This is a genomic window from Vibrio sp. 10N.286.51.C3 (genome assembly GCF_003050065.1).
Classification (GTDB): Bacteria; Pseudomonadota; Gammaproteobacteria; order Enterobacterales; family Vibrionaceae; genus Vibrio; species Vibrio crassostreae.
In genome coordinates this window covers 57,672-115,342 of the sequence record NZ_PIGC01000016.1, presented here as the reverse complement: position 1 = coordinate 115,342, position 57,671 = coordinate 57,672, and the positions used below count along the sequence as shown (strand labels likewise).

At 43.9% G+C, this 57,671-nt stretch carries 47 protein-coding genes and 4 pseudogenes (2 of these 51 cut by a window edge); 19 read left to right on the top strand and 32 right to left on the bottom strand.

Features of this window, described 5'->3' with window-relative positions; genetic code table 11:
• Positions 1 to 126: the final stretch of an endo alpha-1,4 polygalactosaminidase gene (locus CWO27_RS17200; RefSeq protein WP_102431299.1), read on the top strand. The gene continues 735 nt to the left of window position 1, outside the view; only the last 126 of its 861 coding nucleotides appear in the window; the start codon falls outside the window, past its left edge; it ends in the stop codon at positions 124 to 126.
• Between the two features lie 370 nt (positions 127 to 496).
• On the opposite strand, the pseudogene CWO27_RS17195 reads toward CWO27_RS17200, so the two are convergent.
• Positions 497 to 834 (bottom strand): annotated as a pseudogene (locus tag CWO27_RS17195) (cytosolic protein).
• A gap of 170 nt (positions 835 to 1,004) precedes the next feature.
• Between CWO27_RS17195 and folK the strand changes: the two are divergent.
• From folK to folM, 4 genes are all read left to right on the top strand, one after another.
• A complete protein-coding gene (folK, locus tag CWO27_RS17190) occupies positions 1,005 to 1,502 on the top strand; it encodes a 2-amino-4-hydroxy-6-hydroxymethyldihydropteridine diphosphokinase (RefSeq protein ID WP_048668616.1) in 498 nt (165 codons plus the stop codon).
• A 127-nt stretch (positions 1,503 to 1,629) separates the two neighbouring features.
• On the top strand, positions 1,630 to 2,001 hold the full coding sequence (gene folX, locus CWO27_RS17185; RefSeq protein WP_048664833.1) for a dihydroneopterin triphosphate 2'-epimerase: 372 nt from the start codon (positions 1,630 to 1,632) through the stop codon (positions 1,999 to 2,001).
• Between the two features lie 18 nt (positions 2,002 to 2,019).
• Positions 2,020 to 2,658: a GTP cyclohydrolase I FolE gene (folE, locus tag CWO27_RS17180; RefSeq protein ID WP_102431301.1), complete on the top strand. Its 639-nt coding sequence runs from the start codon at positions 2,020 to 2,022 to the stop codon at positions 2,656 to 2,658.
• Entirely contained in the window at positions 2,655 to 3,371 is a 717-nt protein-coding gene (gene folM / locus CWO27_RS17175) for a dihydromonapterin reductase (protein WP_102479175.1), read from the top strand. The genes folE and folM overlap by 4 nt, the downstream gene beginning before the upstream one ends.
• A gap of 71 nt (positions 3,372 to 3,442) precedes the next feature.
• Here the strand turns inward: folM and CWO27_RS17170 are convergent, their stop codons facing one another.
• From CWO27_RS17170 to CWO27_RS17160, 3 genes are all read right to left on the bottom strand, one after another.
• A complete protein-coding gene (locus tag CWO27_RS17170) occupies positions 3,443 to 3,811 on the bottom strand; it encodes a hypothetical protein (RefSeq protein WP_102479176.1) in 369 nt (122 codons plus the stop codon).
• 15 nt (positions 3,812 to 3,826) lie between these two features.
• Positions 3,827 to 4,699 carry a patatin-like phospholipase family protein gene (locus CWO27_RS17165; RefSeq protein ID WP_102479177.1) on the bottom strand — a complete coding sequence of 291 codons (873 nt, stop codon included), beginning with the start codon at positions 4,697 to 4,699 and terminating at the stop codon, positions 3,827 to 3,829.
• An 83-nt stretch (positions 4,700 to 4,782) separates the two neighbouring features.
• Positions 4,783 to 5,121, bottom strand: a complete 339-nt coding sequence (locus CWO27_RS17160) for a hypothetical protein (protein WP_004734781.1) — start codon at positions 5,119 to 5,121, stop codon at positions 4,783 to 4,785.
• 508 nt (positions 5,122 to 5,629) lie between these two features.
• Here CWO27_RS17160 and CWO27_RS17155 point away from each other — a divergent pair.
• Positions 5,630 to 7,138: a DUF3360 domain-containing protein gene (locus CWO27_RS17155; RefSeq protein WP_102479178.1), complete on the top strand. Its 1,509-nt coding sequence runs from the start codon at positions 5,630 to 5,632 to the stop codon at positions 7,136 to 7,138.
• 106 nt (positions 7,139 to 7,244) lie between these two features.
• Here CWO27_RS17155 and CWO27_RS23500 read toward each other — a convergent pair.
• A pseudogene (locus CWO27_RS23500) lies at positions 7,245 to 7,379 on the bottom strand (alpha/beta fold hydrolase); the annotation flags it as partial.
• A 73-nt stretch (positions 7,380 to 7,452) separates the two neighbouring features.
• Here CWO27_RS23500 and CWO27_RS17150 point away from each other — a divergent pair.
• Together CWO27_RS17150 and CWO27_RS23800 are read left to right on the top strand one after the other, a co-directional pair.
• Complete coding sequence (locus CWO27_RS17150) at positions 7,453 to 7,710, top strand: hypothetical protein (RefSeq protein WP_017085640.1); 258 nt, start codon at positions 7,453 to 7,455, stop codon at positions 7,708 to 7,710.
• A 59-nt stretch (positions 7,711 to 7,769) separates the two neighbouring features.
• A complete protein-coding gene (locus CWO27_RS23800) occupies positions 7,770 to 7,892 on the top strand; it encodes a hypothetical protein (protein ID WP_258183960.1) in 123 nt (40 codons plus the stop codon).
• A gap of 119 nt (positions 7,893 to 8,011) precedes the next feature.
• Here CWO27_RS23800 and CWO27_RS17145 read toward each other — a convergent pair whose 3' ends face one another.
• Positions 8,012 to 8,884 (bottom strand): alpha/beta fold hydrolase, encoded by an 873-nt coding sequence (locus tag CWO27_RS17145; RefSeq protein WP_107899277.1) that lies wholly within the window; start codon positions 8,882 to 8,884, stop codon positions 8,012 to 8,014.
• A 242-nt stretch (positions 8,885 to 9,126) separates the two neighbouring features.
• On the opposite strand from CWO27_RS17145, the pseudogene CWO27_RS23910 reads away from it, so the two are divergent.
• A pseudogene (locus CWO27_RS23910) lies at positions 9,127 to 9,535 on the top strand (integrase); the annotation flags it as partial.
• A 151-nt stretch (positions 9,536 to 9,686) separates the two neighbouring features.
• Here the strand turns inward: CWO27_RS23910 and CWO27_RS17135 are convergent.
• From CWO27_RS17135 to CWO27_RS17065, 14 genes and pseudogenes are all read right to left on the bottom strand, one after another.
• Positions 9,687 to 9,917, bottom strand: coding sequence for a hypothetical protein (locus tag CWO27_RS17135; RefSeq protein WP_004735670.1), 231 nt, complete (start codon positions 9,915 to 9,917; stop codon positions 9,687 to 9,689).
• Positions 9,918 to 10,283: a type II secretion system pilot lipoprotein GspS-beta gene (gspS2, locus tag CWO27_RS17130; RefSeq protein ID WP_102479180.1), complete on the bottom strand. Its 366-nt coding sequence runs from the start codon at positions 10,281 to 10,283 to the stop codon at positions 9,918 to 9,920.
• The gene (locus tag CWO27_RS17125) at positions 10,240 to 11,376 is read right to left on the bottom strand and encodes an alanine/ornithine racemase family PLP-dependent enzyme (protein ID WP_107899276.1); all 1,137 of its coding nucleotides are present in this window, start codon (positions 11,374 to 11,376) and stop codon (positions 10,240 to 10,242) included. The genes gspS2 and CWO27_RS17125 overlap by 44 nt, the downstream gene beginning before the upstream one ends.
• On the bottom strand, positions 11,373 to 12,578 hold the full coding sequence (locus CWO27_RS17120; protein WP_016790224.1) for a DUF1611 domain-containing protein: 1,206 nt from the start codon (positions 12,576 to 12,578) through the stop codon (positions 11,373 to 11,375). The genes CWO27_RS17125 and CWO27_RS17120 overlap by 4 nt, the downstream gene beginning before the upstream one ends.
• Positions 12,579 to 12,988: 410 nt before the next feature.
• The gene (locus tag CWO27_RS23795) at positions 12,989 to 14,533 is read right to left on the bottom strand and encodes a ParB-like protein (protein WP_240699558.1); all 1,545 of its coding nucleotides are present in this window, start codon (positions 14,531 to 14,533) and stop codon (positions 12,989 to 12,991) included.
• A gap of 105 nt (positions 14,534 to 14,638) precedes the next feature.
• Positions 14,639 to 14,917, bottom strand: a pseudogene (locus tag CWO27_RS17110) (alpha/beta fold hydrolase); the annotation flags it as partial.
• A 229-nt stretch (positions 14,918 to 15,146) separates the two neighbouring features.
• Entirely contained in the window at positions 15,147 to 18,752 is a 3,606-nt protein-coding gene (locus CWO27_RS17105) for an SIR2 family NAD-dependent protein deacylase (protein ID WP_107899275.1), read from the bottom strand.
• A 211-nt stretch (positions 18,753 to 18,963) separates the two neighbouring features.
• On the bottom strand, positions 18,964 to 21,387 hold the full coding sequence (gene pheT / locus CWO27_RS17100) for a phenylalanine--tRNA ligase subunit beta (RefSeq protein WP_107899273.1): 2,424 nt from the start codon (positions 21,385 to 21,387) through the stop codon (positions 18,964 to 18,966).
• Positions 21,388 to 21,405: 18 nt separating this feature from the next.
• The gene (gene pheS, locus CWO27_RS17095; protein ID WP_004734764.1) at positions 21,406 to 22,389 is read right to left on the bottom strand and encodes a phenylalanine--tRNA ligase subunit alpha; all 984 of its coding nucleotides are present in this window, start codon (positions 22,387 to 22,389) and stop codon (positions 21,406 to 21,408) included.
• A gap of 333 nt (positions 22,390 to 22,722) precedes the next feature.
• On the bottom strand, positions 22,723 to 23,832 hold the full coding sequence (locus CWO27_RS17090) for a GGDEF domain-containing protein (protein ID WP_107899272.1): 1,110 nt from the start codon (positions 23,830 to 23,832) through the stop codon (positions 22,723 to 22,725).
• Between the two features lie 203 nt (positions 23,833 to 24,035).
• The gene (locus CWO27_RS17080; protein WP_107899270.1) at positions 24,036 to 25,268 is read right to left on the bottom strand and encodes a hypothetical protein; all 1,233 of its coding nucleotides are present in this window, start codon (positions 25,266 to 25,268) and stop codon (positions 24,036 to 24,038) included.
• Positions 25,269 to 25,277: 9 nt separating this feature from the next.
• On the bottom strand, positions 25,278 to 26,069 hold the full coding sequence (locus tag CWO27_RS17075; RefSeq protein WP_102479425.1) for an outer membrane lipoprotein-sorting protein: 792 nt from the start codon (positions 26,067 to 26,069) through the stop codon (positions 25,278 to 25,280).
• 44 nt (positions 26,070 to 26,113) lie between these two features.
• Positions 26,114 to 28,594 (bottom strand): efflux RND transporter permease subunit, encoded by a 2,481-nt coding sequence (locus CWO27_RS17070; protein ID WP_240699557.1) that lies wholly within the window; start codon positions 28,592 to 28,594, stop codon positions 26,114 to 26,116.
• Between the two features lie 170 nt (positions 28,595 to 28,764).
• On the bottom strand, positions 28,765 to 29,550 hold the full coding sequence (locus CWO27_RS17065) for a TetR/AcrR family transcriptional regulator (RefSeq protein ID WP_102432455.1): 786 nt from the start codon (positions 29,548 to 29,550) through the stop codon (positions 28,765 to 28,767).
• A 529-nt stretch (positions 29,551 to 30,079) separates the two neighbouring features.
• On the opposite strand from CWO27_RS17065, the gene CWO27_RS17060 reads away from it, so the two are divergent.
• Together CWO27_RS17060 and CWO27_RS17055 are read left to right on the top strand one after the other, a co-directional pair.
• Positions 30,080 to 30,871, top strand: coding sequence for a hypothetical protein (locus CWO27_RS17060; RefSeq protein WP_107899268.1), 792 nt, complete (start codon positions 30,080 to 30,082; stop codon positions 30,869 to 30,871).
• Entirely contained in the window at positions 30,792 to 31,574 is a 783-nt protein-coding gene (locus tag CWO27_RS17055; protein ID WP_107899267.1) for a hypothetical protein, read from the top strand. Before CWO27_RS17060 ends, CWO27_RS17055 begins: the two co-directional genes overlap by 80 nt.
• A 153-nt stretch (positions 31,575 to 31,727) precedes the next feature.
• Here the strand turns inward: CWO27_RS17055 and CWO27_RS17050 are convergent, their stop codons facing one another.
• The 5 genes from CWO27_RS17050 to CWO27_RS17030 all read right to left on the bottom strand — a co-directional run bounded on the left by CWO27_RS17050 (position 31,728) and on the right by CWO27_RS17030 (position 40,686).
• Positions 31,728 to 32,222, bottom strand: coding sequence for an outer membrane beta-barrel protein (locus tag CWO27_RS17050; RefSeq protein WP_017107497.1), 495 nt, complete (start codon positions 32,220 to 32,222; stop codon positions 31,728 to 31,730).
• Between the two features lie 143 nt (positions 32,223 to 32,365).
• Positions 32,366 to 36,409, bottom strand: coding sequence for an ATP-dependent RNA helicase HrpA (gene hrpA / locus CWO27_RS17045; protein WP_107899266.1), 4,044 nt, complete (start codon positions 36,407 to 36,409; stop codon positions 32,366 to 32,368).
• A gap of 284 nt (positions 36,410 to 36,693) precedes the next feature.
• Positions 36,694 to 37,905 carry an L-lactate MFS transporter gene (locus CWO27_RS17040; protein WP_107899265.1) on the bottom strand — a complete coding sequence of 404 codons (1,212 nt, stop codon included), beginning with the start codon at positions 37,903 to 37,905 and terminating at the stop codon, positions 36,694 to 36,696.
• Positions 37,906 to 37,927: 22 nt separating this feature from the next.
• On the bottom strand, positions 37,928 to 38,974 hold the full coding sequence (locus tag CWO27_RS17035) for an alcohol dehydrogenase catalytic domain-containing protein (RefSeq protein ID WP_107899264.1): 1,047 nt from the start codon (positions 38,972 to 38,974) through the stop codon (positions 37,928 to 37,930).
• Positions 38,975 to 39,372: 398 nt separating this feature from the next.
• Positions 39,373 to 40,686, bottom strand: coding sequence for a MipA/OmpV family protein (locus CWO27_RS17030; RefSeq protein WP_048664816.1), 1,314 nt, complete (start codon positions 40,684 to 40,686; stop codon positions 39,373 to 39,375).
• Positions 40,687 to 40,767: 81 nt separating this feature from the next.
• Here CWO27_RS17030 and CWO27_RS17025 point away from each other — a divergent pair, with 81 nt between their 5' ends.
• The 3 genes from CWO27_RS17025 (at position 40,768) to CWO27_RS17015 (ending at position 43,876) form a co-directional block, all read left to right on the top strand.
• The gene (locus CWO27_RS17025) at positions 40,768 to 41,223 is read left to right on the top strand and encodes a hypothetical protein (RefSeq protein ID WP_102432727.1); all 456 of its coding nucleotides are present in this window, start codon (positions 40,768 to 40,770) and stop codon (positions 41,221 to 41,223) included.
• Between the two features lie 24 nt (positions 41,224 to 41,247).
• Positions 41,248 to 43,275: a hypothetical protein gene (locus CWO27_RS17020; RefSeq protein WP_107899263.1), complete on the top strand. Its 2,028-nt coding sequence runs from the start codon at positions 41,248 to 41,250 to the stop codon at positions 43,273 to 43,275.
• A gap of 151 nt (positions 43,276 to 43,426) precedes the next feature.
• Positions 43,427 to 43,876 carry a TerB family tellurite resistance protein gene (locus CWO27_RS17015; protein WP_048609171.1) on the top strand — a complete coding sequence of 150 codons (450 nt, stop codon included), beginning with the start codon at positions 43,427 to 43,429 and terminating at the stop codon, positions 43,874 to 43,876.
• A gap of 33 nt (positions 43,877 to 43,909) precedes the next feature.
• On the opposite strand, the gene CWO27_RS17010 is transcribed toward CWO27_RS17015, so the two are convergent.
• The 4 genes from CWO27_RS17010 to CWO27_RS16995 all read right to left on the bottom strand — a co-directional run bounded on the left by CWO27_RS17010 (position 43,910) and on the right by CWO27_RS16995 (position 46,520).
• Entirely contained in the window at positions 43,910 to 44,347 is a 438-nt protein-coding gene (locus CWO27_RS17010; RefSeq protein WP_107899262.1) for a hypothetical protein, read from the bottom strand.
• Positions 44,344 to 45,021: a winged helix-turn-helix domain-containing protein gene (locus CWO27_RS17005; RefSeq protein ID WP_371957602.1), complete on the bottom strand. Its 678-nt coding sequence runs from the start codon at positions 45,019 to 45,021 to the stop codon at positions 44,344 to 44,346. The genes CWO27_RS17010 and CWO27_RS17005 overlap by 4 nt, the downstream gene beginning before the upstream one ends.
• A gap of 431 nt (positions 45,022 to 45,452) precedes the next feature.
• Positions 45,453 to 46,148: a hypothetical protein gene (locus tag CWO27_RS17000; protein ID WP_102478487.1), complete on the bottom strand. Its 696-nt coding sequence runs from the start codon at positions 46,146 to 46,148 to the stop codon at positions 45,453 to 45,455.
• Positions 46,149 to 46,163: 15 nt separating this feature from the next.
• On the bottom strand, positions 46,164 to 46,520 hold the full coding sequence (locus CWO27_RS16995) for an antibiotic biosynthesis monooxygenase family protein (RefSeq protein ID WP_102478488.1): 357 nt from the start codon (positions 46,518 to 46,520) through the stop codon (positions 46,164 to 46,166).
• A 470-nt stretch (positions 46,521 to 46,990) separates the two neighbouring features.
• Between CWO27_RS16995 and CWO27_RS16990 the strand changes: the two genes are divergently transcribed.
• Together CWO27_RS16990 and CWO27_RS16985 are read left to right on the top strand one after the other, a co-directional pair.
• Positions 46,991 to 47,518, top strand: a complete 528-nt coding sequence (locus tag CWO27_RS16990) for a hypothetical protein (RefSeq protein WP_102432732.1) — start codon at positions 46,991 to 46,993, stop codon at positions 47,516 to 47,518.
• A 10-nt stretch (positions 47,519 to 47,528) separates the two neighbouring features.
• Positions 47,529 to 49,220, top strand: a complete 1,692-nt coding sequence (locus CWO27_RS16985) for an LruC domain-containing protein (protein WP_102432733.1) — start codon at positions 47,529 to 47,531, stop codon at positions 49,218 to 49,220.
• Positions 49,221 to 49,364: 144 nt separating this feature from the next.
• Here CWO27_RS16985 and CWO27_RS16980 read toward each other — a convergent pair whose 3' ends face one another.
• Positions 49,365 to 49,895 carry a 3'-5' exonuclease gene (locus tag CWO27_RS16980; protein ID WP_102432734.1) on the bottom strand — a complete coding sequence of 177 codons (531 nt, stop codon included), beginning with the start codon at positions 49,893 to 49,895 and terminating at the stop codon, positions 49,365 to 49,367.
• 87 nt (positions 49,896 to 49,982) lie between these two features.
• Complete coding sequence (locus tag CWO27_RS16975) at positions 49,983 to 51,521, bottom strand: sensor domain-containing diguanylate cyclase (RefSeq protein ID WP_107899261.1); 1,539 nt, start codon at positions 51,519 to 51,521, stop codon at positions 49,983 to 49,985.
• Positions 51,522 to 51,869: 348 nt separating this feature from the next.
• On the opposite strand from CWO27_RS16975, the gene CWO27_RS16970 reads away from it, so the two are divergent.
• The 3 genes from CWO27_RS16970 (at position 51,870) to CWO27_RS16960 (ending at position 57,484) form a co-directional block, all read left to right on the top strand.
• The gene (locus CWO27_RS16970) at positions 51,870 to 52,502 is read left to right on the top strand and encodes a DUF2760 domain-containing protein (protein ID WP_102478491.1); all 633 of its coding nucleotides are present in this window, start codon (positions 51,870 to 51,872) and stop codon (positions 52,500 to 52,502) included.
• Positions 52,502 to 54,478, top strand: a complete 1,977-nt coding sequence (locus CWO27_RS16965; RefSeq protein ID WP_107899260.1) for an Hsp70 family protein — start codon at positions 52,502 to 52,504, stop codon at positions 54,476 to 54,478. The genes CWO27_RS16970 and CWO27_RS16965 overlap by 1 nt, the downstream gene beginning before the upstream one ends.
• Before the next feature lie 153 nt (positions 54,479 to 54,631).
• Positions 54,632 to 57,484, top strand: a complete 2,853-nt coding sequence (locus CWO27_RS16960) for an Hsp70 family protein (RefSeq protein WP_107899259.1) — start codon at positions 54,632 to 54,634, stop codon at positions 57,482 to 57,484.
• A gap of 172 nt (positions 57,485 to 57,656) precedes the next feature.
• Here the strand turns inward: CWO27_RS16960 and CWO27_RS16955 are convergent, their stop codons facing one another.
• Positions 57,657 to 57,671, bottom strand: the 3' portion of a protein-coding gene (locus CWO27_RS16955; RefSeq protein WP_102478494.1) for a hypothetical protein. It continues 201 nt past the right edge of the window; only the last 15 of its 216 coding nucleotides appear in the window; its start codon lies off the right edge, out of view; its stop codon occupies positions 57,657 to 57,659.

Below are 57,671 nucleotides of genomic sequence, written 5' to 3'. Positions count from 1 at the left end.
TTAGATAAGTATGTGAACAACCCCAATGAGAGAGCAGCAATATGCCAAGAATCTAGGGACAACCTATTTAGCACCCTAATCTTACCTTTGGATTTAAACGACAGTTTTAGGTTTAGCTGTTTGTAATGCGCGCGTAATCCTAAAAATAACTGAACCGAAACTATCTAGAGCGGTTTAACTATCATATATAGCGACTAGAGAAAAAATGTGTGCATTATAGAGTTTGCTATTGTCCAAAATCTTGAGCCCAGAACCAAAAGGTATTGCCTTATTTCTTACTCGCCACAAGAACAAGGGCATCGAGAGTGCGAGGCTTAAGTTTTATTCATCGAATAATTACAGATCCCCTACTTCACCGCTTCCATTGATGCTGTTTTGTACAGTTTAGCATTGGTACATAGCCTCATTCCTCAAGGTAGTAAACAATTAATTACCTTGGCAAAGGTTGGTAGGTTGAAAAGGAAAGTAAGGTAACTCATAACTCACTGAATCACTCTCAGTCCATACGGGTAATGAAGGTTTGTTCGTCATCGACAAATGCCACATAGTCGCCGTGATAAATAAACACCGACCTCGCCCTTCAACGATACACGCAAGCTGTGGGTTCAAATCTTCTTCAAGATCTTTACTTTGATACGTACCGGTATCGGTGATCACACCGCGGAGTGTAGGTAAAAATCCATAGCTGCGCTTGGCTTGATCAATCAGGCTCAATTCACTAGCGGTCGAGAATCAAGAGGGGATTGGACCAGCATCTTCGATAAACATAGTTTTCAGTTCTTCAAAAGCTGTAATTACCAGCCAGTCGATGCCGTTAACATGATGGATAAACATTGTTTATAAATACCTAGATTCTCGATAATTCTAATGCGGAGATTCTATCACTATCAGAGGCGATTTGCGGCAGAACCCTATTTTCTTTTATCTTCCTGTTTTTAAGAGGATGCAAAGCTGATCTTCATCGCGAGTTGGACGTATAGGCTCCTTAACAAGAAGGAAATACTATGGCCAACGTCTATGTCAGCATCGGAAGCAACATTAACCGCGAACACCACATCACTGAGTCTCTCAAAGCATTGAATGAACGCTTTGCACCGCTGCACATTTCTAATTTTTACGACTGCGAGCCTGTCGGCTTCGAAGGGGATAACTTCCTAAATTTGGTCGTTGGATTCGAATGTGACCTCCCTGTCGCAGAGCTAGTTAAGGTTCTACATCAAATAGAATCAGAGAATGATCGCAAGCGTCAGACCAAAGCCTATGCTTCACGGACGATGGATATCGACATCCTGCTTTATGGCAATCAAGTAGGCGTTATCGATGGCGTTGAGCTGCCTAGAGGCGAGATCACTGAGTACGCATTTGTGCTCAGGCCGTTAGTCGATATTGCCGCGAAAAAATCCCACCCCACGCTAGACATCTCCTTTGAGCAACTCTGGAACAACTTCGATCAGTTAAGCCAGAAAACCGAACCCATCCCGTTCGAGCTAAGTTTCACTTAGCCCGCACATGACTGGAAAAAGAATGACTGCAACAGGAACGACTTAACTCTTAATCGCGTGAGCTTTACTGATCTTTTCTTAAAACAAGCACGTAACTGACTTCACTTTCTAAGGATTGGACACTGTTATGAATCACAACGCCATTATCACCATTACAAACCTGAGACTCAGAACCTTCATCGGTTTCAACGAAGAAGAAAAATCTAAGCAGCAAGACATCGTCATCAATGCAGAAATCCATTATCCCGCCAACAATCTATGTCTTTCTGATGACGTGGACAATGCGCTTAACTACAAAAACATCTGCAAGAAGATTATCCAACACGTCGAATCAGGAAGGTTTCTGCTTTTAGAAAAGTTAACCAGCGACGTACTCGGTATTTGTATCGATCATCCATGGGTACGATACGCCCAAGTGAGAATTGACAAGCCTCATGCTCTTCGCTTCGCTGATTCCGTTTCGCTCACCCTGAGCTATGAAGCAGAACTCGAAAACTAATTAATAAGGAGCGACTCAATGCTAAACACAGAAGCCGAAAAAGTAAGAGAAGCTTTACTCGCTAAAGGACTTGAAACCCCAATGACAGCGAGCGAAATGAACCCCGACCAAAAGTACAACCGCATTAAAGGGCTGTTAACTGAAGTGGTCAGTACGCTTGGGCTCGATTTAACTGATGATAGCCTTGCTGAAACGCCCCATCGTATTGCAAAGATGTACGTACATGAGATCTTCTCAGGGCTCGATTACAATAACTTCCCAAAAATCAGCGTTATAGATAACAAAATGTCCGTTGATGAAATGGTTAAGGTGTCGGACATAGATCTAACTTCGACGTGCGAACATCACTTCATTACCATCGATGGTTTAGCGGAAGTGGCCTACATCCCTGAAAACAAGATATTGGGGCTGTCTAAAATCAACCGTATTGTTCGATTCTTCGCCCAGCGCCCTCAAGTGCAAGAACGCCTTACTCAGCAAATCCTAGTCGCGATACAGACTCTAGTCGAAACAGAAAATGTGGCCGTGACGATTAAAGCCACTCATTATTGCGTTAAATCCAGAGGCGTCATGGATGCAAACTCTGAAACCTCAACAACCGCTCTCGGTGGAATTTTCAAAACTAACCCTCAAACCAGAGCTGAGTTTTTACGATGAGTGAAACGATTCTAATAACCGGCGTTGGAAAAAGACTCGGCTTCGCACTGGCGCAACAACTTTTAGCGGATGGATACAACGTGGTCGGCACCTACCGCAGCGACTATCCTCAACTGCAATTGTTGCGCGACAATGGAGCCGATTTGCAGCAAGTCGACTTTTATCAACAAAGCAGCCTAGAAGAATTTCTTCATTATGTTGGTCAAGAATATAAGACACTCAGAGCCGTCATACACAACGCTTCCGACTGGAAGCCTGAGAACAAGACAACCCCCAGTGACAATGCATCACAAATCATGCACCAAATGATGACGATCCACGCTACCGTGCCTTATCTGTTCAATTTAACACTCAAAGACCAACTGATGTCTGGCGATAAAACTTCAGACATCATCCACATCAGTGATTACGTTGCAGAAAAAGGCAGTAAAAAACACATCGCTTACGCGGCCAGCAAAGCGGCACTCAACAACCTGACGCTGTCTTTTTCAGCAATGCTGGCTCCCAAGGTCAAAGTAAATACTCTCTCTCCAGCCATGATTAAGTTCAATGAACATGACGATGAGGCATACAAAACCAAAGCTCTGAAGAAAGCTCTGATTCCCACAGAAGCTGGCTTTGAGGAAATAATAGATGGCATCAAGTTTGTGTTGGCTAGCCACTACATGACAGGAAGAACTTTGCACCTTGATGGCGGCAGACATTTGAAGTGATGCTCTTACATTGTCTGCTACCTAAAACGGCTGCAATATAGAGAATGCTGTTAACTAGAAACCGCTATAACCTAGAAACTGCTATAAGAATGAGGAAGGCGATTTTCTTCATCCCAGCCGGACAACTCAATATTGATCAATGAGTTGCGCTTCTCATTACAAAGTGAAGCAATATTGATGATAGGCAACTGGCTACGAAACTGTGCGGCAAGGATAACCTTTTTACTTTCACTCAGGCTGTCTCGGCATTGCGCCAAAACCGCTTCAGTATCTAGCTGATGTGCGTTCTCGATAACCTGAATATCAGCGCTCTCTTGATAGCACTCTATCAGCCAAGATACGGCAGCTTCTTCTGAGCTAGTGAGTACGATGACATCTTTTGTTGCCATAAGCTCGTGGAGTTCAAGCTCTTTTAGTTCAGTTTCCATAAATACTCTCATTCAGCAGCAAATACATTAAAGTCGATTGCCCAATTTAGCCTGTGCCAAATGGTAGCCTCTATCTATCATCTCTTGTGAGCGATCAAACTCTAAGGTGCCACAGGCATTACGAGGGATCTCAAGCGTAATATCGGCGGGATAAGCGGCCAGTTTTTGGCGAGCAATGGTCGATTGCATCGCATCAAACGCTTGGTTGGCAATGTCGTAGGCAGCAAAATTAAAGCTCATTTTGCTTTTTACACTGCTACCAAGATTATCGATAAAGTGAACGACCTTTTCATGCAGGTTACTCTCTTTTGTTGGCAGGGAAACCGGTGTCACTTCTTGCTGAAGCGTTTCAGGTTCACCGCCTAAATTCACAGCCAGAGTAAAGTCTGTCTTATCACCAAAGGTAGGCGCAATCGGTACAGGGTTAAGTACACCGCCATCAATCAGCGCTTCGCCATTAATAACATGAGGAGTGAAGAACAATGGCAAAGAGATAGAAGCGCGAATGGCATCAAACAGAGAGCCTGATTGCAGCCAAACCTCTTTTTCATCGGCGACGTTGGCAGCGACAGCGGTATAAGGGATGGGCAGATCTTCAATTGAAATCTCGCCGATCAATTCACGTAGTGTGTCGATGATCTTGTCCCCTTTGAACATCCCGCTCGATTGCCATGAAAAGTCCAACATCATCGCCATATCCGATTGGTCGATACTGGTGACCCACTCTTCAAATTCATCCAACTTGCCCGCAGCGTAGACACCACCGATAAGTGCACCAATTGAACAGCCAGAGATGGATTTTATCTGATAGCCATGCTCGATTAACCAACGGATGATTCCAACGTGAACCAAGCCTCTTGCGCCACCACTGCCAAGTACCAATGAGACCGTTTTTGCCATCGTATTAATCCTTTAGTTTTTAATTCTAGGGGAGCTAACTCGCCGATTTACCAATTCGCAGATCTCAACTCACTGAGTCACTCTCAGTCCATACGGGTAATGAAGGTTTGCTCGTCATCCACAAAAGCCACATAGTCGCCGTGATAAATAAACACCCGACCACGCCCTTCCACTATACACGCTAGCTGTGGGTTCAAATCTTCTTCAAGATTTTCACTTTGATACGTGCCGGTATCAGTGATCACACCGCGGAGTTTAGGCAAAAATCCATAGCTACGCTTGGCTTGATCAATCAGGCTCAATTCACTGGTGGTAGAGAAGTAAGCTGGGATGGGACCAGCATCTTCGATAAACATCGGTTTCAGTTCTTCAAAAGCTGTAATCACCAGCCAGTCGATGCCGTTTACGTGATGGATAAACATTGTTTATAAATACCTAGTTTCTCGATAATTCTGATGCGGAGATTCTAACACTATCAGGGGCCAAACGTAGGAGAAATTGAGCTACTAGAGGCAATCCCTACCCCTGCTTATTACCCAATATATCCAACATAAAACCGGACCAGATGTCACTATCAAATCACACCAGAACGTAACCAAGCATGCAGCCAAACGTAAGTCGTTGGACTTTTTTCTGGGCCTTTAAAGTCGAACCATTTGTTGTTGAAAGTGACTTTGTTATTCCTGAAATTAAGAGCCTACCAATAAACAGACACATACTACCTACAGGGTCTAATACTAGTCGTCCGATTCTACGACTAATGTCTAACCGACTGAGTCTATTTGTTTTTTTTGGTTTGGTATAAGGTACTAACAACTAAATGTTAATGAATTTTTAATGATAGGTTGACGCATTGTTTACACTTCATGCCGTGAGTCAACAACGTTTGTTGGAATAACACACCTCAGAGTGTGAACGAAAGGAATCAAAATGAGCAGTACTTTAGAGTCCGTAAATATACCAAGAGAAAAGCCTCAAACCATTGAGAACGAGCTCTCCTATGAACAACAACACAAACCAAGTTCAGAGTTTGAATCCCGAGAACAGTATCTAGAGCACGAATTACAAATCATGTCGCCTAAGCGCTGGCGTCCAAATTTGCCGTTTAAAGATTATCGATTTGAGATAGAAGACACCATCCCAGCGATGGCGGCGACCATTGGTAAAGTGGTTATGGTGGGCGCGATTGCTGCCACCTTTGCAGGGGCTCTAGGGTTAAATGAAGATTTTATTCTAGAAAACGTCCGTTATGAACTCCTCATCGCCTCTGTTTTCATTATTATTTTCTCTGGCTTCCTATTGCCGACCGCTAACCTCGCCGGTACACACGGTCCACTCATTCCTTTAATTCCGATTGTCGTTGCGGCTGGCGGACACCCAATGGCCTTTGGCTTGTTGATTGGCGCTTTTGGCTTACTCTTAGCCATCAGTAAAGGTGGCAGTATGCTGGCCAACCTCACCAGTAAAGGCGTGTGTGGCGGCTTGCTACTCTACCTCGGCTTTGTGGGAACCGCTTCTCAGGTGAAAAAACTATTCGCTTGGGCTGAAGGAATCGGTATGAGCCACATCGCTTTTGTTGTGATCTTTTGCACCATCATTCTGTACGCGCTCTTGGAGCACTTCCGTAAGCGTTGGTTAGCTGTACCTCTTAGCTGTTTGCTGGGTGGTACGATTGCATTTGCCATGGGTGCCCCATTCGCTTTCCACACTGAGCCAGGCTTACCTAACATGAACCCTATGTATTGGTGGGGAGAAGATACAGGCTGGATGCTAGGTCTACCAACGATTGAGCACTTCATGGTGGTATTGCCGTTTGCGATTCTAGCGGTAGCGATGTGGTCTCCAGATTTCTTAGGGCATCAAGTATTCCAAAAGATCAGCTACCCAGAACGTACTGAAAAAGTACACATGAACATTGACGACACCATGACTACAGCGTCTATTCGTCAAACGTTTGGTTCTCTGCTTGGTGGTACTAACTTTACGTCTTCATGGGGTACTTACATCGTACCAGCTGCGATTGCTAAACGCCCTATTCCTGCGGGTGCTTTGCTAACGGCTCTGTTCTGTATCATCGCCGCAGTTTGGGGCTACCCGATGGATTTAGCTATCTGGCAACCTGTGCTTTGTGTAGCGCTGATTGTTGGTGTATTCGTTCCATTGTTAGAAGCTGGAATGGAAATGACGCGTGAAGGGAAAACCACCCAATCAGCAGCGATTGTTGTATTTTCCTCAGCGCTCGTTAACCCTGCATTTGGTTGGGCTCTCACTATGCTGTTAGATAACTTAGGCTTAGTTGGTTGTAAAGAACGTAGTAGCGAACTGAGCAAGATGAGCCGTTGGGTGCTGCCAGGCATTATGTTCGTTGTGCTAACAAGTGTGATGGCGTTGGTTGGCCTTCTACCGGGAATCCCAGCGATTATCCCAAGCTTTCGTTAAGCTCGATTAATCTTTGGTTTTAATCGGAACACAAAAGGCCTCGCACACGCGAGGCCTTAGTTTTATCTATCAACTATTACATCCATCTTTTAGCAACTATAGCGCCCTACTTCACTGACTTAACCGCATTTTTCAGCATTGTGTTGAACTGCTGTGGTTGCTCAAGCATTGGGAAGTGGCTTGAGTCTTCAATGTAGTAAATACGGTAATCCTTGATGTATTTCCTGTTCGCCTCTGAATCCGCCGATGTCGAAATTTCTTGCTAAAAAGGTAGAAAAGTTTATAGTATTTTTCAGATAAAGTTGAGAGTCGATATGTCATTACAGAAAAAACAATCCAAAGTATCACTGAACATCAAAATCTCATCAGACTTAGATGTTCGTCTTAAACGAGCGAGAAAAGCAGCGCGTGAACAAGGGCTAATGTTCAATGTATCTCAAGAAGTTGAAAAATTTCTTGAGAAGGAAATAAAGAAAGTGGAACGCCAGCTATCAATCGATGAAGAGATTAAGAATAACCTCGAGGATCTTGGTGGGCTTAATATCGATAAAATGATGAAATCAATGGATTAATCAAAACACTAACATATTGATTAAACTGAATTTAAAAATGACAAAACGTGGAGATGATTATGGGCACAATAATTGGACTGTTAATTTTGGCTGGTATCAGTGTATTCCTAAAGCGTCAAACGGGGCTTCATTTGCATGAGTGGATTGCAAAAAAATATAAAGAATCTCAAGACAAAAAATAATGGACTCTATCAGATTGACAGGCTCCATCGATTTAACTTAAAAAACTAAGGCCCCGCACATGCGAGGCCTTGGTTTTTATATCAACGATTACATCCATCTTTTAGCAACTACAACCGCCCTACTTCACTGACTTCACTGCTTTCATCAACGTTGCGTTGAACTGCTGTGGTTGCTCAAGCATTGGGAAGTGGCCTGAGTCTTCAATGTAGTAAATGCTGTAGTCTTTGATGTGTTTCTTGTTCGCTTCTGAATCGGTTGGCCATAAGCGAGCGTTAACCAATATTACTGGCACGTTCACGTTCTCATACACACGGTGTGCTTCGCCTGTCACATATTGACCTAGATAATGGCGAAACTGGTTTATCGCGATAGCTGGCGGTGCTGACGACATGTCTTGCGTTACCCAGTAAAGTAAATCCGCGTCTATGTCTTTTGGTAACGAGTCTTTCACGAACATAGTAATGCCCGCTTGGAAGTCTGCTTCAAACGGTTTGGTCATTGCATCTAGGTCGCTTTGTGAAACCGCTAGTGCGACGTTTTGCGATGTATCGACACCAACAATGCCCTTCACCCTTTTCGGCATTAGTTTAGCGGCTTCTGCAATTACGCCACCAGCCATGGAATGCCCAACTAAGATGACGGATTCGAGTTGTTCTTTCTCGATGATTGCTTTGATGTCTTCAGCGAATGCAACCATGGTGTACTCTTCGCGGTTGAACGATGAGTTACCGTGCCCTGCTAAGTCCATGGTGATGACTTGATAGTGTTTTGAAAACTCACTCACTTGGTTTTGCCACAACCTGCTGTCTAAGCTCCAACCGTGAATGAAGATCAGCGCCGTTTCCCCGCTCCCACTAGTGCCATACGCAATTTGCTCACCATCGTGAGATATCGCAATACCGTACTTAACTGTTGAATCATGAGCTATGGCACTCATGCTACTAAGCGTCATGAATACCAAAAGTGTGATGTATAGAATTAAACGTTTCATAGTGTCTCTCTACTTACTTTAGAGGGAACACAGAAAGCGCCCCTCTCAATCAATATAGCCACTATAAAGTGTGAAGTTGTAGACAGGTCAATAGTGATTTAGATAAAGGCCTCTCCCGTGATGGTGACTTAACCAACTCGTTTCTGCCCCAAGACGTGTTTAGAACGCATGAAACCATCATGAGATTTATTTAGGCAACAGCCTGTTGGACAAACTCTCAGATTCAATTGTGCAAGAGGTTCTTGCCCTATTGCGAAACAACTTGTTTCGTCAAAAAACCTTTTCGGATTGAGGAAATTTTGCGGAACAGAACCAGATTAGAAATTGAAAATAGTTTGACGCAACTTGCCTTGCTCAACTTAGCCATTGATAGCAAACTTAGAGCGAGTAATTTGCTTTCCCTCAGGGCTTGCGAGGTCTCTTCGCAAAATAGGATGTTTAGCCATGTTAAGAATATTCAGCAAAAAATAGACATTGAAGTCCAATTTGAGAAAAAGATAAGAACTCGACAGAGTCTAATGAAATGGGTTTTGATGGCTTCCTACATGCCAGCAATTTTCTTTTCAAAGCCAAAGATTAGCTATTCGTACTATATGAGGGTATGGGCTTCTTGGATTGGATCCTAACTTGTATGGCACTCACTCCATGAGGTGAACAAAGGTAGATAACACAATCCGCTACTTTGAAAGTTGTTACCCATTCACCGCTACACTTGATTATTTTCAATACGTTAAGTGCAAATACTACTAATCTGTCCAAGGTTTAGAGGACCTTGAACAGATTAGGTATACACGAGCTTAAATTAAACGTTGGAACGCGCGTTTTTCTTCTTTGATTTATAGGCTTTCATTGAAATTTTTAAAGCAAGCTGTTTTTGTTTAATTGAAATGAGTTGTCTAGTTACGACCTTATGGTGTAACTCTGTGATAAAGTTTTTTTCCCAAGGTGTAAGGCGGTCAAACCTCAATAAAATAGTGTCATTGAGTACATTGAACAACTCGTATTGGCTTTTATCCATTCGACTGCTAAGCATTCAATTAGAGCACTTAGCTAGAGAAATGACGTTAAGGCTTTCTACTTTCTCATTTTTTCCTAAGGTAATGATTCGATAAGAGATCCCACTCTCTAATAGTGGTCTTATTTCGATGTTGTCACAAAAACTAACGCCGACTTTTTCTACTAATCGGTCCATATTCAAAGTTTTCTTTTTTACGAAAACAAGAGTGACACTATCGCCCTCTGACTGTGTATTTACGAGTGTGATTGAGCCTAACTCTTGTGGAAGTTGGCTTGAAATAACTGTCGCTCTATAATCGGCAAGCCCATTAGATTTTATTGGGCTTATCTGACAACCGTTAAGCATGACACTGACGAAGAGAATTACAGTTGTTCGTAGCATTATGCGCTCCTTCTTCCTTTCTTCTCCCTTTAGGAGCCTTAAAATATTTATGGATACAACGTGAAGACATAGAAGATAAGAGCGCACTGTAATCTAAACTGAATGTGACTTTTTCCCCTACAAATAGTGGTTTCTGTGAGGATTCAAGGACAAGATGATCACTGGTTGAAGACATGATCTTAATCCCATTCGGAGCCTTAAGCCCGCTGACACAAACATCTTGGCGGCCTAATGCTAGAATAGCTTGTGAGACCTCCCCTCTATCTTGAAGGTTTTCTTTTTCACCAAAAGCATTTAACCCCCGACTCCCCCAAGGCAAAGTCGGTTTAGTCTTGGATTCAATCACTTCAGCGGTCAAAGAAATCGCATCCGTATGTAAGCCTTTGATATTTTCGTGCTCTAAAGGCTCACAGCCTAAAAAAATGGCTTCTCCTATACGAAGGTTATTAACTCGAGTTAAGCCTGTTCTCTGAAGAGCCCAGTTAACTGAAGCAGAATTACCCCCTGAAATAATTTCTAGACTGACCCCAAATGTAGCTTCAATTCCATCGGCAAGCACAGAAAGAATACTCATATTTTGATCATCTGGAGCGACACCATACCGACAAGCTAAATTCGTACCAATTCCTTTTATCGTGATGTTTGGTAAAGAAATAATCTCTCGGATAAAATCAATCACGCGATTTGGCATCACACCTTCTCTGAGATCGCCAAGCTCAACCATAATAATGATACCGTGACAGCAATTTTGTTGTTCCGCTGCATGTGAAAGCCTCTGAATCACTTCAACTTCAGAGTTTAAACTCATATCACTGTATTTTATTACGCTCGCCACTTGACTGAGCATGGGTGTACGTATCAGCATTTTAGGGATAGCAATGCCAGATTCAGTCATCTTTTGAAGATTTTCGATTCTTGAATCGGCTAACATTGTTGCGCCAGCATCAATAAGAACTTGTGCGATGATAGGGTGGCCGAGGAAGGCTTTTGTTACAGGCGTAACGGATATATTTTTCAGTGAGAGCTGAGAAATCAGGAACTGAGCGTTATGATGAACTTTCCCACAATCGATGTTTAACCTAGGGTAGTTCACCCTTTTTCGGCCAGTTTACTTGCTATTATAGGAAAGGCTGACGTTACGATGTGCAGTAGATGTTCAACAGGCTGTGACAAGACATCAGTAACCGGTAAACCAAATTCGGTAGTGTAAGTGTCTATCGCACAACGTGTTTCATCCAACGACATATCTTCATGATTCAGTGTTAGTCCAATAACATTGGTATTAGAAAACGTTTCGATAAGATTGATTTCTGAGGCAATCGAAGGCATTGAGCAATCAGGAAAATCACTACGATATAAACGTTTAGGGGCATGTTGCAGTATCACACCCGTTGGACAACTGCCACGTAAGATAAAAGCGCTGGTTGAAAACGCAGGGTGACTCAAGGCTCCTTGCCCTTCAATAATAATCAGATCCGGATTTTCTTTTTCATAGGCCTGTACAATGACAGATTCCAACTCACCGGCACAAAATTGTGAAGGAACAGCATCGAGTGCAACGCAGTATTGTGCGCCCTGCATAATGCCTGTTTGACCAGTGGCAATCAGAACGACGTTAAGGCCTTTTTTAGTCAGTTCATTCGCCAATATTGTTGCTGTTGTTCGTTTTCCTAGCGCGCAATCCGTCCCCATTACAGCAATTCTCGGGCATTTAACGTTGTGTATTTTCCCGCTAAACGTTTTCAGTTCGCCTTTATTTTTGGGTTTGCGAGTATCGAATATTCGAACGTTATTCTTTAAGCTGGCTTCTAAAAATAGAGGATCATCGGTTAGGAATTCATGTAAGCCATTTACGATGTTCATTCCTAGTGACATGGCATTTAAAATGATGCTTTTATCTAAGTCAGATAAAAAGCCACTTGATGGCGCAATGCCAAAAATGAAGTAATCAGGAATGCTTTCTGCGTGAATGATAGCTTCTTCAGCATTAGCAAGGATCGGTATTCCATTGGCTTTGTTATCAAGAACTTCACCAGCATCTAAGCCAGCAGACTCACTATCAATAACCGATAGAATACGATAGCTTAACGAATGTCTCACTAACCCATTAGCGGTTTTACCATCAATTTTACCAAAATTACCTTCGCAATATACAATCGCAGAAGGGATCACAGGTTTTACTTTTTGAGCAAGTGGTAACCAAGGTGCGAAATGGGGTACGTCGTTGTTGATTTCTACATTTTCAATTCTAGTGAGTTTGAAGATGTTTCTTAACTTTTGGGTTGAAATGGACATAATTAAAGCCTGCGGTGAGGCTTAGGAGGGCAACTAAGGAGTGCCGAGATGCGAGTTCGGAAAAGAAAAGAAGTCCCTACTAAGCGGTAGGGAGAAAAACCACAATAACACACTTTCTAGACTTTTGTTGGTTATTATTAATACGCTTTCAACATCTATCCCTTTAAGACTTAACCCATACTCGACAATTGATTAGAGATTTAAGACTTATTGTTCAACGCTTCCATATCAACCTTTCAGATACTTTTTCTAATATCAATCGGTCGGATTAGAGCTTTTAATTTAACGCGTTTATGCCCAAAAGCTTCATAGACCCAGTATATGTCGCTACATTTCCACAGCGCCAAAGAAAAAGCCCTCATTGCAACGCAACGAGGGCTTAAATCAAATTCCAATAATCAAACCGCAGTTTAATTCACAGCGTAGTGTTTTCTTGCTGCCTCAAGGATCTTGTTGGCTTCCACATCATCGCCCCAGCCTTGCAGTTCCATGCCACCGTCTGGGCCTTTGTAGTTTTCAAACCAAAGGCCAACGATGTCTTGAACACCTGGGTAGGTATTGTTTAGCTCGTTTAGAGAAGAAACATCTTTAAATGGTGAATCGTTAGTGAGAACGGCCACGAGTTTGTCGTCTTGCTCGCCATCATCTAGCATTTTCATCACACCGATCAGACGTACAGGAACAACTTCACCACGTGGTACAGACTGACCAAGAACAATCACATCTAATGGGTCGCCATCACCACCAAACTCTTTTGGTAGTGCAGTACGTGGGATAGAGCCGTAGTTACCTGGGTAACCAAGGTAGTTAACCACGCGTGGAGCGCCTTTTTTGTGTTCCCAGATAACTTGCTTGTCATTGTCTTTGCTTAGTTCCCACTTAGCGGAAGTACCTGTTGGGATCTCTACAATAGCATTGACGATGCCATCAGAAGAAGCTGCTGGGTAATCATTAAAGCTTGAGTTTGCTTCAAGGGTAAATGAGTCTAATTGTTTTAGTGCAGGCGCTGACGCCGCTGCTAAGTCATAGCTTAAACCGTTGGCGGTCGATGTTGTTTTGTATCGCAGCATGTAGTCAACCTTGCCACGCTCTTTGAACAGTTTATCGAAGCCTTTTTGGTTGTATGCGCTAAACTGCCCCATCTGTTTAACCGAAAGATTTGAGCCACCAACGTTGTTCGTATCCATAGATAGGATATGGTTGCTGACCGCATTGACTGCCTTTGCGTAACCTTCGGTAGAATTCAGATCAAAGTCTGCTGCATTAATCGCTTTACGTACTTCTTTAGACCAGTAAAACTCTAAGAATGGGACTGGCTGACTTGGCTTGTTCCAGCCCACACCACGAGAAAAGTACATCAGTGAGCGGTATTGATCGTTAGCGAAGTTGGTTAGCCCAAGAGAGGTTGGAAGTTGTTGATAGCTAATCGCTTCACCGTGGTTATCAAACAGCCATGTATTGCCGTCTTTTGCCATTTGGTTCCAGAACGCGTCCATGTTTTTGAGGTTGCGGTAATCTTTATCAACCACCACATTCACATTGAACGATGCGCCACCTTGCGGCATGCGGTAGAACACATTGAACGTATGGTGACCGTCTGTCAGGTAGTATTCACCGCTGGGTGCGATAACCACAGTCTTCATGTCTTTTTTACGTGCACCTGTTTCCATTTCACAGATGAAAGTCGAAGGAATATTCGGGTGTGCTTGGTCTTTGATGCTCACTACGCTTTTTTGGCCGTTGGCTTCACAGATTTCATCAAACATCTTTTCTTGGTCAAATTGATAACGACCCAACTTGTACATAATTTGATCATAACCCACAGATGGTTGAGTTGGTTTTAACTCATGGAGACCAAGATTAATAACATCGCCTTCAGAGACATTACTTGCGTGAGTTGGTAAAGCGAAGATAGCCAGAGCGCCAATCGTGGCAAAAATCCCAATTTTTTTCATAAGTCCTTCTATATACGGAATAAAAATTCATACGCTAAATTAATATGCTACCGTGACATTAATATTTCACTTTAATAAAGAAGATGTTGCACTCGTTCTGTGATGGTTAAACGATGAGTTACCATGCCCTGCTAAGTCCATGGTGATCACTTGGTGCTGCTTTGAAAACTCACTCACTTGGTTTTGCCACAGTCTGCTGTCTAAGCTCCAGCCGTGAATGAAGATCAATGCTGTATCCCCGCTCCCGCTTTTGCCATACGCAATTTGCTCACCATCGTGAGATATCGCAATACCGTACTTATGTATTGAATCATGAGCCATGGCATTTATGTTACCAAGTGCCATGAATACTAAGAGTGTAATGTTTAGAATTAAACGTTTCATAGTGTCTCTCTACTTACTTTAGAGGGAACACAGAAAGTGCCCCTCTCAATCAATATAGCCACTATAAAGTGTGAAGTTGTAGACGGGTCAATAGTGATTTTGAAGAGAGATAGGGTTGATATTGAAAAAATAAACCAAACAGATGTATTGAAGTAATAGTAAATAAATCAAATAAAAAATAGAGCGACTATGAATATAGAAGCTCTATTTGTAAATAAGAATTTATTACTCAGAAGGAAGTATAACGCTTACCATGCCTCTGACCAGCTATTGATAACACTTTATGCAGATTTCTAGCTAATGGTTGCTCTTCGATATTAGATAGTGGAAGAAGATAGTCATTCACAAAACTTTTACTACATGTATTCCCCAACAAGTTATCTCCAAATCTATTCATATGATTGTCTTTACTTAGCCTTGACATCAGATAAGAAATTGAATCTTCTGAAAAATCATCGGTAGATATTCCATCGAATTTAATCAATATTAAGTCAGACAATAACCCTCTGTATTTCGAGTCTCGAGAATTAAACTCTTCAACAAATAAATTTATTTTATCTTGGGTCAAACAATTTCCTAATAAATCAGAGAAAAGATACGCATACCAATATGTATCAGAGTCTTTATTATAATCACGAAACATTTCGAGCCATATACCTAGCTCTTCAATTGGAAGATCCCCTAAACTCTCGTTTCTAGCCTGATCAAGGACAGTCATTGAAAGTTCTCTGTTCCCACGGGCTAAAACTTGTAACAGTTCACTTTCATAACCTTTCCAATCAACATCTATACCCTTTAATAAGCATAGAGATTCGTTAGATAACTCTTCATTTGTTTTTTTGCTCAGTTCTTTAATTTTTTCAATTATTTTCCTAGAGTCATTCGAGACTACTGATTCGAGCGCTATCTTAATCAGAGGATTCTCGAATTCCTCGATTTTTTCCCTGACCAAAACCTCAAATTCACTATTATATTTACATATTAGCTTAATGGTATTAATTGACCAGGAATCTGGTACAAGTGCATGATTTACTATCTGCTCAAGATGTTCACCATTAATGACATCCAAATTTATTTTATCTTTATCAGCGCGAGAACAAATAAAATATACAGATACTACAGCCTTAGGGGTATACTTTAGCAACTCTAAAGCAAAATCTAGCTTTTCATTACTACTTTTTTCATATAACATCCTTGACAAAATCAAGCCATTTAATTTGGGGAGTTTATCTTTCTTAGAGGTAAACAAAGCTTCCTTTACTTCCGTTAAATTAATTGAACTTAATAAATTAGCAATACCTGTCAAAAACCCTTCTAAATTATTCTCGATAATTTCGCTGCCTTCAAGGATTCCAACTCTATCAATTAATGCTTCTATTCTATCAAGATCTTTACTGGTTATGTATTCCTTTAAGGCAACCGACACTCCATTTGCTATAAAGTTATAATCATTTCGGTCAGTAAACATTAATTCAAAATAATAATCTTTAAATTGCTCACCCTTTATTGTGTCTAACAACATAATTGCATCAGCTCCAAGAGAGTTTTTGAAGCTAACGATTTTTTCTAATAATTCACAATGTGATTCATCTACAACCAAGCTGTTTCTAATAGCAAATCCAATTCTAAAATCGTCAATATCAATTCCATTATTTTGATATAGGATGGCAACTTTTTCCAAAAGCTTGGTTACTATTTCCGTTCTTCCTATTTCGATATATTTTGACGCAGTAATAGCAAGCTGGAGGTCGACATCCATAACATGGTTCAGAAACTTTTCAGATTCCTCAATAGATAATAAAGGAAGAGTGAAAAACAAAGCCTGATCCCAACGAGTATGACTCAAAACATTTCTCAGAACTTCAGGGTTGTTTTGATATTTACATGCCAACTCTGTGGCTGCTAAATACTCCGTTATAGATTGATGAAAGAATGCAACTTTATTATTTACGTAAGGGATAAGTAAGTCTCTTGAAACTAACCAGTTCGCAACTTCTGACTCATTAATTACCTTTATTTCTTGATTCTTTAATTGGCTTTTAATAATCTGAAGGACTATCTGAAGTGGTTGTGCCTCCGTGCCATTATTCAGAGCCTCATATGCGATTTTTGAAAGACACAATCGTAAATCCAAACGGATACCGTAACTTTCAGTAAAAGCGAACTCAATATTTTCAAAGTAGGAATTGTATAAGTCTATTGGGTTGAATTTGTCAGGTAAATTGATTTTACCACTGATAAACAAGTTAAAGAAAAATGGTTTTCGAAGCATGGAGGTGATTTCATTTTCGAATCTAGTATCAAAAGACAAACCCATATTAGCAACTTCATTAGCAACATAATAGTAGTCAATATGTTCCAAATGATAAGTTGGTAAATTTAGTTTTGTTAGCCCATCATTTGTTCTAGAGCCAATAATCACATCACTATTTTTAAGGCTATCTATAAATTTATATATATCTTTTTCATATTCTCCACTTTCGATAAAATTACGAGGTATTTCATTAAATGAATCTAAGAATATCCTAACTCTGAATTTGGTATCCAACTCATAGATATCTAAAGATGATGCCAATGATTTTGATATTAGATCTATAATATCTCCATCATAAAGTTTTAAATCTACATATATTGGAACTACTACATCTTCCGGACAAAACTCTTCAGATAGACATAGATCGTTTAGTTTAGAAGCCATAGCCGAAGCTGATTTCTTCATTGAGTAGGATTTTCCTGCGCCAGGCAGACCGGTAACGATTGCCTTTTTGGGCCCATTCTCTCCTAAAATCTTTTCAATGGAATGTTCTTTATAATCTACATACCTATTTCGTATATTTGGCCTGCCACTTTCGACTCCAGAACATGTAAGCTTGGCTTTTATTTTTAACTCAGGTGAAACTTGTGTGAAAGCTAACAACCTCCCTGCATGTCTAGCTAACGAAAGAACGTTTTGTGGCGTAACTACTTGAATGTCGTTCGATTCTGCTAAATTAGCTCCTGAACATTCTTGCAATTGACCTAACAGCGTTAATAGATTGTCATGTTTCTTATATCCATTCTCATCTTCATATGTATCATAGTTGACTAGATGAATCCCGTAATTATTTCTCCAGTAACTAACTTCATTGGCCGTCACATCTGCCATTATTGCATAGTGATCTCTTACGCCACCTTTATAAGTGTTTGCCAATAAATCTCTTAAATAAAGAAAATCAGGATCTCTCAATCCAAAACCAATGTACACTAATGGACGACTAGCAAGTAATAGTTTAACTGTTTCTAATGCTGCATGTCTTTCTCCTCCAGGGAGAAGCATTCTATATTGTTCCCTTGTTAGAATTATACTTTCAGTATCCCCTGCATCACCATGAGGTTTGAATATGAAGTCATGAGATCGAGCATGTGCAATGCTCGCAGTCTCAGTAAGGTGTCGGTTAGTCACCGGTGGGCGAAAAAACTTATCAGGCAACCATTTTCTAACGCTTTCTTCAATCAGGTTATCGTAATTTGTAGTTACGAAGCTTGTAGGCCCTAAAGAAACAATTTTCTCGTGAATACTCGATGGTTTAGCAACGCCATACTTACAGCTTGTTCTAATGAAGTCGCCAATTTGTAAGTTAGTTAGTTGATCAAAGCCATAACTTGCAGCCTGTAAAAGATCCCCATTTTCAGCCTCCGATCGAACTAAATTCGCGCACGCACCGTTTTTTTCAACAAAATCGCACAGCTGAGAAATCATATTTCCCCAAGAGGGTAAACCCGACCACATTGATACTCCAGAACCTATAAACAGAACGGTATCATCTTGTTTTAGGATATCCTTCAATACATCCATAAATTTTTACTCAATACTAAAAGTTCGAAATTTAATCTTTAATTTTTCAAAACAATAACAGGGAGTTATATGAAAGTACATGATCTGACTGCATGGATAGACTTTAAGTCACGATACCCAATTTCACGAATTAATATCCATTTGTTATTCATCACAAAACAAAAAGGCCTCGCAATGCGAGGCCTTTGATTTTTCTATCTATCAGAAGAGATTAGTCGCGAAGTGCTGCGCCAAATTTCTCTGAGATTGAAGCTACGATAGCATCTACTGAACCAGCGATGTCTGCATCTTCAAGTGTTCGCTCTACAGACTGTAGGCTAAGTGCGATTGCTAGGCTCTTCTTACCTTCTTCAACGCCTTGACCAACGTATACGTCGAACAGTTTAGCGCCTGTTAGGAATTCGCCACCCGCTGCGATACACGCTTCTACGATGTCACCAGAAGCAACTGCTTCGTCAACAACTACTGCGATATCACGACGGTTTGCAGGGAACTTAGATACGGCTACTGCTTCTGGAAGCACGCGAGTTTTGATAGCTGCCCATTCGATTTCGAATACGATAGTGCGGCCGTTAAGACCAAACTTACGCTCTAGTTCTGGGTGAACAGTACCAATGATACCCACTTCTTTGCCGTCTACTACGATAGCCGCAGTTTGACCTGGGTGAAGTGCTGGGTGCTTCGCTGCTTTGAAGCTGTATGCGATTTCGTTTGCAGAAAGCTCAAGAACGGCTTCTAGGTCACCTTTAAGATCGAAGAAATCTACAGTGTTAGTTGCAATGTCCCAGTGCTCTTCGCCACGAGTACCAGAGATAACGCCCGCAAGCATCATTTCTTGGCGCATGCCGTTTTCAGCAGTTGCTTCAGGGATGAAACGTAGGCCTGATTCGAATAGACGAACGCGAGACTGTTGACGCTTCTGGTTGTGAACAACTGTGTTTAGAAGACCTTGGATTAGGCCAAGACGCATTGCTGACATGTCCGCAGAGATTGGGAATGGCAGGATTAGCGGCTCAACACCAGGTACAACAAGTTTTTGCTGTTCTGGTTCTACGAAGCTGTATGTGATTGCTTCGTGGTAGCCACGGTCTACAAGAAGGTCACGAACGCGCTTAAGCGGCTGGTTAGCTTCTTTGTGGTCATTCATTTTAAGTGCCGCTTTAGGCGCTTGGTTTGGAATGTTATCGTAACCGTAGATACGACCTACTTCTTCAATTAGGTCTTGCTCGATTGCGATATCGAAACGCCAAGATGGAGACGTTGCCGTCCAACCAGCTTCTGTCGTTTCCGTATCTTCTACAACAGAAACAGTACAACCTAGGCGAGTAAGAATTTCCACTACGTCTGTAGATGGGATTTCGTGACCTAGTAGGCTGTCTAGCTTAGCGCGACGTAGAGCTACTACGTTTGCTTTAGGTAGATCAGCTTCAGATTCGCTGCCGTTTACTGGCGCAACTTCACCACCGCAGATTTCAACTAGAAGCTGTGTTGCACGCTCCATTGCTGCTGCTTGAAGTGTTGAATCAACACCACGTTCGAAACGTAGAGAAGAATCAGTGTGAAGGCCGTAAGCACGTGCGCGACCACGGATGTGATCCGGTGCGAAGAATGCTGCTTCAAGAAGTACGTCTGTTGTTTCAGTAGTCACACCTGAATCTTGACCGCCAAAGATACCAGCAATTGCTAGTGCTTTGTTGTGGTCTGCGATAACAAGCGTGTTGCTGTTTAGTTCAGCTTCGTTGCCATCTAGAAGTGTTAGCTTTTCGCCCTGCTCTGCTAGACGAACCACGATACCGCCTTCGATCTTAGCAAGATCAAATGCGTGCATTGGTTGGCCTTGCTCTAGCATCACGTAGTTTGTGATGTCTACAACTGGGTCGATTGAACGGATACCACAACGACGCAGTTTTTCTTGCATCCAGATTGGTGATTCCGCTTTCACGTTTACGTTCTTAACCACACGGCCAAGGTAACGTGGACAAGCATCAGTTGCTTTGATTTCAACAGATACTGTGTCTTCAATGCTTGTTGCAACAGCTTCAACTGTTGGCTCTGTAACATCTGCGCGGTTTAGTACGCCAACTTCACGAGCAAGGCCACGGATGCTGAAGCAGTCTGCGCGGTTTGCTGTTAGGTCTACGTCGATAGTTACGTCGTTAAGCTCAAGAAGCTCACGTACGTCCATACCTAGCGTTGTGCCTTCTGGCAGCTCAAGGATGCCGTCAGACTCTACGTCGATACCTAGCTCAGAGAAAGAACAAAGCATGCCGTGCGATGGTACGCCACGTAGTTTTGCTTTCTTGATTTTGAAGTCACCAGGAAGTACTGCGCCAACTGTTGCTACTGCTACAGTTAGGCCAAGACGACAGTTAGATGCACCACATACGATGTCTAAAAGCTGTTTATTTCCATCAAGATCGGCTTCGCCGATATCAATTTTTGTAACTTGTAGTTTGTCTGCGTCTGGGTGCTGACCGCACTCAACCACTTTACCTACTTTAACGCCGGTGAATTCACCAGCAACAGGTTCTACATCGTCAACTTCCAAACCAGCCATAGTGATTTGGTGAGCTAGCTCTTCGCTGTTAATTGCAGGTTTAACCCACTCGCGTAGCCAAGATTCACTGAATTTCATAGTTTTGACTGCCCCGGATTACTTGAATTGTTTAAGGAAACGAAGGTCGTTCTCGAAGAACGCACGAAGGTCATTTACGCCGTAACGAAGCATCGTTAGACGCTCTACACCCATACCGAATGCAAAACCAGAGTATTTCTCAGGGTCGATGCCAACAGAGCGAAGTACGTTAGGGTGAACCATGCCACAGCCTAGAACTTCTAGCCATTTGCCATCTTTACGTTTCACGTCAACTTCAGCTGAAGGCTCTGTGAACGGGAAGAATGAAGGACGGAAACGCACTTCAACTTCTTCTTCAAAGAAGTTACAAAGGAAATCGTTAAGAATGCCTTTAAGTTGTGCGAAGTTTACGTTCTCATCAACTAACATACCTTCCACTTGGTGGAACATTGGCGTGTGAGTTTGATCGTAGTCGTTACGGTAAACACGACCCGGAGCAATGAAGCGGAAAGGCGGTTTGCCGTTTTCCATCGTACGGATTTGAACACCAGAAGTGTGCGTACGTAGCATTAGATCAGGGTTGAAGAAGAAAGTATCGTGATCAGTACGAGCTGGGTGATCGTCTGCGATGTTTAGTGCATCAAAGTTGTGGAATGCATCTTCGATCTCAGGGCCAGACTCAGTGCTAAAGCCAAGCTCACCAAAGAACTGTTCGATACGCTCAACTGTGCGAGTAACTGGGTGAAGACCACCGTTCTCAATGCGACGACCTGGTAGGCTCACATCGATAGTTTCTTCAGCTAGTTTCGCTTCAAGCTCTGCACGTTGTAGTGCGTCTTTGCGAGCTGCGATCGCTTGTTGAACAGCACCTTTCGCTTTGTTGATCTCTTGACCAGCAGTGCGACGCTCTTCAGGTGGAAGTTTACCTAGGCTTTGTAGTTGAAGAGTTAGTTCACCCTTCTTACCTAAATACTGAACTCGCACTTCATCAAGTGCGACTAACGAATCTGCTGTATCAATAGCAGTCGTTGCATTAGCAATGATCTCTTCTAGATGTTGCATCATTTCCTCATCTACCAGTTGGTAGTGTCCGTATCGGATGATTAGTTTTTTTAGATAGCTACACATAGTAATCAAACACGCAACCAATGCCAAATTGAATCGCTAAAAGAGCAAGTTATTGCCTAAAAACACGGCAAATTTAACAGGATATTAATGAGGAATGGGAAGAAGTGGAACAAATACCGGTTCCACTTGTTTATTTTAAAGTGAGTCGCACTCAAAAACTAAAGTGAACTAGGTTCTAGAATTAAAGCGAATAGCGCTCAAAGACTAAAGCGAGCGGTGTTCTAGATCTGAAGTGAACGGTACTCTCGATCTCGAGTGAACCGAGCTCTAAATCTGAATCGAACAAACGCTGTTTTTGCCTGCGTTTTTCGCTAAATAGACGGACTCATCGGCGGCTTTAATCAAATCGTTCATTGAGCCGAATTCTTCGGTTATTTCAGCGACACCAACACTAATGCTGCCAATCCAAACTTGATTACTGGTTTCAACCTCTAATTCAGACACTTTCTGTCGAGCGGTTTCCGCTATGTACATCCCACCTTTAAGGTCGGTGTCTGGGCAGATAACCAAGAACTCATCGCCACCTAACCGGCAAACAATATCATCATTACGGAACGTGTTTTTCAGTTCACGCGAGAGGGTTTTTAGCACCAAGTCGCCTGCATCATGACCGCTAGTGTCATTAATGCGCTTGAAGTGGTCGGCATCAATCATAATGCACACTAAAGGCATGCCAAGTTCTTTAGAGTCTTGCCAATGCAGCGCTAACTGTTTAAAAGCACTACGACGGTTATGCAAATTAGTGAGAGAGTCGGTTAATGACAGCTCTTCAAGTCTCTTGTTCGCTCTTTTTAATTCAGCCGTGCGTTCCTCAACTTTATCTTCGAGTAACTGGTTGAAGCGTAACAACTGCTTATTGCGTTCAGAGACTTGTTCAAATAAGCCTTTAAGAGCCGCCAACAAAGGCACAGTCGAAGAGTCTTGCTGCTTTTCCTCCGCTTCAAAGGCTTGCAGAGGTGTTGCACCCTCTTCTATCGCGGCCACTTGTCGCGCCATGTTTTGGTCGATGCCAAGGATGTGATAAGCAAGCCAATGGATGAGGAAGTCCAGTAGCTGACGTGCTGACGCCTGATCTTCTTCCAAGATGAAGGCTTGCATGCTGTAGATGTCTTGCATAAACACACGATGCACTTTGATGTGTTCTTCAATGTGTAACTCATACACACCGCAATCCCTCATCAAAGATTCTTCCTCTTTAAAGTGAAATTCGGCATAGCGTGTGAGATCGAGTAAAGCGACGTTAATGTCGTCAATAGAGATAGTATTCTCTGACAACAGGTTTCCGTAGTGGTTGATAAAACCAACAAGATATTGATGCTGTTCATCTACAACACCAATGCCTGTTTCAAAGTTTTTATCCCAATTAAATGAATTCATAAATCCCTTAAGGCCGATACCACCAGCACGATTTACATGCATATTCGGAGGTTATAGATATTCGAAAAAATATAACCATCTTACCTGTGGGTCTATTAGATTGTTTGATCCATTTTATAAAAAGAAGATATTGAACACTCTAAATATAACTCATCTTAAATTTGAGACGCCCCTTTTAACAAGAGCGCCTCACGAAGCTAACACTAGAAATAATATTCCAACGCCATCTCAACAAAGTCATCCTTGCGCGCGAAGAACAGCAAGTCTTCTGGGGTTTCGTTCTCAAACAACCAAGCATTCAACCGCCACTTAAGGTTGTTGTTGATGCGGCTCGAGGCTTCTAACTTCGCACTGTAGACATCACTGTTATCTAAGTCTTGAGTGATGCCTGTAAGCACCTCAGTCCCATCTTCATCGTTCAAGGCGAAACGAGCCCCAAGGAACACATCGTTTTGACCGATGGTTTGGGCGTTATTGCCTCGGCTGTCATACAGGTATTCAGCAATGAAGCCGATATCCCAATACGATTCAAGCGCGCCAACCCAAGTGTATTCAAAGCCTGTTGCGACGCCCGTGTGGTTGTCGTAGCTGTCGCGATAAATGCTTTCCAGCTTCCATAACCAGTCTCCGATAATGCCTTGCACATCCAATCCGAAGTGCTGCATTTGTGCGTAGTATGGCTTGAGTTGGTTGCCTTCCACACGGTAATAAGGGTCGCGGTTTGTGCCGCCTAAGTAGCTTAAGCCGACATCCCAATCGCCGTACATTTGGCTATAGCGCAGCGCCACATCCACGTGCTTTTCTTCTCGTGAGGATTCGTAAAGCGCATCATCCGATACTGGCACCGTTGGTCTTAAGCGTCCATCTTCGCCCGCAAAGGTACGCTCACGAAAATACGGCAGTAACATGGCGTCTATGGTGCCCCAATCTTTGATCGAGGTGAAGTGCACCATTGGCTGACCTAACTTAGATTCACCATCGACCGATTCAATAGCATCGGTTTGGTTTACCACATCCACCAAGTGCGCCGATTCGGTCACACCCCAGAACACTTTGCCAACACCCGCTCGCAGTTCGTAATCATCCCAATAGGTTAGATACAGAGCTTCACGAACGTCGCCATGGGTTCGCTCATCGTCTTCGCTGTCTAACCGATAAAACGGCGTGAAGGTAAAGCTGCCACTGCCCTCTTGTTGCTCCCAGTAGAACTCTGGCTGTAACACCAGTGAACTTTGCCCTTTGTCTTGCCCCTGTAAGCCTTCACTAAAGAACTGCCTGTGTTCAAGGTTAAACTGCCCTGCGAGCTCCGGGGTGATCTGTTCTACGAATTCAGAGCTAAAGCCTGCCGCCACACATGGCAACGACACCTGCATAAGCCCGACGGTCGCTGCCAAAGTTAAGGATAACTGGGTTCCTGTTGCCACAATCCTTTTCATATTCCTGCCTTATTTTGCACGTTTTAGTGTGTTCTTTTGGAAATCCTTGTCTTTAAGACCGGTCTGGAAGGCTAAATCTGTCGTAGTTAATACCGTACTTTTGCCTGTTTGGTGGTTTTGCATCGACATGGTGTGTGCGCGCCAGTATTGATTTAGGTATTGTTTGTAGTCTTGGAACGATAGAGTTTTCAGCAATGCGCCTTTACGGTCGTAAAACTCCACTTGAACGGGGCGGTAGTATTGTTGGTCTAGCCATACTTTTTGCATGGTGTAGCCAGAGTTTTTGTCGGTCGGTACTTGTTCTAAAACAAAGGTATCAACACCTTCGATTTTGGCGTCTTCAATGTAGTTAAAGGTGTACTTTTCTAGTTCAAACGAGCTTAAGTCTTCATAAGCAAATTCACTGCCCATAAACGGGCCCGATTTATTGCGTGAAGAGATACGCTTCACGCGTTTCAATGCAGGCAGATACAGCCACTGGTCATCGGATTTGGTGATGTGTGAATGGTTTAGGAAAGCCGTACCTTTTACATCACGTGGCTCATCAAAAATGGTTAAGCCTTTGTCGCCATCGTCATCGACTTCCAAAGATTTCAATCGCATTAGGCGTGTGCTGCTTTCGCCCTGTTTATTGCGAAGTAGCATTTCCATGGTCGCGACAGAATCGCCCCACCCCATATCAACGGCTTTGCGTTGCTCAGCAATCTCTAGGCCTTTCGCAGGGTCGGCTAACGCAGGGAAAGCTAATACCGCGCCCATACTGAATAATGTAGTAACGAATGATTGTTTAACGCTTTTCATAAATATCTCCTTGAGTCAGCCCACCGCAGCAGGCTGACAATTCCCTATTTGGTCGATGTAGTCAGTTCGGCTGTCGAGTTAGGCTGTGCTGTTTTAGATGGCTCTGTTTTAGACGGTTGCGATTCGTGCTGAGGTTTATCTGCATAGTGCGTCTGTTTGTCGAAGATCATCAGTAAGCTCGGTAGCAAGATAAAGTCGACCACCAGCGCAATGAAAATCACAATCGCGCTGAGCAAGCCCATGTCGGAGTTGAGTCTGAAGCTCGACATCGCCAGTACAGAGAAGCCAGCCACCAGTACAACCGTGGTGATCCACAGTGCGCGTCCAACGGTGTGGAAGGCATATCGAACCGCTTCTTCTGCTGATTTCCCTTCGATTCTGGCGCGTTGGTATTTACTTAAAAAGTGCACCGCATCATCAACTACGATACCCAACGTGAGCGTCACCACGACTGACATACCAAGGTTGATTTCACCTGAGATAAGCGCCCATAAACCAAAGCCAATGATCGCAGGCGCAATGTTTGGCACTAGGCTGATCATGCCTAAGCGAACTGAGCGCAACGCAAAGATCATCAAGCCAGAGATAAGCACTAAGGTAATAGGCAGAGTCGAGAGCATGCTCGCCATATTGGTTTCGCCAATGTGGGCAAACATCAGTGATGGGCTCGACGCGACTACTTCATACTGAGGCGCATTTGCCGCAAACCATGAGTAAATGCGCTCTTCGAGTTCCACTAGCTCAACGCTGCCAAGGTTGTCGACCGTGAGTACCATCGTGATCGATGACTTATCGACGTTGATTTGGTTGTTCAAGTCCAAGCCATAAGGCAGAGACATCTCGTACAGCAGTAGGTACTGCGCGGCAAGTTCACGGTTAAGCGGTAGCTTGTAGTAGCTTTCGTCGTCACCGTGCATGTTCTTGTTCAAGCGCATGTAAACATCAGAAAGCGTTGCCACGTGATCGGTTTCTGGTTGTACGCGTAGCCAATCGGTAAAGTCACTAATCGCTTGCAAAAACACAGGATCGGCAATCGCTTGAGATTCATTGGTTTTCACTGCGATGCTAAGGGTCGTCATGCCGCTTACGGTCTGTTCCATGAAGTCCGCTGCTTGTCTGAATTCACTTGAGGTATCGAAATACTTCACCGATTCGTCATTAACTTTGTTGAGTGGGATTAACGCGGCGGCACCCACAATCACAAGAGTTGAAATCGGCAGCAGTGCTTTACGGTTGGTTACGACAAAATCGCCCAGCTTATCCATGAAGGTGACTTTGTTTGCCGCCTCAGGGTTAGCAGGTAGGCGTTTCACAGGCAGCAGTTTTAGCAGAGCAGGCAGCATAGTCACAGAGAGGAAGCACGCGATAAGTACGCCTAGTGCCGATAAGTTACCGAAATCACGCAGCACTGGTGAATCCGACATGTTCATCATCAAGAAACCAATCGCAGTAGTGACTGAGGTGATCAGAATTGGCATAGCATTGAGCTTAATGCTGTATTGAATGGCTTGTGCTTTCTCCATCCCGCGTTGCATCGCTTGTCTCATGGTCACAATGACGTGAACACAATCGGCAACCGCCAAAGTTAACACTAAGGTTGGAACGTTAACCGTGGCGGTACTGAGGAACATCCCTGCCCAGCCAGACAAACCCATGGTGGCGACAATCGAAGAGATGATCACAATAAGCGTCGCAACTACACTAAAGAACGAGCGCAGCATAAAGGTCAGGAACACCAGTACCACTAGCAGCATTAACGGTACGAGCGTTGAGCTGTCTTGTTGAGCCGAAGTCATAAACGCGTTGTTCATGGCGATGATGCCCGCTTTATGGAATTCCACATTCGGATACTGAGCTTGGTACTTGCCGATCATGGCATTAATCGCCGCAATCACCTCTTGCACTTCTGCTGTTTTATCTATTTCTGGCAGTTGCACTGTGACGTTAACAATGGTCACATCGCCCGACGCCGACACCAAAGCATTCTTGAGCAATGGTTCGTTGAGGGCGATCTGTTTTACTTTGGCGATGCGCTCTGGTGTGTGTTCGTACTCTTCATACAGCAAGTCTTCTACCAAGAGGTCATCTTCAATGGCTTCGGTGTGCTGATAATTTGCAAGAGAATCCACACGGCTTGAGTACGGGATCTGCCACGCGTCAACCGTGAGGTTTTGAATTAATGTGAGGGTTTCAGGAGTGAAGACATTGCCATCTTCAGGGGCGACAACAATCGCAAGGTTGTCGGTTTTTGCAAAGGTGGTTTGGATTTCATCGAACGCCATCAACTGTTTGTTGGTGCCTTCGAAGAATATGTTGTAGTCCCCTCTAAAATAGAGGTTCTTAGCCCCTAATGCAGAGAGAATGATGATTGAAAACACCACCAGCAGAACGATAAACGAACGTTTGGTAGGTATTGAGTGCCAACTGTTATTTAGATCTGCGTTTACGCTATCGGCATTAGGGTTATCTCGATTTTGCTGATCGAAAGCGGGCTTCTGGCTGTCATGTTTCATCACAGTCTCCATTTGTGACGATTCGTCATATTTGTGTCATAAAAAGCCAGCCGAAGCTGACAAAAGACACAATTCTTAGTCAAACACTCAAGAAAACAGCAACCACAGTCGGTTAATCTCAAGTTGTGACGAATCGTCAAAAATGGTTATTAATAAACCCACAAGTGTGGGCTTAATGGAAGCTATCGACCTACAGATTCTAAGTAAGCGATCTCTTCACTGAACAGTTCTTGTTCTACACGACGCCAAGTTTTACGGTAGTCCCAATCGGTAGAAAGGGGCTGCCAATTGAGGCCGTCTAGTAGCATGTTCGCGTTGTGTAATACTGAATACGGGTCTTGTAACCGCTTAATACAGTGACTGTTTGATGCGTTCTGTGACAAGGCATTTGAACCAAATGCGATTGACCAGTTAGCAAACACGATGGCATCAGAACCCACACCAGAAGAGAACTTAAGGTCACCGGCTTCTACGGCTTGATTAACCATAGTGTCGGCTTGTTCAATCACCAGCTCTTCCAGTTCATTCATCTCGGCTACGCGTGCACTAGACGCTTTCTCCAGTACCCACGGGCTTTTTGCCATGATCGCACAGGTTGATAATACCGGTTCCATGCGCGCATAGATTCGGTAAGCAACGTGCAGTGCGACTATCTTTTCGCGTGTGTTGCCTTCAAACTCTCCAGAACGAGAAAACATCAATGCCTCGGTCTTTAAAGAGTGAATACACAAGGCTAAAACCACGTCTTCTTTGCTGCAAAAGTGATTGTATATCGTACCTTTAGAATAAGAACTTGCTGCCGTTAGCCTGTCCATCGTGAGGTTCCCGAACCCTTGTTCTCGAACCAGATCTTTTGCTAACAACATCAACTCTACTTCTCGGTCTGCAATAGACTGCTGCTTTTTAGACAACACGCCTTTGCAACCAAAGATACCTTGTTTATCGCCTTTACAACCAAAGCCAAACATAATTTCTCAGTCCGTATATGAGCTTAGCCATTACCTAAGCTTCGCCAGTATTTAAAACGCTCCTATCCAATATATTAACACGAATAGTAAATTCATGTAGTTAACCATTTTGTGACTCTTCGTCATTTCTGACTTATCGTCATAATAGCGCAAATATTGATCATATCAAGGTGTTTTATAAATCAAATTCAGAATTTGAATGGATAGGTGGATTGGGAGTCGATAAGACAATCATCAATAGTCGACCTTAAGAGAAGACCCGTATTTTGACCTACAGATTGCGAAAGTGAATTGGTCATTCTTAACCTAACAAAGAATGTCGTCACTTTAAGCTGCTATGCGCATTCATGCCCAATGATTCCTAGCGCTAACCACAAGAATGAATGACTGTAGGCTTACTTTTTAGGGCAGACGTCTCCTTATGGTCAATATTTGGCTTACTAATGCCGTTTTCTGTTAAGTTGCTATAAATTCGGTAAGGGGTGACTTACAATAGTGACAACGACTTACCTTTTTTGAGAACACGATATTGAGCGCCAAATATTCTTATTTAGCTTGGCAAGTGAATACTTCTAGCCCAGCAGAAAAGCTAGTTTTATTGATGCTTGCAGACGGTGCTGACGAATTCGGCTACACCAATGTGTGCCTACAGACAGCAGGTCAACTTTGTGCTCTCTCTACGTTTGGTTTAGCCGACTGTCTTAAGTGTTTAGTCGACCAAGGTTTTCTCGATAAGGTGAAAGTAGATTATCGAGATCAAAAAGAGATTCACGTTTTCAAAATGCTCATTGAGCAAGAGCAAGCTGCAGCACACGTTGAGGCTCAACCGGCCAATAGTATTCCGGTCTACTCTACTGCACCTGCACCTGCACCTGCACCTGCACCTGCACCTGCACCTAAGTTTCAGCCTGCTCCGGCGCCAATGCAACACATGCAACATGCCCCTCGCCCACAAGGCAGAGGCTCAATGAACAGCAACACCGTCTCTACTCATGATCTCAACGAAGAAGAGATACCATCATGGGCGGAACGTGCGTTTAAATTCTCCGGTTTGACCGGTGACCATAGTTTAGTATGGAAAAAATTTGTCCTCTGGTATAAAGCCAAAGCCAATGAATTAATGCCATTATCTCGGATTGAATCCAAGCTGCAGTACTGGCTAGTTAACGAGAAGCAAAATGAAAGACAACAACAGCAGAAGACCTCTCAATATTCAGGAAATGCAGGACAAGCTCAAGGAAATGGGTATCGACAAAAGCTTAGCCCATCTGAACGCTTCAGGCAGCAGCTCATTCAAAAAGGCAAAAAGCCAACCTTCTGAGCCAGCTCAACCTGTTGTTCCGGAAGTGCTGCCTAAAGATCCCGCAGTACCTGACGTTATTGAAGCACAGAGTACGGAAGTAGCGACACCTAATGCTGCTAGCACTGGTGCGTCTCAACAAGTGCCAGTTGTTGATCAGGATGCCGCAGAATTAGAACTAACCGATTGGTGTATCCATGTGTTCGGCTCTTTCTTGAGCGTATACGAAACACAGTGGGAATATCAGTACGGTAGCGAGCCAAGTGGCAAGTTCATTGAGTTTGCTAACTCTGTTGATTCAGACGGCCTAAACCGAGTGCTAATGCACTGTCATGAGCGCATTCAGCTTGGCAACAGTTGGCCGCCGCAAATGGGTGAGCTTTGGATCCTGAAAGATTCTTTGACGGAAGAAGAGTTGTTGGATAGCCGTATCCGTGTGTTGTCGCGCACAGCGGTGAACAAGATTGAGAAATGGCTGATTCAAAACAAGCTGTATGACTTGAAGCGCACTGCGGAAAACAAGCTTGATGGCCTGTTTAAGAAGTACTACTTGGAAGCAAAACGTTTAGATGAGAAAGGCATGCTAGAAACGGAGTTACCGCAATTCCTGCTTGCCGCTAATTCAGTGAAGAACCTGAACGATTTAAAACGTGAAGAGTACGAAAGCCAACACGGCAAAGCGATTAACCCTAGAATTCAGCGTATTTTGAACAGTAAAAAGTAACCGTCGGCCCGCTATCTGTTGTAAGAAAACAGAGTAGCGATTACACGGTTAACAGATACAAAAATGCCAGCTATCAAGCTGGCATTTTTTATGAATTCTTACGAACCCTTTAACCACTACCCGACCGTTATTAACGATCGTTTTACCGATTAATTAAAGTAGGTGGATAGTTGCGTTTAGAGAGAAAACGCCTGCGTCGTCATCTTTCATTTTGAAGTTTTGGTAGCTAGCGCCTACAGATAGTGGACCGAAGATGAAGTATTCAGCGCCTACAGCGTACATGATATCAACGTCGTCTTGCTTGAAGTTATCGCCTTTCACTTCGTAAGAATGAAGACCACCCTTCGCGTATACGTGAAGAGGACCGAAGTCGATGCTTGGTTTGATCGCTAAGTAAGCAGTGCTTACGTCAACACCTTGTTTAGCACGGTTGCCGTAGCTAACGTTGTCGAAAGAACCTAGATCCCAGTAACCCGCTTCAACACCGATTAGTGGAAGGATACCTGTACCTACGTGGATGCCCACCGCATTTTCATCTTCACCAGCGAATGAGTTTTGACCACCCATTACACCGCCGTACAACCAAGAATCAGCCATTGCTGTTGAAGATGCACCTAGTAGTGCTAGTGCCAATAACGTTTTTTTCATATTCGACCTTTTTCGTCCTAGTGGCAGGCCTTGAGTGGTAATAAATTGCCACCAAGTCGCCCTGTATGTAATAACTATTCAATTAGTAATGCAATAAGCAAGATTTATACCCAAACCTTGCTATTGCGTCTAGCTTTATTCCTTTAGCAAGCATCAATCGCGTTTTTAACACGCTTATCTGATACTGGGTAAGGCGTACCGAGCTGCTGTGCGAAGAAGCTTACACGAAGCTCTTCTATCATCCAACGCACCTCTTTTACATTTTCTGGAACCGCGATCCCTTTTGGAATTTTATTCAGCAGTTCTTTGTAATCATTCATTACTGACTCAACTTTGATCATGTGAAGACGATCTTTGTTCGGGTCAATTGGCAGTTTTTCCATGCGACGTTCAATCGCTCTCATATAGCGTAGAATATCTGGCAGGCGTTTCCATCCACATTCTGTGGCAAAACCCTTAAAAATCAAACCTTCTACCTGAGCTTTTATATCAGAAAGTGCGAATGCCATTGAAAGATCAACACGGCCTTTTAGCTTCTTACTGATGCTGAATGCCGTGGTTAAGATGGTTTCAACTTGTTGAGCAATCTCAACTACCGTATCACCCAACTCTGCACGTACGTGCTCTTTCAGTGCTTCAAACTGCTCTGGTTCCCAAACCAAACCGCCCTTCTCTTCAATCAGCTTATCAATACCACAAGCGATACAGTCATCGATTAAATCAAGTACCTGTCCGTATGGGTTGAAGTACAAGCCAAGTTTCGATTTGTTCGGCAAGTTCGAGTGCAAGTATTTGATCGGCGATGGCACGTTCAATAAGATCAAACGACGTTGACCCGATTTCATTGCCGAGATCTGCTCTTGCTCGGTTTCGAACAGTTTGATCTCTACGCTGTCTTTGGTATCCACCAGCGCAGGGAAGGCTTTAACATCGTAGCCGCCACGCTTCTGTTGGTAGACTTTTGGTAACTCACCAAAGCTCCACGTGTGCAGATTCTGCTGCTCGATATCGTCATCCGCAACTTTAGAAAGCGTTTCTTGAACCTTGTCTTTCAGGCTCTCTTTCAGTTCATGCAAATCTTTCTGTTCTTTCAGCTTACGCTTACGATGATCTACGGCACGGAATGTTACCTTTAAGTGTTCCGGAATCTGGTCTAACTTCCAGTCGTCACGGACCACTTCAACACCTGTCATACGGCGCAGCTCTTTCTCAAGAGAGTCTAACAGCGGGGCTTCTAACGGTGTAACACGAGCCAAGAACGCATCGGCGTAGTTTGGCGCAGGCACAAAGTTACGGCGTAGCGTTTTAGGTAATGACTTGATTAGGCTAATCACCAATTCCTGACGTAGTCCTGGGATCTGCCAATCGAATCCGTTCTGGTCGATCTGGTTCAAGATAGGCAGCGGAATGTGTACCGTTACACCATCGTTGTCATCGCCCGGCTCAAATTGGTAACTCAGCTTGAGCTTGATATCGTTTTGGTGCCAGAAGTTCGGGTAATCCAAGTCAGTAACGTGGCTAGCATCACCTCGGAACAGCATCGACTTTTCAAAGTTCAGCAGTTCAGGGGTTTTCTGGCTGGTCTTCTTCCACCATGTATCGAAGTGACGGCCTGAAACTGCCTCTTCGCCAACACGCTGGTCATAGAAATCGAACAGTTCATCATCGTCGATCAAGATGTCACGACGACGCGATTTATGCTCTAGCTCTTCCACTTCTTGCAGTAGCTTGCGATTCTGCTTGAAAAAGGCGTGTTTGGTTTCCCACTCACCTTCTACTAATGCACTACGTACAAACAACTCACGGCTGACTGTTGCATCAATTGCACCGTAGTTCACAAGGCGTTTAGGAACAATCGGGATTCCGTAAAGCATCACTTTTTCGTGTGCCATGACTGCCGCTTGTTTCTTCGACCAGTGTGGTTCGCTATAGCTACGTTTAATCAGGTGTTTCGCTAGCGGTTCAATCCATTCAGGTTGAATCTTGGCGATAACACGACCCCAAAGTTTTGAGGTTTCCACCAGCTCAGCAGACATGATCCACTTAGGCTGTTTCTTAAATAGGCCAGACGCAGGGAAGATATGGAAACGTGCGTTACGTGCACCTTGATACTCATTCTTCTCTTGGTCTTTCATACCGATGTGCGAAAGCAGGCCTGATAGTAGCGAGATATGAATGCCATCATAGCTGCCCGGCTCTGTATTCAACTTAGTATCCAGTTCACGCATCGCTTGGTGAATTTGAAAGTACACATCTTGCCATTCACGAATACGTAAATAGTTGAGGTAATCCTGCTTACACTGTTTGCGGAACTGGTTACTCGACAGCGCTTTTTGCTGCTGCTTGATGTAATCCCATAGGTTCACAAACGTAATGAAATCAGACTCTTTATCGAAGAAACGTTTGTGCTTGTCATCAGACGATTGTTGCTTGTCTGACGGGCGCTCACGCGGATCTTGAATCGACAACGCAGACGCAATCACCATCACTTCGTGTAGGCATCGGTTACGTGGCGCTTCAATCACCATACGCGCTAAACGTGGATCGATAGGCAGTTTTGCTAGCTTACGGCCAATCGCGGTGAGCTTCTTCTTGTCATCGCCTTGGTTCTTGTTTTTGTTGGCTGACGGTTCAACAGTCGCGATCGCACCAAGCTCTTCAAGCAGCCTTACACCATCTTGAATGTTGCGCTTATCGGGCGCTTCAACAAATGGGAACGCTTGAATGTCGCCGAGGCCTAGCGCTGTCATCTGAAGGATAACCGATGCTAGGTTAGTACGAAGGATCTCTGGGTCAGTAAACTCTGGGCGTGATTCGAAATCTTCCTCTGAATACAAACGAATACAGATACCTTCCGCAACACGACCACAACGACCTTTACGCTGATTTGCACTCGCTTGAGACACGGGCTCAATCGGTAGACGCTGTACTTTGGTGCGGTAGCTGTAACGGCTAATACGCGCCGTACCCGGGTCGATAACATACTTGATGCCCGGAACGGTTAATGATGTTTCTGCCACGTTGGTTGCCAGAACAATGCGTCGTCCCGTGTGAGACTGGAAGATACGGTTCTGCTCACCTGCCGATAGACGTGCGTAAAGCGGAACAATTTCAGTATCACGAAGGTTACGTTTGCTCAATGCATCTGCGGTATCACGAATCTCTCGCTCACCGTTCATGAAGATCAAGATATCGCCAAGCCCTTCATCACACAGTTCATCAACCGCTTCAAAGATGCCTTCAATTTGGTCGCGATCTGAATCACTTTCATCACCACCTAACGGGCGGTAACGCGTGTCTACTGGGTAAGTACGGCCAGACACTTCAATGATTGGCGCATTATTGAAGTGCTTAGAGAAACGCTCTGGATCGATGGTTGCCGACGTGATGATCACTTTCAGATCAGGACGCTTTGGTAGCAACTCTTTCAGGTAACCCATGATGAAATCGATGTTCAGGCTACGTTCGTGCGCTTCATCGATGATGATGGTGTCGTACTGGTTTAAAAAACGGTCGTGTTGAATCTCCGCCAGTAGAATACCGTCGGTCATCAATTTGATCTGTGTGTTGTCAGAAATCTGGTCGTTGAATCGAACCTTATAACCAACAAACTCACCTAGCTGCGTTTCCATCTCTTCAGCAATACGATTCGCAACCGAACGCGCAGCAAGACGACGAGGCTGAGTGTGACCAATTAGGCCAAAGCGACCACGGCCAAGCTCAGAGCAGATTTTTGGTAGCTGAGTGGTTTTACCCGAACCCGTTTCACCCGCCACGATAACCACTTGGTTTTCAGCAATGGCTTTCGCGATGTCGTCGCGTTTTTGGCTAACAGGGAGAATTTCTGGGTATTCAATCGTTGGTTTTTGCGCAGCACGCTGAGTTGCCGTCATCATTGACTTAGCAATGTCTAACGCAATCTCATCAAAGACAGCGTGCTTAGCTTGTTCGTTCTTAATTTTACTCGCACCAGCAATTCGCTTACTCAAACGGAAGCGATCGCGCATCATGCACTCATTTAAGGCCTTACGAAGAGAGGCTGGGCTATTTTGAGATGCGCTAGCTTTAGGTGCTTGTTGTTTGTTGTTTTGCTTTTTTTGATTAGCTTGATCAGCAGCAGAGTCCGATGTCGCGTTGGTATTCGCAACATGGTTATTTTTATCTGCTTTTTCCGGAGACGAAGTCACAGCGTGTCCTATTCTTTCTCTTATATAAACTCGCGCGATTGTAGCATAAAGGAAAGGAACGAGTTAACACAAAGCAAGGAATATTAGCTGCCTAAGCGCCTGCTGAAACAGGGGTAATGCAAACTAACGTGTTCAATTGTTACACTAAAACTGAAGCTCATTATTGGTAGGCAGTTGGTGATTCGATTAAAAAATGCTGACTTAGATTGCCCAAGCCAACATTAGGTAGAAACACGTTATTGGTAGAGACTCTGAAAACAATAAGCGCTTCACTTGTCTCGTGTTTAGTATTCCAGATTAACTTCGTCTTTTAATAAAACAGACTTATCAACAGGTTTCATTAAGTAATTTATTACAGTAATTGAAACCAATAGCGCAGCGTAAGCCAAATAGGTGTTTTCAGCCGTCCCCGCTACCGAGGCGAGTATTCCTCCGAAGAACCCTGACACACCCCATGCTGAATAGAGTATTCCAAAGTTGGTTCCGTACGTCTTCAAACCATAATCCACCGCTGTTACTGGAGGGAAAACACCGAATAACGCACCATAAGACATGGCGCCTGCGGAGATCCCGATCATTAGAGGAATCGTGGTTTCAATGGTTGTAAAAAACACCATATTGACCGCTTGCAACATGAATATTAAGCCTAGTGTATGAACGCGCCCTATCCTGTCGAATACAACGCCGCCAATGACTCGCCCTGCGGTATTAAAAATCGCTAATAAAATGATACCTAACGCAATTTCTTCAGCGGTTAAGCCTATTGATTTACTGACGTTGCCAATGGAACCGATGAGCATGATACCTGCTGCTGATGACACCATGAACATTAACCATATCTGGTAAAATTGTGGTGTTTTAAGCATATCCAGCCACTGGATGTTTATGTCTGATCCATATTCCGCAGCCTTTCCTCCGGGAACTTCTGAAACATATCCTTTGGGTGGGTTCACCAGCAGAGAGGCCATCGGGATCATGAAGAGTAGACCGACACCGAGGATCTTGAACGTATCTAAGATGCCATAGTGTTCGATGAGAACGGTCGATAACGGAGCTAAATACAGTGCCGCCATCGCAAACCCACCAGCGGTTAAACCACTAACCAGCCCCTTTCTGTTCTCTGGCCACCACTTCATGGTACATGGGCCAATACAGGCATAGGCAAAGCCCATCCCAGCACCGACCATACACCCGAAGGTAACCTGCAATTCCGCTAATGTTGAGGCATAACCGGACGCTAAAAGCCCCGCCCCGACAAGAAACACACCAAGTATTGTGACCTTCCTTGGCCCTATTTTGTCTTGCCATACCCCAGCCAAAAACAGACTTACCGAAAATGCGAACACGGAAGTCTGGTAAGGCCCATCTACGTCCTTAGGATCAACACCTAGCGCCTCAGCCAAAGGTTCACTGAAAACGCCCCATACATATAGGATACCGATCGATAGGTTCACGATTAAACCTATCACTAGTATTTTAAATGGTTTACTAATCAAGCTAACCTCAACAATTCGCTGTTTATGAACAATCGTTAGAAATGATGACTTTCAACGACTTGTGGTCTGAAGCATGGATAAAGGTCGAATAAGCTTCTTCTGACTCTGTTAAATTGAACTGGTGACTAATCAGTTTTTGAGGTTCCAAATAACCCGCTCTAATTTGCTTGATTAACATTGGTGTTGTGTTGGTATGAACCATGCCAGCTGTCATAGTGAAGTTTCGTTTCCACATGTCTTCTAGGTTAATCGTTGCAGATTTACCGTGAACACCAAGCACTGCAATGTTGCCTCCTGGGCACACCAACTTCTGAGACATATCCCACCCAGCAGGAATGCCAATAGCTTCAATCACCACATCAACACCCACATCATCTGTCATGTCGAGAATTTGCTGCACGGCGCTGCCATCTGAGTTATCGATCGCATGAGTTGCACCTAGCTCTTTAGCCACTTGCAGTCGATGAGGGTTAGTATCAATTGCATAGATTTCGCTTGGAGTGAAGAACTTTGAGGTCATCAGAGCTGCAAGGCCAACGGGACCACAACCAATAACGGCAACAGAGCAACCCGGCTGAACCTGACCATCCAATACACCCACTTCGTAACCCGTTGGGAAAATATCGCTCAATAGAACCAGAGAGTCTGTATCGATGTCATCAGGAACAAGGTGCAGACTTGTATCGCCATAAGGAACTCGAACGTATTCCGCTTGGCAGCCATCAATTTCATTACCAAGTAGCCAGCCACCATCTAAACATTGACCAAATTTAGACACTTGACACATTTTGCAGCTACCACATGAAGTAATACATGACACGATCACGCGATCGCCTGGCTTAAACTTACTCACCAACTCACCGCATTCTTCGACTATACCAACCCCTTCATGGCCCATGATTGTGCCTGGCTTAAATGTCGCAACGTTATTTCTTAATATATGTAAATCCGTACCACAAATTGTGGTTTTCTCGATTCTTACGACGACATCGCTTTGCTTCTCAATTGTAGGGATTGGACGTTCTTCCAATTTCGCGCTGTCTTTTCCATCAAATACATATGCTTTCATTATTCTTCCTAGCTGACGTTGTTGTTATATAAATTCGAGCTCATCATATAGACGCAATTAAATAATTAACGTGACCAGCACGACGATTAACAATCGATTAACAGACAATAAACACAGTTAGAACACCATAAAGACCCAGGATGGAAATATAATATAAGTCATTGTAAATAATATAAAAAAGTTAACAAATAATGAAAGAAGGTTAAATAATCAAATAGTAGTAAAATCCGAAAAGGAGACAGAGAATATTAGATAATCAGAATGAACTCATATATTAGGTTTCAGTTGAAGTAGCTTCGAATAGTTAATTATCAGTGGCTAATCGTGATTAGCTCTTTTCTTTAGTGATAAAAAAATGCCGCTCTATTTGGAGCGGCATTTTTAGTAGATGTAATACTTTAGAACTCGTATTGGAAGTAAACCGTGTTGTAGTTACTGCCACCTTTGATACGTCCAAACTGGGACGCATTTTCAAAGATCGCCGAGCGGTGATGTAATGAGTAACCAAACCATAAATTGTTGAGGTCATTCTTACCGATAAGGTCACCGACGTTCACATCAAATGAGAAGTCCAAGTAGTTTAACAGGTGGCTTGCCGTGTAGCCCTTACGATCCATTTCAGAGCCTTCGATATAAGTAATCGAATCTATGTAAGACATACCCTCTGCGACACCGAATCGCCACTGAGTTGGCCAGTTGAAGGTGTAGTACGCTTTAATTGCAATGATGTATTCCGTGCTACTGGATTGAACGTCTGAACTCCAGTGATGCGCAATACCCGGCGTTAGATAGATATCCAACGGGAAACCAAAGATCTCATCCGTTAAAGGGTGACCGTAAAAGAACGATGTGAGTTGGTTGTTGTATTCGTCTTTCTCTGTGTTGAACTTCATGATGTCGCCGATATTCGACGGTGTTGCCCAGCCATGTGCGACACGTAAATACGGCGCATTGCTCAACTTAGGTTTCGGCGCTTTCTCTTTATCGTTAAAGAAACCAAAGCCAAGGTACAGTTCACCTTGATAACGATCTTCGACAATCGACGAATCGTAAGCGTTATCGTCCAATCGAGTGACACTGGTTGAACCCAATAAGTATAAGTTTGAAACTACATGGTAACGCGCTTCAACACCGACATTTAAGTCAACACCAGCCCCAATGCTTTCACTCGCTGCAGAGTAATACTCACTGTTGAAGTCAGCACTTTTATAACGCAGTGTCGCACTTGGGTAGAACTCCCAATCGCCTGTTTCATACTTCGCTTTAGCACGCAAGTTACCGTGGAGGTTAAACTCACTGTCACTCATGATTTCTGTTTCAACAGCCCACTGCTCGTCCAACTGGTACGCAAGTTGCCCACCAAAGTCAGCTGTATCACCCTCAATCGCGTTCTGCTCAGATGCTGGGATATCAATAAACCGCATGCGAGAAATAGCATTAAAAGACCATTTTTCGTCATCTGTTTGGTAGAGGTAAGCCCCCATTTCAGTACCGTCAATGAACACATAGTCGTTTTTAAAGAACAACATTGGGACAAACGAGCTGACGGTCTTATCACCACCTGACGTGTCATAAGGGATACTAGCAGTACGGAACATTGCTGCAATGCCCCACTCTTGCTCTTCAGCGGCCCACACATTAGTGCTTAGGAACGCGCTACCAAGTAGAATCGCACCCGATGAAGTGAGAGTCGGTAAATATTTGAGCTTCATTCTTATGTAATTACTCTTTGTAATAAATATTGTGTTACTGAATAGACATTTATTAACCGTGATGGCTAACTATTTTTAGGTTTGCTCGGCATTGACCGTTACAATGTAGGATATTCTCGGTTAAATGAAAGTATTGTGAAAGTCTCCGAATTACAAAATATTATAGATCACTTACCCAAATATTCCGATCCAGATATTGTTATGGGCGAGGCGTGGCTACCCGAACGTTTGGTGAATACCAACCTAGACGGCGACATGCTATTCCTTGAATTCGATAATGCCCCTGAAGACAATCAAGGGGATGAAGAAGGCCGTGGTTTTGTTGAACACGAGATTGCTATGATTCGTGAAAAACTGGAACAGGTGTTAGACGACACTTCCGATACCAAGACCAAAGCCGATGCTCTATTGGCAATATTTCTAATGGGTCATGAACTTTCTAGTTCAGAAGTTATCGAAATACTTGAAACAACAGAGTCTGAAACGAGTGAGCCTCAAACGAATAAGCTCGAATTAATAGAACACCACGACGACTAGCCACTAACGATTTTAGGTACCGTATTGAAACCCTCTACGACATCATCTCTTCCCCTGTTACTCGCCGGACCCATTTTAAGAAAAACCACCGCGACTGAAGTGGTAATTTGGTTAGCCACCAGCTCGCCTCTCATAGGCAGGGCTGAGCTGTATGTTAACAAAACAGATCTCGTTGAAGAAATCGGCCAGTCCAACGTAGAGCAAGACCAACCGTTTTATACCTCTTCGCTTGAAGAGCATGATTCGATTCAAGTCGGCACACATGCGTGGGTGACACTCATCCGCTTACAAGGTCAGTTTCCGACTAATACGCTTCTTGAGTATGACATTCACACAGACTCAGGTTCACTAAAAGAGCTCGCCCCTCACCTTGTTTACAATGGCAAATCTCACGTTGAGTTTAAGATATCGACCTCGGCTGATTACATTCTTCATGGATCTTGCCGTAACCCGCATCATCCAAGCAAAGACAGCCTAGTCGCAGCCGATAACAAGATTGCCGAGCAAACCGTTGCAGAAAGACCCGATATGCTGATGATGAGCGGCGATCAGATCTACGCCGATCATGTGGCAGGCCCAACGCTTGATGCTATTCAACAAGTGATTCAACGGCTTGGTCTTGTTGGTGAGAGCTTACCGACTGACTCACAGATTAAACAAATCAACAGCAGTGACGCTCTGTATAACAGTGAATATCACTTATACCAGCGTCATCACTATTTACCGCACCACACCGCTTCAGAATCGATGCTCGATAAGTTCTTTCCGAATCGTGGCATGCCAATTTTTAGTTCTACCGATTGTGAAAACCACTTGGTCACGCTGTCTGAGTTTATCGCGATGTACTTGTTGGTTTGGTCTCCAACACTGTGGCAATGCATTAACCGCGAACGATTAATCGAAAACAATTTCATGCAGGCTGGTCGACAATTGACGCCAGCAGAGCAGCAACAGTGGCGTGATGAAAGCGTCATCATCGATGATTTCATTGCTGGCTTACCGCAAGTACAACGTCTGTTCGCGCATATCCCAACATACATGATCTTCGACGATCACGATGTTACTGATGATTGGAACCTTACAGTGGGTTGGGAATACGCCGTCGACCAAAATCAGTTCGCCACTCAAGTGATTGGTAATGGCCTTGCCGCCTACTGGATGTGTCAGGGTTGGGGTAACAAGCCTGAGAGCTTCGACGAAGCGTTCATCGAGCAAGCAAAACAGCTTTTTGTCGATCATCCGCGCATTACTGAACAAACGCATAATGAAGCCGGTAATCCTGCGACTACTCACTCTGTTGGCAAAATCGAGCCAGACAAGCATCAAGCCTTCATTGAGATGCTGAATCGCTTTGAAGAGTGGCATTACACAATAGATACCTCACCTAAAGTCATTGTGTTAGATACTCGAACCCGCCGTTGGCGTTCAGAGTCACGCATGAATAAGCCTTCAGGTTTAATGGACTGGGAAGCCTTGATTGAGTTTCAGCATCAGTTAATGAATCAAGATAAAGTGGTGATCGTTTCTGCTGCACCGATGTTTGGCGTGAAGTTTATTGAAACACTGCAAAAGATGGCGACCACAATCGGCAAGCCATTAGTGATTGACGCTGAAAACTGGATGGCACACCCGGGCAGTGCGAATACGCTGATCAGCATCTTTACCCATACCAAAACACCGACCAACTTCGTGGTGCTTTCTGGCGATGTTCACTACTCCTTTGCTTATGACATCAAGCTTAGGTATCGTCGCAACAGCCCGAACATCTATCAGATTACCTGTAGTGGCATTAAAAACCAGTTCCCTGCTCCGCTGCTTAAATTCTGCGATGTATGGGACCGTCTGTTGTACAGCCCTCGCTCAATTTTGAACTACTTCACTAAGCGTAAACGCTTGAAGATCGAAAAGCGAAGCCCTGACAATCAGACCTTCTATCGCCTTTCAAACCGCAGTGCGATTGGTGAATTGAGGCTAGATACCGATGGGAAACCGCAATCGATCACGACACTCAGTGGCGATGGCAAGGTCACCCGCTTTCCAAAACCGGACTAGGAAGTGCTCCTTATCGCTCGCGTATCCGTAATGTCAGTTTTTAGTAAAGACGCTTGCGATCACACTCTGTAGACCCAATAGTTATAGTTATACTTGTAGTTTTAGCTATCAGCGTTACGGAACCCGATACAAATTTTAACTGGAGCTCGTTATGTTCAATTCTCTCACATCAATGTTTAAACAATTGATTGAAGGCCAGGACCTAAGCAAAAACCAAGGCACATCACCTAACATCGCCATCGCGAGTTTGTTGTGTGAAGTCGCGGGAGCCGACCATCAGATCAATGAATCAGAAAGAGTCGCTAAGCTACAGCTTCTTCAACGCTTGCTGGATTTAGATGAAGAACAAGCGAAGGTGCTGCTAGCGCAAGCAGAGCCGAAAGTAGAGCAATCAGTATCGCTGTATGACTTTACATCTCAACTTAGAGATCTTTCTCAACCAGTGAGAATCGATTTAATCAAAGCGATGTGGGAAGTGGCGCACGCCGACGGGGAAATTGACCCTATCGAAGACTCTGTGATCCGTAAAACAGCAGAACTGCTCTACGTTGACCACAGTGACTTTATCAAGACTAAGTTGAACGTCCTCGGTAAAAGCTAATCAAGCGTTCTCTACTCACGTTAAGCCTCTGTATTAGCGTAATCGATCGCCATGCATGATGCCTTTGAGCTCTAACGGCGTGCCCTTTTTAGTCACATAAAGGCCGCGCTGATTTGATACCAACACGCTACGCTTGCCTTGTGTTTGTTGAATATATAAGTGCTTGATATTGAAAACCTGTTCATCTTGGGCTTGGTCTTGGTCCAATTGGTAAAGGTAGTAGTGATTCCCCCAGCGTAAGAACACACCAAACATCTGCTTGGTTTGAACAACATTCCCATCGATGTCGTATCCAATGTACTGCATTTTAACTCGACCATTTTCCAATCGCAGTGAGATTTTTTCCCAACCTACCATTGGATACTCTGCTGAGAATTTATAGGTACTTTTGGTTACGATCCCAGAGATTAAACCTACATTTAGAATCACAAAAAACGTTAATAAGATGGGCATCCAGAACTTACGATTCATATCGATTGTCCTCGCTCATCGTCTTCATCACATGAGAGCGATTTAAACTGATGGCTCATCTCTTTCCAACGCCCGTTTATCAAAGCAACGGCTTGAATGTTCTGACATCCAACGCCAATGCGATGTAAGTAAAGAGAATCAACACCGAGTTCTGACACGCGATTCAGCTCGGTTAACAGTTCTTGATCAAAATTCAAACTGTCGTGATAAACATCCATCCCGCGATAGCTGGTCTTATCCATAAAAAAAGCAAATTGATAAAACAGCATAAGAAGAAACGCGCTGACTAATATTCCTGCGATACGAGAGCGATGACGCGCGATAAAGTACTGCACCTGACGTTGTTTATAAGAGTCCGGTTGCTTCGTTAAGACAGGCTTATGTTCATTGTTGCCGCGTTCAGTACTCGAGCTCTTTGAAGCAGAGGTTTCGTCAATCACTTCAACTTGAATAGCTGAAGTGGGTGTTAATAGGTAACCACCGAGCTGTTGAGGTCGGCTAAAGCTGTACCCTTCCTTTTGCACCGTTAGGATTTTGCAGTCACACTTAAGTGAACTTAATGCTGTACGAAGATTCTTCACCGCGACATTAAGCGAACTGCCTGTCACCACCCTGCCCGGCCAACAATGCTCAAGCAAAAAGTCGCGACCCACTGCTTTGGGGGTGTTCTTCACTAGGAACTCAAGAATCAAGGCTTCTGAGGGAGACAAAGTCACCCGCTCGTCCAAGTTCGAATCAATGAGTGTGTTGTTAACCAACTCGATACCCGAAGCGTCTAAGATGATTTTTTCAGGGCTACTGGCGTTCATTTCGGCGAGGTGTTCATAAATAAAAAGGTCATCAAAAAAGTGTTGGTTTGGTCGAGCTAATGCCAAACCATACATAGAAAAGAATGGTGATAAGTTTAGCCAATAATTAAGCCAAATATAAGTTCAGCAAGTAACAAGAAAAACAACGATAAGGTGAGTCAGTCATGCAGACTCACTCACCTTAGTACGAGGCCTAACTCTTAGTTCAACTAACCAGGCCTATGGAAACGAAGTTACATCGAATGATATCTATAACGCTCGTTTCTACGTCTCTCATTTTTTATAATTCTTATTTTCTATAGATCTAGTTTAAAGCCCAGTTCACTGACCATGACTTCAGCAAAGCCTAGCTTTACCGCATTCAACTGATTGGCAACTTCGCGTGCTTGTGCTTCGTTTTTAGCCAATATTGCCATTGAGTAGATTGGCCTAATCATCGCTTTTTGGTTTGGTTTCTCTTGTGCTATTTCTTGATGTTTTAAATAAGCAGAAGTAATCACGCCTTGAGCGCTCCAATCGACAACCATTTGTAAATCTTGGCTAATAATCTCGTCGACAATGAATTGATTCTCTGGCTCTTTCCAAGCGAGTTCAACTGCGTAGTTTTTGAAAGCGACTTCAGTGTTTAACCACTTATTACCGATGTCTCTAATTTCAGTCACCTCTACAAGATCTTTAAATTGGAATGGTAAGTTACCAATCAACTCTCGAACGTGCTGTTCGCTATCCGCTTCAATCACAAACTTGATGATCGGAAATTTCTTATCTCCGATAAAGCTTTCAGATACGAACATGTCGTGGACTAAGCCCGCATCAATTAAGTTAGCAAATGCTTTTTTCTGATGCGGCATTGCCTCAAATACCGCTTGAGCGTCATCGGTTTTCCAAGCTACTGAAACACCGTATGCCGCAGCATGGCTATAACTAGAAAATAGAAGGGCTGAAAATAGAAAGCTAAAAATAGCTAAAAAGGTTCCTAGCGTTGTTTTCATTATGTGGTTTCCTAATTAGTCGCGAACAATTTCATACAAGTTAGGGTCAGCAGAAACCCCTTCGATTTTTAAAGGTGGTAACTCTTTTCTCATCGCCTGTATCGCATCATGGAATTGCTTCTTACTTTCCCATTCAGCGACATTGATGAAGCGGTAAGTTGCGTCCGAGCTTAAAGAACGGTGTAACTTGGTCGATAAGTACCCAGGTTGCTGCTCTAATACGTCTCTTGCGCTTTCCCAATACGCTAACGTTGCGGATTCATGGGCTGGCTCGACTGAAAAAGTGTTTATCAATACAACGGGGGTTGCCGAAACTAGCGCACTGACGCTTAGCGTCCCCAGTGCCAATCCATACTTAATAATGTGCTTCATCCTATTCTCCTTGTTTTGGGTGAGCTAACGCTATCATCTAGCCCTACCCAATCAAGGCTGCAACCTGCGATTTAATATTAATTAAAAAGCTAAATTTCAAACCAATATTATTCACTCATTAAATAAGCGATGTAGCCATTCACTATTGATAAGCCACTCGCTGAAATTAGGTTTTTTGGATAACCATTCTCTACCTTTCGACACATAAGACGCAATTCAAGTCAGTCCCAGAGCTAACTACCCGACATTTAAAGTAATTTTCGAGGCCAATTCTCAAAATGGGCAGCTCCCTTGCCTAACCCTTTCGCTATATGGTGCTATTCGGTCAAATTGATTCTCTTTTTAAAAATGAGGTAGCTTTCTGACTAGACACATCTAGCATCCCAAAAAAAACAAGTTAAATCAGTCATTTAAACATGGCACGTGACTTGCTAACTCAATATGCAACTCATTAAATAAGGATATTAAAAATGAAAGCATTAACTCCTTTGATATTAACGATGTCATTAAGTGCTGTGATAACTGGTTGTGGCGGCGGAGGTGGCGGCGGAGGCAGCACCAGTGGTGGGAGCTCTTCATCAAGTGAGGAACCAGAACCGGAAATTGCAACGGTAAGTGAACCTATAGCTACAGTTGATTCATTCAGCGATATAGTGGTGCCGGGTAACTTTGATTGGAGTGGTGTCGAAACTCTTGAAATGGCGATTGATGTCGTTAGTAGTTTTTCCACGACCAACGGCGAACCACAAAACATTCGCGGCTCTCACATTATCAAACTATTTAGTACTTCGAACTCATTGACTGACTCTAGCCCTTTCTACACAGGCATCTCAAACAAGGACGGTCAACTTTCCAATAAGTTCTCAATCCCGAGTCATTGGCAAAGCATCACAATAATTGCCCTTGTTAGAGACTTAGAATGCACGTCAACATACGATTTAGATGAACTTTCATCAAATCTGTTGATTTCATGTGACATCTATTTGGATGAAGATTAAGGGTAGAGATATGAATAATATAACAAAGTCACTCATCTTAGTTGGTACATTCTCGGTCAGCTCTTTTTCTCAACTCGTTTTTTCTGCCGCTTCCGAAAACTCTTCTACTATAAATGGCGACGGCTCGATTACCGTCACTCAAAAGATCGACGACAATAGTACATCTCCACACTACAGTGCTCCGAATAACAACAAATATGGGTTTGGCAAGTACAGTCGTCACAATCAAGATTACTCATGGCAGCACGATATTGCTGTGCCTAGTGGTTCTCAGATCACCGCAGCAACCCTCACCATTTACGCTTATGATGTCGATTCAGAAGCTCACCACGGAGAAAGCGGTGAGTATGATAGTGTATCGGTCGACGGAGCAATGCTAACGCCAGGCTTTTTGCAAGGGACGAATGAAAACTGGTCAACGACGGTGTTTGATTTGCCTAGCTCTTCCCTTGATGACGGGCTTGTCGACGTCGACCTAGATATTGATGTCAACAAAGATGGCTGGTATACCACCCTCTCCTATAGCCTAATCAGCGTTACCTACACGGAAATAGCTAACAACCCGCCGTATACACCGACCTTAGAAAGAAGCACGGGGCTAGGCGCTACTCATGATCTTGTTGTTAGCGTTACAGGTCCAACGCCCAGCGACCCAGATTCAGATTCTGTCACCTACAGCTACCGCTGGTTTGTCGATGTTGGGCAAGGCTTCTATGTTGATGATGAATTTGTTGGTAAAAACAACAATAGTGACGCAACGTTGCCCGCTAGCCAAACTGTTGCTGGTGAGCTGTGGAAGGTTCAAGTTACCGCTATCGACTCAAATGGGTTAATCAGTGATATTGCAGAAATAGAATGGCCGGAAATCGGTGATACGGATGGAGATGGCATTGCAGATATACATGATTATGCGCCGAGCGATCCAACTATCGCGTTTTACAGCCGAACGCCAACTTCTGGTTGGTATACTTTGGGGTTTGAAGACCTATGGCCTTATGAAGGCGACTATGACCTAAATGACTTCGTTACACACTACGCTTATGGTACTTACACTGATGCGAACAATCAGATCACACGCTTCGACTACTATGGTCAAGCTATTGCTAGAGGAGCTGCGCAAGATAACAGTTTTGCCATTTCATTATCAGGGTTAGAGGCATCCAATATAGGCACATTGACAAAAACCTATGATGGTTCGACTGAGAATTTAACACCCGAAAATGGACACTCTGGAGAGTTAGTTTTTGTGGTCATTGAAAGCATTAATGAAATGCTACCCAACACGACAGGGTATGAGTTCTACAATACTGAATCCGGAGACAATAGAGATCTCGTTGAATACAGTGTGTCGCTGGTCATTGATGGTTCGATTGAAAGTCTCGCGGGCAAAAGCTTTAACCCTTTCATATTCAAAGCAAACAATCGCGATAAAGAAGTCCATTTAATGAACTATCCACACACAGACCTCGCCAATACGAGCGTGTTCGGTCAAGGTGATGATGATTCAAGTGTTGATAACAATGAGTACTACCAGACAAGTAACGGTTTACCTTGGGCGTTAGACATACCTGCATCTTGGTCCCACCCTTTAGAGCGAAAAGATGCGTGTGCTGCTTACCCTAACATCGTGAACTGGGCGCAATCTGGAGGCGAGCAACACAACAACTGGTTCTCATCCCCTGAACTCAATAAAGTGTGGTAGTTACAATTTAAGTAAAGAACAACTAACCTTATAGTAATAAATAGAAAACCTCTATTTACCCAACGGATAAATAGAGGTTTTTGTCGCTTATTCTTCAGATGTTCTACTTGATCGAAGTTCAACCTGCAATATAAAAGACAGGTACTAAAGCATCGTCAGCACAAGCTTTGCCAAGTTATAAGCATCAACATAACCCGAGTGTTGACGACCTTCCCACTCAATATTTTTCGCTTCTTGAGCGGCGCGGTGACCAATGCGTTTGTCTTTCAATCGATTCTGAACTCGATAAAGCGTTGCGATATTCAAGAACTCGCTGAACGGCGGTTCGATGCCTTTTTCAATACACTCTTTGTGTAAGATAAGGTCGTCACGCCCCCACGCTGCATAGATTTTTTTGGGACCACCGAAGTTCTTAATCATCGACTTGATAACAGACTCTAATGGGCGACCCTGCTTTTCGATTTTACGAGGTGTAATGCCCGTTAACTCGGCACAGAATAGAGAGACTTCGTCTTTCTCTGGCTTAACGTAGTATTGCGCTCGTTTCACGATAGTTCCGGATGCCAGATCAATCTCAGCAAGACCAACTTCAATGATCTCCCCTGTTGTTCCCACACCGTCTTCGCTCCAACAGCACATTTCCAAATCGAAACACACCACTCGATTGTGATTCATACGTCGCCTAATTCTCTCGTCAAAAATTTCGTGAAATTGTACATGAGCCCAATACAGAACTCGACCCTAGTTGTATCAAGTGCTCATTTAGCCTGCAATTGTCACTCGATTTCGGCCATTTGACTTACTTTGATAAAGCATACTGTCTGTTTTTTGCAGCAATTCTTCTGTGTCTTCACTGGTATGAATCGCGGCACCAATACTCAATGTGCAGCTTAGCTGTTGCCCTTTATGCTCACAATGAGAGTGGCTTACTGTATTTAGAATGCATTGTAAGTAGCGGTCTAGCGCTTCATGATTTGAGATGCTCGAAATAATACAGAATTCATCTCCGCCCAAACGGAAAAGGTTATCCCCTTCTTTCAGGTTTACCGAAATCAACTTGATGACATGCACAAGCAAAGCATCGCCAGCAGGGTGACCAAACTTGTCATTGATGCTTTTAAACTTATCGACATCAAACCCAATCAAGCTAAATGACTCACTTCGCTTAACCGCCCTATCAAACATCTTATTGAAAGCTCGTCGGTTATAGATTTCAGTTAAGCTATCGTGGTTCGCAAGGAATCGGAGCTCTTCCGTTCTTTTGTCTAGCATGCGGTACAGGCGCTCTTTTTCTCTGATCTGCATATTCACGATGTACGCTAACAACAGTGAGATGGTTGTTCCGACTAAGGCAATTCCAGTTAGTACTAGGTAGCCATAAAAAGAGATGCAGGAATCTATCTTGTAATCGATCTTCCAATTCCGGTTGGTCAACTCGATTGTCTTAGTTATATGGTGCCCTGTTACTCCCTCATAACCTTGAGTTTCAAATAGAATTGGGGAGTCTTCAGCTTCAAACCCGGTATCCGTAACGCGAATGTACACGTCCATATCACCGACAGCTGATGCCAGCAGGTTCTCAAAGTAGTAAGTTGTGCGAACCACGCCAATCACAACACCAAGTAGGTTATCACTTTCGCCTTCAAACACAGGGTGATAAACCAGCATGCCTGTCTTAGGCGTATCTTGAGTTAGACCATCTTGAATAAGGCGTACTTTGTCCGAGATATTCGCTTGGCGCGTGTGTTTAATATTGTCTAAAACCAGCTTGAATCGCTCGCGAGAAGAGTAAAAACCAAGAACACTGTTGTTTGCTTCGGTATTGGGATACATATCGCTAGCTACAAAGATGGGTTCACCACCTAAGACGTAACCATAGGTTTTGGCTTCATGTTTTGGGATTGTATACAGCTCGTAAGACGGGTATTTTGCTTTCATCTTATCGGTATGCTCGGCAATCTCGTCTGCCGGCACTTTTTGCATCCACTGCAAGCCGATTAAGCTTTTTGAGTCATTAATGGTTTGCTGGGCAAAACGATCAAATTTATCCCAGTTTTCAGGGTCGTTAGAATAGAAAAAATTAGCACCGGAACCAATATAAGCCACATCATTAGCGATAAACGCTTCCAAGCTCAATGTCTGGTGAGTAGCAAAGCTATCCAGATTCATATTTAACGCGCGGTTTTGGTTGAGTGCGACTAATATAAAACACAACACAGTAATCAAAAAACTGACCGAAAATACGACCAATGGGAGAGTTCGTCTCTTCAACCCTGTTAATGGGTCGGTTGTGTGGGGCATGTGGCTTCCAAATAGGCTCTAATGAGTTAAAAGTATATAACGGAAGGGAATCATGCTCCATTTATGTTTGGTCTAAAAACTAACATAAAACAGGCATTGTTTACCTGCCCCTCACATCAGAGGCCAATATTCAGGCAAATCTCGACTAAATTTCAAGCTAACACACTAAAAACCCACTTGATTGAAAGCATTAAATACCACTCTTAAGCCTTGAATATGCTAGTATCCACCCATATTTATAGCTTGAAAGTGACCAATTCGGCTTCACGCCACTGAGTTTCTTTCCAACCTGTATATTCCTTTGAACCGACGAATATACCGTTAAATCAATTTTAAAGAGAAATCACTATGATCGTTGATTTGAACCTAATCCCACAAACGTTTGATATGCTTCACGCAGGCCTAACTGCATCAAGCGTTTTACTACTGCTAATTGCCGTTTCTCGTAAAACCAAAGTGGTTGAGAAAGTCGTAGAAAAACCAGTAGAGAAGATCGTTGAAGTTGAAAAGCCAGTTGAAAAAATTGTCGAAGTAGAGAAAGTTGTTGAAGTTGAACGTATTATCGAAAAAGTAGTAGAAGTTGAATCTAAGCTGGCAACAGCCCCAACTGATTCAGCGATGCAGCTACTGTCTATCATGCAGCAAGAAGCGCGTTTAATTGACTTCCTAAAAGAAGACCTAACGTCATTCTCTGATGAAGAAGTTGGCGCAGCAGCTCGTGTTATTCACACTGGCGGTCAAAAAGTATTAGCAGACTACGTAACGCTTTCTCATATCCGCAGCGAAGATGAAGAAACACGTATCACTATCGCTGAAGGTTTCAACCCTCAAGAAATTCGCCTAACAGGTAACGTAACAGGCAATGCGCCATTCAACGGCACACTGGTTCACAAAGGTTGGAAAGCAACTGACATGAATCTGCCTAAGCTTGCTGAAAACTACGATGCATCTGTAATTGCACCGGCAGAGGTGGAGCTATAATGGAACACCAAAGTCATTCAGCTCAAGAGCATTCACAAGTACTATCTTCTCAAGAGCACCATCAGGCACCTAAGTTCAGTGTTGGTATCGATTTAGGTACCACACATTGCGTTTTGTCTTTCATCGATACAACCAATGAAGATGCACGCGTTGAGGTGATGCCAATCCCTCAGCTTACGGCTCCTGGTACAGTAGAAACTCGCAGCCAACTTGGCTCGTTCCTATACCAGCCGCACGAACATGAAATGAATGCGGGCTCTCGCGTTCTTCCTTGGTCTTCAGAGCCGAAAGCGCTAGTGGGTGCAATTGCTCGTAACCTTGGTTCAAAAACCCCTATCCGTTTGGTAGCAAGTGCAAAATCTTGGCTATGCCACGGTGGTGTAAACCGTCGCGATGCTTTCCTTCCTGCAGGCAGCCCTGAAGAAGTAGAAAAAGTATCTCCGCTTAAGACAACTGAACTGTACCTTGAGCACCTTAAAGACGCATGGAACCACGCTAACCCAGAACACAAACTGGCAGACCAAGACGTAACAATCACGGTTCCTGCTTCGTTTGATCCTGCGGCTCGTGACCTAACAGCAGAAGCTGCACGTAATGTTGGTTTCACTCACCTAACGCTTCTTGAAGAGCCACAAGCTGCTCTTTACAGCTGGATTGATAACAGCAACGACACATGGCGTGATGAAGTAAACGTTGGTGACATCGTTCTTGTTGTCGATATTGGTGGTGGTACAACCGACCTTTCGCTAGTTGAAGTAACACAAGACGACGGTAACTTAAGCCTGAATCGTATCGCTGTAGGTGAACACATCCTACTTGGCGGCGACAACATGGACTTAGCATTAGCTTACCGCCTGAAAATGAAACTGGCGCAAGAAGGCAAAGAGCTGGCTCCTTGGCAGGTTCAAGCCATGACTCACGCATGTCGTGATGCGAAAGAAGCGCTGCTAAACGATGCTGAACTGCAATCCGTGCCAATCGTAGTACCAAGCCGTGGTTCTAAGCTACTTGGCGCAACACTGAAAACAGAACTGACTCAGCAAGAAGTACAACAAACATTGGTTGATGGCTTCTTCCCGAAAGTTGCTGTGACAGAGCACCCAGTACAAAAGACGCGTGGCGCACTGACTCAGATGGGTCTGCCTTACGCTCAAGACGCAGGGATTACTCGTCACATTGCCGCATTCCTTTCTAAGCAAGCAAACGCGCTTTCTGGAAATAGCGAAACGGCTCAGCAAGATTTCAACCCGTTTGCAAACATGCCCGGTATGCCCGGTACACAAGCGCAAGGGTCAGAAGCGCCAGCGGCAGACTTCATCAAGCCAACAGCAATCCTGTTCAATGGTGGTGTTCTAAAATCAAACCTACTTGCTGATCGTCTTTCAGACACGATCAACGAATGGCTGATCAATGCTGACGAAGAGTTCGCTAAACAGCTTTCAGGTTTAGACCTAGACCTAGCGGTTGCAAGCGGTGCTTCTTACTACGGCGCAGTTCGTCGTGGCCAAGGCGTTCGTATCCGTGGCGGTATCGCTTCTTCTTACTACGTAGGAATTGAAAGCGCGATGCCAGCAATCCCAGGTATGGCTCCTCCAATGGAAGCACTGTGTGTTGCACCATTTGGTATGGAAGAAGGTTCAAGCGTTCAAGTACCTAGCCAAGAGTTCGGCCTAGTGATTGGCCAGCCGGTTCACTTCCAATTCTTCGGTTCAACGACACGCCGTGAAGATCAAGCAGGTACTCACCTTGATCACTGGGCGCCTGAAGAACTAGACGAACTTCCTGAAATTCAAGTGACACTGCCGGTTTCAGAAGGCCGTCGCGAAGGTGAAGTGGTTCCAGTTACTCTGGCTTCTCGCGTTACTGAGCTAGGTACCTTATACCTAGAAGCGATTGCTACTGATAATGGTCAGAAATGGCATGTTGAGTTTGACGTTCGTGAAGATACGAATAGCGACTCAAACGAACAAGCATAATGAATCAACGGCACCTTAGCGGGTGCCGTTACTTTATCAATGCAGTTCTCAACCTAGTCCTACCTGTTTTTCAGGAATGGCGTTTACGAATAACAACAATAAGACCAAAGCTATCAAAAAACTGGTCATCACTCTGGAAGAATAAGGTTTTGTATGGCAACTCCTCGTTTTTTAGTCGGCATTGACTTAGGCACAACGAATACGGTTGTCGCTTACTGTGAAATCAACGACGACCTACAACATGCTCCCGTTTCTCTTTTCGATATTGACCAACTCATCGGCCCCGGTGAAGTGGTTCGCAAGCCTCTACTACCATCATTTCGTTACCACCCAGCACAAGGTCAAATCTCCCCTTCTGACCTGACTATGCCGTGGGAACCAAGCCCAGTTGAAGGCGATATAAAAAACGTTATCGTTGGAGAATGGGCCCGTGAATTGGGTGCTAAGGTTGAAGGTCGCCAAGTATCGAGTGCCAAGAGCTGGTTATCACACCAAGCGGTGGATCGTAACTCCGACATTCTGCCTTGGGCAGGCGCAGCTGATGTTGATAAAGTCTCGCCAGTTGTCGCAAGTGCAAGCTACCTGAATCACATTCGCCAAGCATGGAACTACCGCAACCCAAGCAACAAACTTGAAGACCAAGATGTTGTAGTGACGGTTCCGGCTTCATTCGATGAGACAGCACGTAAGCTGACACTTGAAGCCGCAGAACTCGCAGGCTTAGGTAAGATTCTGTTACTCGAAGAGCCGCAAGCCGTTTGTTATGACTGGTATGCACGCCACCAACAAACTGCTGCGAAAGAGCTTCAACAGATCCCATTGATCTTAGTGTGTGATGTCGGCGGTGGTACTACCGACTTGAGCTTAATTGAAGCCAAATTCGATGCTAATAGCAATTCGGACATGCAAGGCCACAACGAGCTAGCACTCGACCGTATCGGTGTTGGCGAACACTTAATGCTCGGTGGTGATAACCTAGATTTAGCCCTCGCTCACCTTGCAGAGCAACGCTTCAATCAAAACAAAAAGCTGAATGCCTCTAGCCTAACCAAACTGATTCAGCAAACTCGCGCCGCAAAAGAGAGCCTGCTTTCTGCCAATGCACCCGATGATGTGAAAATCACCATGCTGGGCAGCGGTTCAAAGCTACTTGGCGGTACCAAGAGTATTGGTTTAACCAAACAAGAAGTTCATCAAATCGCATTGGAAGGTTTCTTCCCGCTTTCTGAGTTTACTGAAACACCAGACAAACGCCGCAGTGCCGTGGTTGAATTCGGCCTGCCTTACGTTGCCGATCCTGCGGTCAGCAAACATGTTGCAGAGTTCCTAACGACACATCAACAAGTGTCAAAAGCTGCGCTGGAAAACTCAGACTCGATTGAGTTCGATGACACTAAGCCTGCTATCCCTGTTGGTGTGCTGCTTAACGGCGGTGTGTTCAACAGTGAACTTGTCACAGAGCGTATTACTCAGCTACTAGGTAACTGGAACGGCGCTCCAATCACAGTATTAGATAACCCTCACCCAGACTGGTCTGTCGCGCTAGGCGCAGTTGCCTTTGGTAAAGCACGTCGTGGCGCGCAACTGAAAATCGGTGGCGGTGCGGCTCGTTCTTACTTCTTACATCTACAAGAAAAGAACAAAATGGGTAAAGCGCTTTGTCTGCTTGCCAAAGGGACTGAAGAAGGCCAAGAAATACGTTTGAACAGCCGTCGTTTCTCACTGACTTTGGGTGAGCCGGTACGTTTCAATCTACTGACTTCAACGCACGATCAAATTGCTCATGACACCGCCATTCAAAATGGTGTGATGATCAATGTCGATGCTGACTTGTTCTCCCCTCTTCCACCTTATATTTCTACGCTGGAAGGGTCTGGTACTGCAGAGCTTAAAGCTAACCAAAAGGAGCGCGTTGAAGTATTGCTCGCTTGTCAATTAACCGAAGTCGGCACATTGAAAATGGAGTGTGTGAGTACAGAAGATGACACCAAGCGTTGGTTGCTTGAGTTCGAAGTCAGAAACAAGCAAGGCGATGAATCCGACAACTCTAAACTTCATCCAAGATTGGATGAGTGTAAGGAGTTGATTTCTCGTCTGTACAGCGGCAACAAGAAAAGTGCTGAGTCTAAAGAGATCAAAACGCTGGCCAAAGATCTTGAGAAACGACTTGGCAAGCGCGAAGAGTGGGACTTTACGACTCTCCGTCACCTGTTTGATTCGTTCTCATTAGGTCGTAAGCGCCGTCGTCGCTCTGAAGCTCATGAGAAGAACTGGCTCCGTTTGGCGGGTTACTCTATGCGACCTGGCTTTGGTGATCCAACCGACTCATGGCGTATTGAACAAATTTGGGGGCTCTACCAACAAAACATCCAATTCCAGAACCATCAAGGTTGGACAGATTGGTGGGTATTCTGGCGTCGAGTTGCGGGTGGCCTGAATCAAGAGCAGCAAGAGAGTATCTTAGCAGACATCGCTAAGTACCTTCACCCAGGCGCAATGAAAAACCCTAAAACGGCCAAAGATGCACAAGACAATGGTTACGAAGCCATGGTGCGATTAGCCGCATCGCTTGAGCAACTAGAAGTTGAAGACAAGGTACTGCTGGCAAGTTGGTTCTTAAGCAAAGCGATTAATCATAACCAATTTGAGCAAGCGCACTGGTGGGCGCTAGGTCGATTAGCATCAAGAACACCTTTGTATGGTAGCCAACACAGCGTGATTCCTAGAGAGCAAGCTGAACAGTGGTTACCAAAGCTGCTTGACCAGAATTGGCAGAAAGAGCAGATGATTGCCTTCGCGGCTGTGATGATTTGTCGTAAGACCGGCGACCGTCAGTTCGATATCTCTGATGACTACCGTGCTCAAGTTCTTGAAAAGTTAAAGCAAAGCAAGGTGCCAGAGTCTTGGCTAACGCTAGTAAGTGAAGTTACTGAGCTTTCAGAGAGCGAGTCTAAGCGCGTGTTTGGTGATGCATTACCAAGCGGCTTAAGCCTGATCAATAGCTAGCATTTAAAACGATTAGCTTTAGTTGTTAACGAGTAAAGAAGCTAACGAGAAAAGAAAAAGCCACTTTCGGTTCGTTGAAAGTGGCTTTTTTATGGGTGGCTTAAGGCTGGTATGTTTAATCGACTTATAGCTTTTTGGTTAAGAGCCTTAGCCGTGTTGCAGTTAATCATTATTAATGTTTCGTTCC

Excerpts from the sequence above, each read along its gene's own strand:
- folK (WP_048668616.1), top strand. The coding sequence starts at position 1,005 with ATGGCCAACGTCTATGTCAGCATCGGAAGCAACATTAACCGCGAACAC.
- folX (WP_048664833.1), top strand. The coding sequence starts at position 1,630 with ATGAATCACAACGCCATTATCACCATTACAAACCTGAGACTCAGAACC.
- folE (WP_102431301.1), top strand. The coding sequence starts at position 2,020 with ATGCTAAACACAGAAGCCGAAAAAGTAAGAGAAGCTTTACTCGCTAAA.
- folM (WP_102479175.1), top strand. The coding sequence starts at position 2,655 with ATGAGTGAAACGATTCTAATAACCGGCGTTGGAAAAAGACTCGGCTTC.
- CWO27_RS17170 (WP_102479176.1), bottom strand. The coding sequence starts at position 3,811 with ATGAGAGTATTTATGGAAACTGAACTAAAAGAGCTTGAACTCCACGAG.
- CWO27_RS17165 (WP_102479177.1), bottom strand. The coding sequence starts at position 4,699 with ATGGCAAAAACGGTCTCATTGGTACTTGGCAGTGGTGGCGCAAGAGGC.
- CWO27_RS17160 (WP_004734781.1), bottom strand. The coding sequence starts at position 5,121 with ATGTTTATCCATCACGTAAACGGCATCGACTGGCTGGTGATTACAGCT.
- CWO27_RS17155 (WP_102479178.1), top strand. The coding sequence starts at position 5,630 with ATGAGCAGTACTTTAGAGTCCGTAAATATACCAAGAGAAAAGCCTCAA.
- CWO27_RS17150 (WP_017085640.1), top strand. The coding sequence starts at position 7,453 with ATGTCATTACAGAAAAAACAATCCAAAGTATCACTGAACATCAAAATC.
- CWO27_RS23800 (WP_258183960.1), top strand. The coding sequence starts at position 7,770 with ATGGGCACAATAATTGGACTGTTAATTTTGGCTGGTATCAGTGTATTC.
- CWO27_RS17145 (WP_107899277.1), bottom strand. The coding sequence starts at position 8,884 with ATGAAACGTTTAATTCTATACATCACACTTTTGGTATTCATGACGCTT.
- CWO27_RS17135 (WP_004735670.1), bottom strand. The coding sequence starts at position 9,917 with ATGCTTAGCAGTCGAATGGATAAAAGCCAATACGAGTTGTTCAATGTA.
- gspS2 (WP_102479180.1), bottom strand. The coding sequence starts at position 10,283 with ATGCTACGAACAACTGTAATTCTCTTCGTCAGTGTCATGCTTAACGGT.
- CWO27_RS17120 (WP_016790224.1), bottom strand. The coding sequence starts at position 12,578 with ATGTCCATTTCAACCCAAAAGTTAAGAAACATCTTCAAACTCACTAGA.
- CWO27_RS23795 (WP_240699558.1), bottom strand. The coding sequence starts at position 14,533 with ATGAAAAAAATTGGGATTTTTGCCACGATTGGCGCTCTGGCTATCTTC.
- CWO27_RS17105 (WP_107899275.1), bottom strand. The coding sequence starts at position 18,752 with ATGGATGTATTGAAGGATATCCTAAAACAAGATGATACCGTTCTGTTT.
- pheT (WP_107899273.1), bottom strand. The coding sequence starts at position 21,387 with ATGAAATTCAGTGAATCTTGGCTACGCGAGTGGGTTAAACCTGCAATT.
- pheS (WP_004734764.1), bottom strand. The coding sequence starts at position 22,389 with ATGCAACATCTAGAAGAGATCATTGCTAATGCAACGACTGCTATTGAT.
- CWO27_RS17090 (WP_107899272.1), bottom strand. The coding sequence starts at position 23,832 with ATGAATTCATTTAATTGGGATAAAAACTTTGAAACAGGCATTGGTGTT.
- CWO27_RS17080 (WP_107899270.1), bottom strand. The coding sequence starts at position 25,268 with ATGAAAAGGATTGTGGCAACAGGAACCCAGTTATCCTTAACTTTGGCA.
- CWO27_RS17075 (WP_102479425.1), bottom strand. The coding sequence starts at position 26,069 with ATGAAAAGCGTTAAACAATCATTCGTTACTACATTATTCAGTATGGGC.
- CWO27_RS17070 (WP_240699557.1), bottom strand. The coding sequence starts at position 28,594 with ATGGAGACTGTGATGAAACATGACAGCCAGAAGCCCGCTTTCGATCAG.
- CWO27_RS17065 (WP_102432455.1), bottom strand. The coding sequence starts at position 29,550 with ATGTTTGGCTTTGGTTGTAAAGGCGATAAACAAGGTATCTTTGGTTGC.
- CWO27_RS17055 (WP_107899267.1), top strand. The coding sequence starts at position 30,792 with ATGGGTATCGACAAAAGCTTAGCCCATCTGAACGCTTCAGGCAGCAGC.
- CWO27_RS17050 (WP_017107497.1), bottom strand. The coding sequence starts at position 32,222 with ATGAAAAAAACGTTATTGGCACTAGCACTACTAGGTGCATCTTCAACA.
- CWO27_RS17035 (WP_107899264.1), bottom strand. The coding sequence starts at position 38,974 with ATGAAAGCATATGTATTTGATGGAAAAGACAGCGCGAAATTGGAAGAA.
- CWO27_RS17030 (WP_048664816.1), bottom strand. The coding sequence starts at position 40,686 with ATGAAGCTCAAATATTTACCGACTCTCACTTCATCGGGTGCGATTCTA.
- CWO27_RS17015 (WP_048609171.1), top strand. The coding sequence starts at position 43,427 with ATGTTCAATTCTCTCACATCAATGTTTAAACAATTGATTGAAGGCCAG.
- CWO27_RS17010 (WP_107899262.1), bottom strand. The coding sequence starts at position 44,347 with ATGAATCGTAAGTTCTGGATGCCCATCTTATTAACGTTTTTTGTGATT.
- CWO27_RS17000 (WP_102478487.1), bottom strand. The coding sequence starts at position 46,148 with ATGAAAACAACGCTAGGAACCTTTTTAGCTATTTTTAGCTTTCTATTT.
- CWO27_RS16995 (WP_102478488.1), bottom strand. The coding sequence starts at position 46,520 with ATGAAGCACATTATTAAGTATGGATTGGCACTGGGGACGCTAAGCGTC.
- CWO27_RS16990 (WP_102432732.1), top strand. The coding sequence starts at position 46,991 with ATGAAAGCATTAACTCCTTTGATATTAACGATGTCATTAAGTGCTGTG.
- CWO27_RS16985 (WP_102432733.1), top strand. The coding sequence starts at position 47,529 with ATGAATAATATAACAAAGTCACTCATCTTAGTTGGTACATTCTCGGTC.
- CWO27_RS16980 (WP_102432734.1), bottom strand. The coding sequence starts at position 49,895 with ATGAATCACAATCGAGTGGTGTGTTTCGATTTGGAAATGTGCTGTTGG.
- CWO27_RS16975 (WP_107899261.1), bottom strand. The coding sequence starts at position 51,521 with ATGCCCCACACAACCGACCCATTAACAGGGTTGAAGAGACGAACTCTC.
- CWO27_RS16970 (WP_102478491.1), top strand. The coding sequence starts at position 51,870 with ATGATCGTTGATTTGAACCTAATCCCACAAACGTTTGATATGCTTCAC.
- CWO27_RS16965 (WP_107899260.1), top strand. The coding sequence starts at position 52,502 with ATGGAACACCAAAGTCATTCAGCTCAAGAGCATTCACAAGTACTATCT.
- CWO27_RS16960 (WP_107899259.1), top strand. The coding sequence starts at position 54,632 with ATGGCAACTCCTCGTTTTTTAGTCGGCATTGACTTAGGCACAACGAAT.